This is a genomic window from Kribbella swartbergensis (assembly GCF_054784135.1).
Map to the genome: position 1 here is coordinate 1 of NZ_BAAGPM010000040.1, position 57,671 is coordinate 57,671.

The 57,671-nt window shown below is 65.7% G+C and carries 40 protein-coding genes and 1 pseudogene; 17 read left to right on the top strand and 24 right to left on the bottom strand.

Annotated features, from left to right (window positions below; genetic code table 11):
* Positions 1-782: 782 nt before the first annotated feature.
* Positions 783-1,940 (top strand): hypothetical protein, encoded by a 1,158-nt coding sequence (locus tag ACYVOK_RS32705; protein ID WP_460666460.1) that lies wholly within the window; start codon positions 783-785, stop codon positions 1,938-1,940.
* A gap of 637 nt (positions 1,941-2,577) precedes the next feature.
* Here ACYVOK_RS32705 and ACYVOK_RS32710 read toward each other — a convergent pair.
* Positions 2,578-3,540 (bottom strand): hypothetical protein, encoded by a 963-nt coding sequence (locus ACYVOK_RS32710; protein ID WP_460666461.1) that lies wholly within the window; start codon positions 3,538-3,540, stop codon positions 2,578-2,580.
* Positions 3,537-4,136, bottom strand: coding sequence for an RNA polymerase sigma factor (locus ACYVOK_RS32715; protein WP_460666462.1), 600 nt, complete (start codon positions 4,134-4,136; stop codon positions 3,537-3,539). Before ACYVOK_RS32715 ends, ACYVOK_RS32710 begins: the two co-directional genes overlap by 4 nt.
* Positions 4,137-5,802: 1,666 nt before the next feature.
* Here ACYVOK_RS32715 and ACYVOK_RS32720 point away from each other — a divergent pair.
* Positions 5,803-5,943 carry a hypothetical protein gene (locus ACYVOK_RS32720; protein WP_460666463.1) on the top strand — a complete coding sequence of 47 codons (141 nt, stop codon included), beginning with the start codon at positions 5,803-5,805 and terminating at the stop codon, positions 5,941-5,943.
* 650 nt (positions 5,944-6,593) lie between these two features.
* Here the strand turns inward: ACYVOK_RS32720 and ACYVOK_RS32725 are convergent.
* The 4 genes from ACYVOK_RS32725 to ACYVOK_RS32740 form a co-directional block, all read right to left on the bottom strand.
* Complete coding sequence (locus tag ACYVOK_RS32725) at positions 6,594-7,016, bottom strand: hypothetical protein (RefSeq protein WP_460666464.1); 423 nt, start codon at positions 7,014-7,016, stop codon at positions 6,594-6,596.
* A gap of 554 nt (positions 7,017-7,570) precedes the next feature.
* Entirely contained in the window at positions 7,571-8,701 is a 1,131-nt protein-coding gene (locus ACYVOK_RS32730; RefSeq protein WP_460666465.1) for a hypothetical protein, read from the bottom strand.
* Between the two features lie 453 nt (positions 8,702-9,154).
* Entirely contained in the window at positions 9,155-10,036 is an 882-nt protein-coding gene (locus ACYVOK_RS32735) for an amidohydrolase family protein (RefSeq protein WP_460666466.1), read from the bottom strand.
* Positions 10,033-10,191, bottom strand: coding sequence for a hypothetical protein (locus tag ACYVOK_RS32740; RefSeq protein WP_460666467.1), 159 nt, complete (start codon positions 10,189-10,191; stop codon positions 10,033-10,035). The genes ACYVOK_RS32735 and ACYVOK_RS32740 overlap by 4 nt, the downstream gene beginning before the upstream one ends.
* 423 nt (positions 10,192-10,614) lie before the next feature.
* Between ACYVOK_RS32740 and ACYVOK_RS32745 the strand changes: the two genes are divergently transcribed.
* Complete coding sequence (locus ACYVOK_RS32745) at positions 10,615-10,800, top strand: hypothetical protein (RefSeq protein WP_460666468.1); 186 nt, start codon at positions 10,615-10,617, stop codon at positions 10,798-10,800.
* Between the two features lie 381 nt (positions 10,801-11,181).
* On the opposite strand, the gene ACYVOK_RS32750 is transcribed toward ACYVOK_RS32745, so the two are convergent.
* The 8 genes from ACYVOK_RS32750 to ACYVOK_RS32785 all read right to left on the bottom strand — a co-directional run bounded on the left by ACYVOK_RS32750 (position 11,182) and on the right by ACYVOK_RS32785 (position 20,937).
* The gene (locus tag ACYVOK_RS32750) at positions 11,182-11,964 is read right to left on the bottom strand and encodes an enoyl-CoA hydratase/isomerase family protein (protein ID WP_460666469.1); all 783 of its coding nucleotides are present in this window, start codon (positions 11,962-11,964) and stop codon (positions 11,182-11,184) included.
* Positions 11,951-13,129 (bottom strand): CaiB/BaiF CoA transferase family protein, encoded by a 1,179-nt coding sequence (locus ACYVOK_RS32755; RefSeq protein WP_460666470.1) that lies wholly within the window; start codon positions 13,127-13,129, stop codon positions 11,951-11,953. Before ACYVOK_RS32755 ends, ACYVOK_RS32750 begins: the two co-directional genes overlap by 14 nt.
* A gap of 503 nt (positions 13,130-13,632) precedes the next feature.
* Positions 13,633-14,397 (bottom strand): IclR family transcriptional regulator, encoded by a 765-nt coding sequence (locus tag ACYVOK_RS32760; protein ID WP_460666471.1) that lies wholly within the window; start codon positions 14,395-14,397, stop codon positions 13,633-13,635.
* A 68-nt stretch (positions 14,398-14,465) separates the two neighbouring features.
* Positions 14,466-15,530, bottom strand: coding sequence for an ABC transporter ATP-binding protein (locus tag ACYVOK_RS32765; RefSeq protein WP_460666472.1), 1,065 nt, complete (start codon positions 15,528-15,530; stop codon positions 14,466-14,468).
* Positions 15,530-16,639, bottom strand: a complete 1,110-nt coding sequence (locus tag ACYVOK_RS32770; RefSeq protein WP_460666473.1) for an ABC transporter ATP-binding protein — start codon at positions 16,637-16,639, stop codon at positions 15,530-15,532. The genes ACYVOK_RS32765 and ACYVOK_RS32770 overlap by 1 nt, the downstream gene beginning before the upstream one ends.
* 8 nt (positions 16,640-16,647) lie before the next feature.
* Entirely contained in the window at positions 16,648-17,841 is a 1,194-nt protein-coding gene (locus ACYVOK_RS32775) for an ABC transporter permease (RefSeq protein WP_460666474.1), read from the bottom strand.
* Complete coding sequence (locus tag ACYVOK_RS32780; RefSeq protein WP_460666475.1) at positions 17,838-18,830, bottom strand: ABC transporter permease; 993 nt, start codon at positions 18,828-18,830, stop codon at positions 17,838-17,840. Before ACYVOK_RS32780 ends, ACYVOK_RS32775 begins: the two co-directional genes overlap by 4 nt.
* A gap of 184 nt (positions 18,831-19,014) precedes the next feature.
* Positions 19,015-20,937, bottom strand: coding sequence for an ABC transporter substrate-binding protein (locus tag ACYVOK_RS32785; RefSeq protein ID WP_460666476.1), 1,923 nt, complete (start codon positions 20,935-20,937; stop codon positions 19,015-19,017).
* 301 nt (positions 20,938-21,238) lie between these two features.
* On the opposite strand from ACYVOK_RS32785, the gene ACYVOK_RS32790 reads away from it, so the two are divergent.
* The 3 genes from ACYVOK_RS32790 to ACYVOK_RS32800 all read left to right on the top strand — a co-directional run bounded on the left by ACYVOK_RS32790 (position 21,239) and on the right by ACYVOK_RS32800 (position 26,341).
* Entirely contained in the window at positions 21,239-22,381 is a 1,143-nt protein-coding gene (locus ACYVOK_RS32790; protein ID WP_460666477.1) for a Gfo/Idh/MocA family protein, read from the top strand.
* Positions 22,378-24,114: a polysaccharide deacetylase family protein gene (locus tag ACYVOK_RS32795; RefSeq protein WP_460666478.1), complete on the top strand. Its 1,737-nt coding sequence runs from the start codon at positions 22,378-22,380 to the stop codon at positions 24,112-24,114. The genes ACYVOK_RS32790 and ACYVOK_RS32795 overlap by 4 nt, the downstream gene beginning before the upstream one ends.
* A gap of 1,150 nt (positions 24,115-25,264) precedes the next feature.
* Positions 25,265-26,341 carry a LacI family DNA-binding transcriptional regulator gene (locus ACYVOK_RS32800; protein ID WP_460666479.1) on the top strand — a complete coding sequence of 359 codons (1,077 nt, stop codon included), beginning with the start codon at positions 25,265-25,267 and terminating at the stop codon, positions 26,339-26,341.
* 415 nt (positions 26,342-26,756) lie between these two features.
* On the opposite strand, the gene ACYVOK_RS32805 is transcribed toward ACYVOK_RS32800, so the two are convergent.
* Positions 26,757-27,866: a LacI family DNA-binding transcriptional regulator gene (locus ACYVOK_RS32805; protein ID WP_460666480.1), complete on the bottom strand. Its 1,110-nt coding sequence runs from the start codon at positions 27,864-27,866 to the stop codon at positions 26,757-26,759.
* A 776-nt stretch (positions 27,867-28,642) separates the two neighbouring features.
* Between ACYVOK_RS32805 and ACYVOK_RS32810 the strand changes: the two are divergent.
* The 4 genes and pseudogenes from ACYVOK_RS32810 to ACYVOK_RS32825 form a co-directional block, all read left to right on the top strand.
* Positions 28,643-28,954 (top strand): annotated as a pseudogene (locus tag ACYVOK_RS32810) (carboxypeptidase-like regulatory domain-containing protein); the annotation flags it as partial.
* A gap of 105 nt (positions 28,955-29,059) precedes the next feature.
* The gene (locus tag ACYVOK_RS32815) at positions 29,060-32,944 is read left to right on the top strand and encodes a sugar-binding domain-containing protein (protein ID WP_460666506.1); all 3,885 of its coding nucleotides are present in this window, start codon (positions 29,060-29,062) and stop codon (positions 32,942-32,944) included.
* 582 nt (positions 32,945-33,526) lie between these two features.
* On the top strand, positions 33,527-33,670 hold the full coding sequence (locus ACYVOK_RS32820; RefSeq protein WP_460666481.1) for a hypothetical protein: 144 nt from the start codon (positions 33,527-33,529) through the stop codon (positions 33,668-33,670).
* A 270-nt stretch (positions 33,671-33,940) separates the two neighbouring features.
* The gene (locus ACYVOK_RS32825; RefSeq protein WP_460666482.1) at positions 33,941-34,174 is read left to right on the top strand and encodes a hypothetical protein; all 234 of its coding nucleotides are present in this window, start codon (positions 33,941-33,943) and stop codon (positions 34,172-34,174) included.
* Between the two features lie 875 nt (positions 34,175-35,049).
* Here ACYVOK_RS32825 and ACYVOK_RS32830 read toward each other — a convergent pair.
* Both ACYVOK_RS32830 and ACYVOK_RS32835 read right to left on the bottom strand, forming a co-directional pair.
* Entirely contained in the window at positions 35,050-36,807 is a 1,758-nt protein-coding gene (locus ACYVOK_RS32830; RefSeq protein WP_460666483.1) for a family 16 glycoside hydrolase, read from the bottom strand.
* Between the two features lie 879 nt (positions 36,808-37,686).
* A complete protein-coding gene (locus tag ACYVOK_RS32835) occupies positions 37,687-38,139 on the bottom strand; it encodes a hypothetical protein (RefSeq protein WP_460666484.1) in 453 nt (150 codons plus the stop codon).
* Positions 38,140-38,336: 197 nt separating this feature from the next.
* Here ACYVOK_RS32835 and ACYVOK_RS32840 point away from each other — a divergent pair, with 197 nt between their 5' ends.
* Complete coding sequence (locus ACYVOK_RS32840; protein WP_460666485.1) at positions 38,337-38,981, top strand: DUF998 domain-containing protein; 645 nt, start codon at positions 38,337-38,339, stop codon at positions 38,979-38,981.
* A 31-nt stretch (positions 38,982-39,012) separates the two neighbouring features.
* On the top strand, positions 39,013-39,381 hold the full coding sequence (locus ACYVOK_RS32845; protein ID WP_460666486.1) for a YciI family protein: 369 nt from the start codon (positions 39,013-39,015) through the stop codon (positions 39,379-39,381).
* Positions 39,382-39,820: 439 nt separating this feature from the next.
* On the opposite strand, the gene ACYVOK_RS32850 is transcribed toward ACYVOK_RS32845, so the two are convergent.
* Positions 39,821-40,009 carry a hypothetical protein gene (locus tag ACYVOK_RS32850; protein WP_460666487.1) on the bottom strand — a complete coding sequence of 63 codons (189 nt, stop codon included), beginning with the start codon at positions 40,007-40,009 and terminating at the stop codon, positions 39,821-39,823.
* Positions 40,010-41,763: 1,754 nt separating this feature from the next.
* Between ACYVOK_RS32850 and ACYVOK_RS32855 the strand changes: the two genes are divergently transcribed.
* The 3 genes from ACYVOK_RS32855 to ACYVOK_RS32865 all read left to right on the top strand — a co-directional run bounded on the left by ACYVOK_RS32855 (position 41,764) and on the right by ACYVOK_RS32865 (position 43,671).
* On the top strand, positions 41,764-42,087 hold the full coding sequence (locus tag ACYVOK_RS32855; RefSeq protein WP_460666488.1) for a hypothetical protein: 324 nt from the start codon (positions 41,764-41,766) through the stop codon (positions 42,085-42,087).
* A gap of 131 nt (positions 42,088-42,218) precedes the next feature.
* Entirely contained in the window at positions 42,219-42,923 is a 705-nt protein-coding gene (locus ACYVOK_RS32860) for a polymorphic toxin-type HINT domain-containing protein (RefSeq protein ID WP_460666489.1), read from the top strand.
* A 517-nt stretch (positions 42,924-43,440) separates the two neighbouring features.
* Complete coding sequence (locus tag ACYVOK_RS32865; RefSeq protein ID WP_460666490.1) at positions 43,441-43,671, top strand: hypothetical protein; 231 nt, start codon at positions 43,441-43,443, stop codon at positions 43,669-43,671.
* 569 nt (positions 43,672-44,240) lie between these two features.
* Here ACYVOK_RS32865 and ACYVOK_RS32870 read toward each other — a convergent pair.
* Positions 44,241-48,212, bottom strand: a complete 3,972-nt coding sequence (locus tag ACYVOK_RS32870; RefSeq protein WP_460666491.1) for a sugar-binding domain-containing protein — start codon at positions 48,210-48,212, stop codon at positions 44,241-44,243.
* Between the two features lie 726 nt (positions 48,213-48,938).
* Here ACYVOK_RS32870 and ACYVOK_RS32875 point away from each other — a divergent pair.
* Complete coding sequence (locus tag ACYVOK_RS32875; RefSeq protein ID WP_460666492.1) at positions 48,939-49,703, top strand: metallophosphoesterase family protein; 765 nt, start codon at positions 48,939-48,941, stop codon at positions 49,701-49,703.
* Positions 49,704-50,128: 425 nt separating this feature from the next.
* Here the strand turns inward: ACYVOK_RS32875 and eno are convergent, their stop codons facing one another.
* The 5 genes from eno to ACYVOK_RS32900 all read right to left on the bottom strand — a co-directional run bounded on the left by eno (position 50,129) and on the right by ACYVOK_RS32900 (position 55,896).
* Positions 50,129-51,442 carry a phosphopyruvate hydratase gene (gene eno / locus ACYVOK_RS32880; RefSeq protein ID WP_460666493.1) on the bottom strand — a complete coding sequence of 438 codons (1,314 nt, stop codon included), beginning with the start codon at positions 51,440-51,442 and terminating at the stop codon, positions 50,129-50,131.
* Positions 51,439-53,313, bottom strand: a complete 1,875-nt coding sequence (locus ACYVOK_RS32885) for a fumarylacetoacetate hydrolase family protein (protein ID WP_460666494.1) — start codon at positions 53,311-53,313, stop codon at positions 51,439-51,441. Before ACYVOK_RS32885 ends, eno begins: the two co-directional genes overlap by 4 nt.
* A 17-nt stretch (positions 53,314-53,330) precedes the next feature.
* Positions 53,331-54,095: an SDR family NAD(P)-dependent oxidoreductase gene (locus tag ACYVOK_RS32890; RefSeq protein ID WP_460666495.1), complete on the bottom strand. Its 765-nt coding sequence runs from the start codon at positions 54,093-54,095 to the stop codon at positions 53,331-53,333.
* Positions 54,096-54,749: 654 nt separating this feature from the next.
* Complete coding sequence (locus ACYVOK_RS32895; protein WP_460666496.1) at positions 54,750-55,556, bottom strand: SDR family NAD(P)-dependent oxidoreductase; 807 nt, start codon at positions 55,554-55,556, stop codon at positions 54,750-54,752.
* Position 55,557: 1 nt separating this feature from the next.
* Positions 55,558-55,896: a hypothetical protein gene (locus tag ACYVOK_RS32900; protein ID WP_460666497.1), complete on the bottom strand. Its 339-nt coding sequence runs from the start codon at positions 55,894-55,896 to the stop codon at positions 55,558-55,560.
* Positions 55,897-56,104: 208 nt separating this feature from the next.
* Here ACYVOK_RS32900 and ACYVOK_RS32905 point away from each other — a divergent pair, with 208 nt between their 5' ends.
* Positions 56,105-56,824 (top strand): FadR/GntR family transcriptional regulator, encoded by a 720-nt coding sequence (locus ACYVOK_RS32905; RefSeq protein WP_460666498.1) that lies wholly within the window; start codon positions 56,105-56,107, stop codon positions 56,822-56,824.
* Positions 56,825-57,671 lie beyond the last annotated feature (847 nt).

The following is a 57,671-nucleotide window of genomic DNA, read 5'->3' on the forward strand; positions in this document are numbered from 1 at the left end:
CGTCATCTCCGCGATGGTCACTACCTCTCACCCCGTAACTCTCAGGCCTTGCAACCAGCAGATCCCAACGCCAATCGGTGGTTGCCCGCAGCGTCCGCTGTCACTCCGCCTCCAGATCGAGCCGACGCAGCTAATGCGTTGGTCGAGGCCGCGCAGTACGACGAGCGTGCGGAATCCGACGGCTGGCTGTGCACGTTGGCATGCTCGATGGAGACCGCCGACGTGAATGGGTAGCCGGACGTCCGGGTGCTGCCGCAATCGACCGTCTGGCCTCACCCAATCGGCTACGGATAGTCACCCGCCTGAGCCCTCAGCGTCCTGAACGCGAAATCAAACCTCACTCGCCCGATATGGGCCCCCAGTAGTCCAGGGGTTTCTGAAGGTCGACCTCGCTGAACGGCGGCTGTTGCGCAGCGACAGTCGTGTCTCGACCACGGGTTCACCAGGCTCGGGCTCTGGGCCGATGATGTCGGCAAACGCGGTCGGCTATTCGCCCGGTGCGCGGCAACCGACATCGCGAGTGGAGAAGTACATTCATCGCGCCTGGAGAGTACATCGACCCAAGGCCGAGGAAGGCTCGGTTCCGGCCCTGCCAACGAGGGCTTGGACGGGCGACGCGGAGAAGTGGATTCGACCACGGCGATCAACTACGAGACTGCCCTGCGGTTGCACGTCGATCCTGTGTCGGACGCCGACAGCGCTGCGGCAGCGTACACGTAACCACGCCGCACGGCGACGCGGGTTGAGATGCTTGTCGGTCGGTTCGGTGGAATGCTAGGGAAATGGCCGACGATCTTCTTCTGCGGGATGATCGGGCTTGGCCGCGTCGTTCCGTGCCTCTGTCGGCTGTGGTGATCGTAGCGGCCGTGGGGGCTGGCGTGGGCTTGGTTGCCAGCGCCGGGCGCGGTGTGGGGATGGTCGTTGTCGGCGGTGGCTTCGTCGTCGCGTTCAGCTTCGGCCTTTTCGTCGTTGTGAAAGAAGTGCGGCAGTGGATCGCTGGACACCCGGTTCCTTTAAGGATGAAGCTGCTCGAGTTGGGCGCGGTTGTGGTCGGGCTCGTGATCCTCGGTCTGGTCGACGCTCGGCTGGGATGGACCATCCTCGCCGGCCTGATGGGTGGTTTGCTAAGTGCCAACGTCTGGGGAACCCGCATCGCCCGAGCGAACCGCGAAGCTCTCGACAAGGCATTGTCCGTTCGCGAGACGTCGGCGGTTAAGAGCAGGCCCACGACCAGTGCGATGCGCACCGAACCGTTAACCACTATCCTCCGCACCAATCTGCTTCTCGAACGACGACGCGCGATCGCCTGGATGATTGCCTCAATGGTCGCCATTGCCGGTGTCGCCGTCGAGCTTCCCCCGGCGCCCGCGATCACCGCCTTCATGCTCGGCGTCGCCGCGTTCGTATGGGTCCTGCGCAGGCTCGTGGCCACCTGGCTGGCGTTTCGCAACTTAACCAACCCGCCAAACCCGCCACACCGCGCGTACGTCGTACTGCTGAGCGATCGGGGAGCGCTTCGCCCGCTGCTGGCGATGTGGTCCAGCCCTCCGGTACTGCGGGACGGTCGCTTACCGAACGCCGAGCAGGTGTACCGCTGTGACGAGGAACAGGACGACTTGGTGTCCTTCGCCGGTAGCAGAGTCGTGCACGAGGCCTGGGTGAGCACCGGCCGTCGGCCACGGTCCAAGCCGCGATGGGTCGTCGCCGACGCGGGTGTCGCTCTACCTCACCGGCGCGCCGTCTTCGGCAGGTGGCACGTCGGCAACCTGCTGGCAGGCGAGCGTCCCGGCGAAGCACGCCCCTTGACGCTCCCACCACCACACCGCGGCGAGGAGCCTAGAGTTCATCACAGCGACCTACCGGGAAAGTTCCTGACCGCCTTGGCCGGCCGCGTCGCCTGCCTGGCCGCCTACGGACTCATCGTCCACTGGCTCATCTGACATATCAGGCTGTCTGCTGGACGCCGAAGGCGATCCATGGAGGCAGGGCGCCGGATGTCGCAGCTCGAGATCGCGCCAAGCCATGGACAGTAGACCAGACGCCTCGTGTAGAGGCAGGTTTTCGGTTTCGTCCTGCCGCCAGTTCAGCACTCAACCGCCATGCCTATTACGGTTGCGGTTCGGCGTTCCCGAGGAGGCGCTGACCGATCAAGGTAAGCCGGATAGTAGCGTTCCGCATGTCTGGCCTGACGATGGTAACGAATCGCGCAGACGACGCCTCCATTGTGCAGTCCTGTCCGGCCCGGCAACCTGCTAAGCGAGAGCCGGTCAACGACATGACTTGGAGCGCGTTCCATCCTGAGTGAGGTCGAGCAGGTCGCCGGCACTTCACATGTCAGGTTGCCTCAGGCAACTTCCGCGGAAAGAGGTGCGCACCCCGCGCCACTCGGCGACGGTCCGCATGGCATTCGCATCAGACAGCCGGTTCAGGCGCGTCCGGCAATGTCAGGTCATCTCCAAGGGCCGCCATCAATCGCATCAGCGCCTCCTATGCGGAATCCATCGTCGAGGATCCAGCAAGTCGCAGTGCTACTAGAGGTACGCATTGGGAGGTCACTTCGACACGAACAACCCCGATCTACCGACTCGGATCGGCGCGCATCCAGGGCGTACCCGGACACCTGGACTGAATTCCCGACGGGAAGCAATCTGCGAATGTATCAGCGTCACGCTCGGAGTCGTAGAGGAGTTGACCGGTAGCCGAGTAGCCGCGCAGTCGGACTCCTGGATAGATGCCTTCCAAGGTGTCGGCGGAACGCGTGTTCTCTAGGTCGTTCCATCCGGCGAATGGACGGGGATTGCCTTTGATCGGCGCGAACCAGAAGCCGTTGCGAACAACGGCCTCGATCTCTGTACTGTCGTTCGTCTGCACCGTGACGCGAGCAACCGGCAGGCTGAACCTCCCATGGCTCCGCCCTGTCGCCGCGACCAGGCCGGTCAGCTGCGACGGTACCCATGTACCGCTTGCAGGCGCTTTTGTGGGGATTGGGTGCGGTGTGCGGCCTGCTGGTGGCGGCGTCGCCATCGAGCCGCTGCCCGCGCTCGCGTCAACCATCCTCCCCTTGGCGTCGAGGCCGCAGATCTCGTATTCCACAATGTCCGGACGGCGGAGGCTGCGGCCGACCAGCCAGGTTTTGGTGTACGAACTGCCCGGTGGTTCGGTAAAGGTAAAGGCATCCACTACCTGCGTGTTAGTGAACCGGTTCTTCGTACCAGTTGCGATCGCGTTCGTCTGTATCGTGCACGTCGTTAGCGTCGCTGAGATCTCTGCCGCGGTCAGGTTTCGAATCGCGGGCGCACGTGTCGCGTCCGCAGTCGCGGTGGGTTCCGCCGGGCGGTCGCTCTCCATGTAGGCCGGGAACCCGATTAGACCAACCGTGATCACGGCGCCGACGGCGGCCGAGGCGATCAGTGTCGGAGCCAGCGGCAAGCGACGCACCTGGCGGGTTTCGTGCGCAATGATGGTCAGCAGTTCCTCGCGGCGCCGACTGCGGACGGACAGGGGCAGGTCCTGCTCGGGCGGAATGAGATCGGGTGTCATTGGTCCTCCTCAGGGTTCGAGGCGAGAAGTTCACGGATGTGCTGCCGAGCTCGGGACAGGCGTGATTTGACTGTGCCGACCGGAACACCAAGGGCAATCGCGACGGCCTGTTGATCCAGGCCGGCCCACACGCAAAGTTCAAGTGTTTCCTGCTCATGCCGTGGCAATCGGCGGATCTGGGCGCGGATCTGCCGGACGCGATCGTCTCGGTCTAGGCGATCCGCCACCTCGTCGGCGAGGTCGTGCCCGTCCTCTGCGAGGTTCACGATCGTCGAGAGCGCCCGGCGGTACCGGAGCTTGGACCGCCAGGCGCTCCGGGCGGTATAGGCGGCGACGCCGAGCAGCCACGGCAGAGCTGAGTCCCGATCGAGAACAACGTCCGCCCGCCGCCGCCAGGCCTGCAAGAATACCGCCGAGGTCAGGTCCTCAGCTTCGCTCCAGCAGGCGGTACGGCGGTGCAGAAACGTGAAGACCGCATGCACGTGCCGGTCGTATAACTGTCCGAATGCCTGATGGTCTCCGGACGAAAATCGCTGCCACAGTACGCGATCGGTCGCCTGCACGCCGAGCTCACTATTCTCACCGACGCGGATCACCGGGTGTCCTTGACTGAGTCCTCATCTCACTTCACAACTCCTTCTCGCCGTCAGCGTCGTCACCTAGGACTTGACCGGGACCCCCAGCCTGGTTCCCTAAGCAACTCGGCGCGTGGAATGTCGACGCTGCTGGCACCGGAGGAGGTACGCCCAAGTGCTGAGGGTCGCGATGCGACCGGCTGAGGGCCACGGCGGGCAGGCTTTCCGTATGGTCGCAGGACACTGCCCAGGGTCAGCCAAAAGAGCAGAGTAGTCTCCGACGACATTTTTGCGGAACGATTTCGTCACAGCCGAATCCACTAGAGTCGGGAAATCAATCCGGGTCTTAGAGGACTGGTCGTTGTGCACGAAGTTCGTTGCCAGTCGATCTTCGGCGTGGCAATGCCCAAGGTGAAGTCGAGTGGTGGGGGTCGATGCGCCGACCGAAAGCGGTTGGCACAGTTCTGGCGCAGTCTGGTCGAGGTCCACTTGGTGCTGCATGACGCGGCCGACTCCGGCAGCGTGGGCCTGCATCGGCAGGACCACTCGCACCTCACTGCTGGGGCCGTGACGTGAGCGCTGTCGACCCGGCCTCGGAGACCCGGTCACCGCCGGGCCGAGCCGCACGCCTGGCCGGCCTGGTACAACATTACCTGCAGGACGAGCACGTTCTCGAAGGTCCGGGGCAGGCGACCAGGTCGACCTCCCGCCTCCAGCCGCGCTCTCCACCCCTGGGACTCGACGGTCGGCGTAGATCGTGACTCGCTGCGTGTCGCCGACGAGCATGCTGAGAACTCGGTCGGCGTCACCGATGGTCTCGACGTAGTCGGTGAGCGGCATCGGGCGGGAAGCGCAGATGACCGCCACATCGGGCCAGACCTTGCGACACGTCGCGTACGACCGGCGCTGCTGGTAGGGCGTGAGATGAGCGTCACCGAGGCCGGCCAAATGCCTCGCTCGGCTAACGCCTGGCGGGCGAACATGATGTTCTCGCTGGTGTTGGTCGCGTGCGGCGGACGATGATCGCGTCGGCTGGAACGCCAAGCGTCTGCGCGTGTTCGGCGTAGTGGACGGCCTCGCCGTGCGGGAATCGCTCGACTGTGGTGGGCGCGTTGGCTCCGGTGAAAACGATCAGCAGGAACATGCCCTGCTGGTACAGCTCGACGGCGTAGGTGGCGACTCCGAGGTCATGCCGAGTCCGATGGCGACGTCGGCTGGCCGGGGCTTGTGGTGCATGTCGTGGTAGTCCCAGACCACCTGGGCGTCGGCAAGGACGCTTGGGGCACGTCGGTGGCACGTCACTCGGGATCGTAGAGGTGTCGGTCCACGCCAAGCGACTGGCCGCGTGGAAGCCTCGGGGGCGAACTCGACCACGCGGCCGTCCGCCGTCATGGGTTGACGGTGCAGGATCATGACCGGCTCCCCGGCTGGTCGCTCGAGTTCGTCCATCTCGGGGTCTGCGCCGCGGCGCGGGTGGATCCGAGTCGCTATCTGGTGTGGATCCACGAGGGTCCGGAGGTCACCGCGCCGGTCGCGGCAGGCTCGACCGTGGCAGTGACGAGCTGGGCGACCTACACGTTGCCGCCGCGTCACCTGGAGGCGGTGCTGGCTCACGAGCTGTGCCATGCTCTGGCGTTGCAGCGGGTCGTATGGCTGCTGCTGTACGGCATCGGTGCCGGCGCGGTTGATGGCCAAGCCGATCCGGGTCGGCCTCAAGCAGCGGGTGCTGTCGATCGTCATCGAACTGGTGATCACCTTCGTCGGCGAGGAAGCCCGCGGCCTGATCGAGGGCGCGTTCGCTCCAGACGACCTACTAGGTTACGCCTGACTCATGCCGAGACGGCGCCTAACCGCGCTGTGGGGAACGGTCCGGAGCTGCCCGGTGGCCTTCTCGGCGCGGTACCGGGCGAGCGCGAGCTGGTCTTCAAGGTCTTCCAGCTCCCGGGCATTGATCATCACCGCGGCCGGCTGGCCGTGATCGTCGTGCGCTCGCGGCGGGTCGACGCCATGCGTACCAGTGTCCCGAACTGTCCTCGGGCCTGGAAATCCCCAATGTGCGGCGGACTGACGCACTCGCCGCAGCGCAACCTCGACGGATACTTGTCCGGCGTGCTGACGAGCTGCCTTTGGCTGACCTGCTGGTCGGCGCGGGCCGACAGCCCGACGAGCCGACGGGGCGTCGGGGCGTGGGGCGTCGGGGCGAGATTGCCGCTGCTCTCATCACCGGGTACGAGGACATCCCGTAAGAAGAACTGATCGCGGCCGAGACTGAAGGCTGAGTCGTGGATCCGGCCGGGTGCCCCCGCTATGTCCACGGCGTGGTCGCGACACTTCACTGGGCCTGGCGCCGGTCCGGCCGCGCCCCGATCGGGGTGTCAAGCCGCCTTGCGGCTTCTCGGCCAGTCATCCCTGCGGTCCGTACCCAGCGCAGGCTGCCGGGCGTCTCAGGGGTAGCCCAGCGGCCAGCCGCAGAACTCGTCAGCCGTTCGCCCCGTCCGCTCGGCCGCCAATCGCGTCCCTTCCCAGTCGAAGAGGTGATGTGACGGGCGGCAGATTGCAGGCGGGTACCTTCCCGATAAAGCGGTCGCGTCCGTCATCCGCGGCGCTCGAGCGGCGCAGGCGAGCAGGAGTAGCGACAGGCGGGGCCGCCAGGTCGCCGGGGCTGAGCTGTGCGATCCGTCCGTCTTGGTCCAGCGAGGCAGCCCCCATGGTGAGGATGACCGCCTGGAAGAACATGGCATCTGCCTCCCGGATCTGTCGGGGCATCCGCCGGTGCACGTGCGGAGTGGCTTCCAACTCGGCGAACAGCAGCCGCCCACGCCGCGTCGCGCTCAGTTCGGCGGCTGGTTCCACGCCGCGACCGGTCCAGCCCTCGAGCTGAACTGCGGCGAACGTGTCCACGAGCGCGTGATGCCAGAAGCCTCACGGTCGGACCGTTCACCTGTATCGGTGCTGACAACTTGTTCCCCCACGGCTCCTCGGCGAGCCGCCGCAAGCGAATGGTCGACGTCGTCGCGGCGAGGCGAAGGCGACCCGGTAGAGCTGCCGAGTACTCGGCCGGGGCGGCGTCCTCAAGCTGGCTGGTTGCCGCCGCGACCAGTTTCCTCCTGCAGCTGCTCCATGCGCCGTGACTACAGGCCGGGATCACAAGTGGTCGGCTCGTGCCAGCGTGGCGGTTTGGCTGAGCGTCTATCCGTAGGCGTGGACCTGGTCGTCGGGCTCGGTGTCCATCTGCCAGAAGACCTGGTCAACGTTCAGTCAGTTGGGATCCGATTTGCGGGTGCCTTCGCTTAGTCGAGAACCTTCGCGACGTGCTCTTGGGTGTGCTCAGATATGTCACAGCCCGCGGGTTGGGTTAGCCTCGCCGGCCGAAGAATCGGCGTAGCGCGACCGAGATCTGCCAGGGCACGCCGACATGAAATCCGGTTCGAGCTCCGCCCTATTACAATAGGTCGTCACACCTCCAAAGGGTGAAGCTGCCCAGTTAGCACGCTCAGGGCCTCGAGCAGAAAGTAGTCGCCCCATATCAACTCGTTTCGTGTTGCAAGGCCGATACGTTTGTTATAGCAGGAGTCGACAAGCATGCCGGCTGGACGCAAATCACCCGGCGTCAGCGGGGTCAAATGTCGATTGACAAGTGTTCTTATTGTAGCAAGCGCGGTTCGCCTATATTTGGCAGATCGTACCGCGTCGCTCTCCAGTGCTGAGAGCTTGAGGAAGGCAGCCGCCGCGATCGCGGCTGCGGACGTGTCCTGTTCTTGGTTGCCATCGGCGGGCACATCGAAGTCCCAGTACGGAACGCCACCGGTAGGTACATGCGCAATCCACCAATCGCCAATCTGCCGTGCCCGGGCGAGCAACTCATCCCGCTGCCCATGCAGCCATAACGCGCCCTGGGTCGCTCCCAGTAGCCCCCACGCCTGCGCGCGCGCCCACGTCGAATCCGGACTGGCACCCTTGTGCGTGTATGTGCGCAGCACCGTTCCGCTCAATGGCTCGAATGTCGCCGACTGCACAACGGAACCATCGGAACGGACAAGGTTGTCCAGGCACCATTTCGTGTGCGCTGTCGCGACGGCCAGTAGATAGGTATCGCCCGTACGGTTCGCCCCCCATGAGAGCAAGCCAGCGACGGCTCCGACCGCGTCGATACTCGTCTCGGTTGCACCGACATCAGACGCTTCCTCGGCTTGCTCGCCGAGTCCAAGCAGCCGACTCGGTCGGTGGGCCGCTTCTGCCAGTTTCACAGCCGCTGTTAGGGCGATCTCTGCGGCTATCTCCGAGCGATGCAGCCGAGCTCCCAATACAGCCCCATAGTAGAAGAGGAAGCTCCGGAATATTGTGTCCGAGCGGGTGCGAACAGCAAGCCGACGACACCACTCCAGTGCTGTGGCGACGTCATTCGCGAGCCACAGTTCGCCTACCCAGAAGCCGCCGGTCCAGTCGCCGTCGGGCGACCGGATCCAGGTGCCATCTACGTCCCCGATATGCGGAAAACCCAAATCAATTGGCTGAGCCGCTGACTCTCTGACTCGGGTGAGCATCCGACGGTGCGCCTCAATCCAAGTCTTGTTCACTTGATCCACGACTATCCCCGATCAATGGTGCCCTTAACCGGTCGGTTACCAGGTAAATCGCCGCCGCCTAGCCGCGGATTGAATGAGGAGACCCACAGACGACCGGGCAGATGTCGAAGCGGCCCATCGCTCATGATCTGATTAACACAAGCTTACGATTTTGCCGGGAGCGTGATGGTTCTGCGCGTGCCACAACACCGGCCCGGTATCGATCCAGCAGCCGGTTGCGACGGCATCATGCCGGCTGGGGTTGGCGACGGCGTACGCCCGCAGCCGGTCGTCGGACATCGCAGCGAGCGCTGTCAACCTGTCGTCGCCGGCCCAGTTGTCGTACGCGATCTCCCGCTCCCCCGGCGCGAAGAGTGCGGCATCGATGCCGAGCTCGTCCGTGCTGGCAAGCAGAGCCTCGTCCGAGAGGTCGGCCTCGCAGCCGGTGTCCCAGTCGTACGTGCGCGTCGATGATCACGCCTTCAGCACTCCTTCCAGACCGAGCGCGGCGAGGGCGTCGGCGACGATGATCTGCTCGATGTGCTCGTCCGGGACGCGCGGCAGCTTCGTTCCCTCGACGATGTCGTTGACGCGACGCAGCCCGGCCATCGCCTCAGCCGAGGTCGCGATCGGGTAGTCCGAGCCGAACAGCAACTTGTGCGGGACGCCCCACTCGGACGCGAACGTCAGCGCCTCCCACGACAGCCACGGCCGCAGGTAGATCGACGAGACGTCCGCATACACGTGCGGGTGCTTGCGGATCACCGACACCGTCTCCCGGACGAACGGGTGCCCCAGGTGCGCCATCACGATCCGCAGCTCGTGGAAGCGGAGCGCGATGTCGTCCATCACCAAGGGATGCGTGTAGCGCAGCGGTGCCGAACGGATCGGCGAGGTGCCCTGGTGGAAGAGGATCGGCAGGCCCTCGCGTTCGCAGTAGGCGTAGAACGCGCACGCCTCGTCGGAGAGCGGGTCGAAGTCCTGGTAGTTCGGGCCGAGCTTCACGCCGACGAGGCCGAGCTCGCGGCATCGTTCGGTCTCGTCAAAGACGTGCGGCCAGAGCGGGTTGACGGACATGAAGCCGATCCGCTTGTGCGGTGCGTCCTTGACGAACTCCGCCGTGGCGTCGTTCGTACGCTCCGGCGGGTACGGCAGCCCGGTCGCGGCAAGCGGGTCGTCGACGGCGATGTTGAACACGATCGTGACGTCCGCGACCGCCTGCTGCTCGTCGTAGTCCGCCCAGGAGTTCGTCGTCACCACCGGACGGTCCGAACGCCAACCCTCGAAGACCAGACGCTCGTCGTCGGGTACCGCGTCCTGGTGCGTCGGGGTGTGGTTGTGAACGTCGATGATCAACGGAAGCTCCCCAGCAGGTCGTCGCGAAGCCGTACGCCCAGCCCCGGCCCGTCGGGCAGCTCCACCCGCCGGCCGTCGCTGGGCAGCGGCTCGGCGCGGATGTCCTCGGCATAGTAGTGCGCACCGATGATGTCCGAGGGAAAGTCGAGGGGCAATCCCTCGATCGCCGGGCCACCGGCCCTGCCGACCTGAGCGCCGAAGGGCCGACAATGATCTTGAAGCCACCGGGTCTTGAGGTTCGATAAGGCGGTCGAGCCGAGAGTTGCACCATCTAACCAAGAGACTGGCCATGACGTGCTTGTCGACTGGAGTTCACTCGACCCCAACGCCCTCAGTGGTCGTCGTAACGCTGTGGCGGTTTCCATGCCGATCCCTTCCTGGCGACGATGTGGCTCGGTATCTGCGCAACCGGTTGTTCACTTGCATCGTAGCCTGCCAGAGAGACCACAACTAGTCCCGAACCACCTGACCTGCACCCGGCGGGTGACCAAGGCTCGGTGCTCGCGATCCGCGTGGGGCCTGGCCCGGGGAGAGGCTCGGGCCCTTCTCCGGCTCGGCCTGCGAAGCGCGGGATTAGCGTGATCTACGGAAAGCTGAAGGAGAAGTGCATCGGCGACATCGCGTACGACGCCTCGCGAACGCATCTGCTGATGACCGGACACCGCGTCTACATCAACAACGGCCGCGAGGGTGTCTGCTACTACGAGGACGGTGAGATTACGAAGCTGCCCGGGATGGAGCGGGTCATCAGGATCGCCTGGTAGACAGGGTCGGACGCTCTGCTGAACCGCTCCGCCCTACTGCTCGCGGTGCTGTCGGTCGACGCCGGCCTGGAGGCGATCCGGGCCGGCTTCGGTGCCAACGGCGACGGCTGCGCCGCGGCGGGCGCGCACGACGTGCCCGACCCGGGGATGGCGACGGCGCTCATCCCCGGACTCGTCGACGGCATCCCGGCATACACGGTCAAGGTCAGCGCGAAGCTCCGGACGCCCGACCCGCTCTCCGCGGCCTCGTCCGCTTGCACGAGCTCACACCGGCGCGTTGCTCGACTCCGCGACCGTCACCGCCATAGCCAAGGTCATTGGCAGCCTGGCGAAGGCCGATGTAAAAGAAGGGTAATCATAATGGCTGAATAGCAGTGCTCCTCAAGGAGCGAGCTTACGAAATCGCCTGGGGCGTTTCGCTACGAACGCTGCGATCTCTTCGTGGGCGTCTGTCGTGGCGAACAACTTGCCCAACTCTGCCTGCTCCAAGGCAAACCCCAACTCGAGAGCGTCGGCCGCGCGGATCGCGCGCTTGGCAGCGGCGACAGCTGTTGCCGGTCCATCACGAAACAATCCAGCGATCGTCGCAGCCTCGTTTCGAAGCTCGGCGTCATTGCATACTCGATGCACGATGCCTAGTGCCTCCGCTTCGCGAGCATCGATCCGACGGCCGGCGAGGATAACCGACGATGTCAGGTTTCTTCCGATGAGCCTTGTGAGCCGTTGCGTACCTCCCCACCCCGGAAGCAGGCCGAGCTCGATCTCCGGGAGTCCGAATGTCGCTCCTTGCGTCGCTACGACAAGATCGCATGCGAGTGCCAGCTCGAAGCCGCCACCAAGCACTGGTCCGTGGACAGCCGCGATAATCGGAACTGGCGCTTCAGCGATAGCGCGACACATAGCGTTAGCCTGGTGAGTGTAACTAAGGAACGTTCCCAAGTCGGACTTGGCATACGTCACCAGGTCGCCGCCGGAGCAGAACGACGGTCCCACGCCGTTGAGCACCACTGCGCTGCAGCTCGCCGCTAGCTCGGAGACCGCGCGGGTGACAGCCTGTATCATCGGCAGTGTCAGGGCGTTCCTCTTCTGAGGCCGATGGAGCGTAATCCATGTCGTGGCCTCGATGTCCTCGACAATCACATGGGCGGTGTCAGTCTGCGGCATAGAAGGCGCCGTTCGAAATGAGTTTAGCGATCTCTTCAGTCGACAAGCCCAGCTGCTCGAGCACCTCGCGGGTGTGCTGACCGAGCCTTGGAGGCACCCTCGCGATGGGCGGCTTGTCTCGGTTGTACCGCAAAGGGTGTGTTGGCAACCGAACGGCCGTGCCGTCGGCAAGTACCACATCATTGAACGTCTCGTTGTGGATAACCTGCGGGTCAGATAGCACGTCAGCGTAACTGTTTACCGGTGCATGCCAGAGACCTGCGCTGTCGAAGTCGTCCACCCACTCGGCGGTCGTTCGGCGTGACAGATTAACCGCGATGCGCGCATTGATCTCGTCCCGCCGCGCAAAGACCTCGCCTTCAGGTATCTCGTCGAGCCAAGGGTCTCCGAGCAGTGCTGCGAGCTTGCTCAGTGCGGTGAGCGATAGACAAACGTGTCCATCAGCAGTCGCAAAGACGCCGTAGGGCGGCTTGTAGTACATCGACGAGATACCCGTAGCGCTTCGTGTTGACGCGAACCCATTCGCGGCGTAAGTCAGCGGCTCCAGCTGAAGATCCAGGGCCGCACCGAGCAAGTTGCTCTCCACGCGCCTGCCTTGGCCCGTCCGTTCCCTTGCCAGCAAAGCGGCCAGGATGCCCATGGCTGCCAGCGCCGCGCCATGCTGGTCAACAATGGAAGCACCTGCAGGAATCGGAGAAGATCCGGCGTCGCCCGTCGCGGCAGCCAGTCCGCTCAGTGTCTGCAAAAGCACATCCTGACCCGGACGGTCACGGTACGGCCCGTCGGAGCCGTAACCCGACAAGGAGCAGTAGATGACCTGCGGGTTTAGGTCTCGCACGTCGCCGTATCCAAGACCGAGCCGTTCCATCACGCCGGGTCGGTAGCTTTCGACGACGACATCGGCCGTCTTGACAAGGTCAAGCATGACCGATCTCGAAGAGGATGCTTTGAGATCGGCGCTCACGCTCCGCACGTTCCGGTTCCCTAGTAGGAAGAACAGGCTCCATTCACCAAGGAAAGCGTCGGCAGCCGACCAGTGACGCTCGAACGCACCCCGCAACGGCTCGATCTTGACGATGTCCGCACCCAAGTCGCCGAGCATCTGACATGCCGATGGGCCCTGCAGGAAGTGAGAAAAACTTACCACGCGAATCCCGGATAGCACCGATCACTCCTCTGCTGGCTAAGACGAAGCCTTCATCGCTAGTTCAGAATGGCACATGAGCAACCGGTTGCGCAAAGGATTCCAAGCCGTCGGCAAGCAGTGAGACGCCTGGAGAGTTGGAACGAGCCACTGAGTGTCGCGACGGACAGGCGCGACTGTACAGACCATGCTCTGCCCGGTGACCTGCACGACACGGAGCATGCAGCGGAGATCGCGCTTTGAGGAGCTCGTGGCCAGTCGGCGGATCCACGCCGCCAGGTGCTCGGTCTTGTGAAGGAGGCCGAGAAGTGTTTCGGCTGTACGTACGAAAGTGCGAGTATCGTCTACCGCTGATCACCGCCTTGGCAGGGAAGCGCTCCTGTGACCAGTCGATGCAATGCGTGGGTCTAGCAACACCAAACGGGCGGCCAAACCTGGCGGCGCGACCTGCATCTGGTCATTCGATGAGTCATGTCGAAGCGGCTCCCCACTGCCCGCCTGTCGTCACTTCGGGTCGCCTGAACTCAGGTCGGATCAGTAGTTGGCCTTGGGTTTGCCGCGCGCTCGGTTGATCCGAGGCCCGCCGAGATGATGTTGGCCGCGGAGCGCACGGCGGAGATGACGCCGGGCAGGTTGTCGCCCATCACCTTCTGGGAGAAGCCGGTCACGCCGACCGCGTATCGCACCCGTTCCGAGGCGTCGAACACCGGCGCCGCGACGCAGCTGATCTCGGCCTGCTCCTCCTCGTCCTCGACCGCGTAGCCGCGCGAGCGGGTCTCCTCCAGGTCGGCCAGGAACGTCTCCACGTCCGGCTTCTTCGCGTTCGGCCCGACCCCGCGGGCCAGCCGAACCAGCAGCGGCTTCAGCTCGTCCTCGGGCAGGTACGCCGCGATCGCCTTGCCCAGCGCGGTGAGGTTGTACGGCGCGACCTTGCCGATGAACGTGTCGAACTGGACGAATCCGGGAGTCGCCGCCTTCGCCACGTACACGACCGAGTTCGCGTTCAGCGCTCCGAGGTGCGCCGGCATCTCGACCTTGTCCGACAACGCGCGGAGCTGCGGCTGCGCGACCGAGGCCAGGTCGAGCTTGCGGATGAGGCCGGACGCGAGCGCGTACAGCCGCAGCGTCGGTTGCCAGAAGTGCGACCGGCCGACCACCTGACGTTCGGCGTAGCCGCGCTGCTCGAAGGTCTGCACGATCGACGCACACGTCGCGACGGGGACACCCGCCGTCTGGGCGAGCAGCGTGAGGGTGAGCGGAGTCTCCGAGCCGATCAACGTCTCCAGCACCGTCAGAGCCCGGTAGGTTGGCGCGGAGCGTGGTTCCTGCGTCGCTCTGTCCACGATACGGGGGCGGTTCATTGGCTTCGACATTCATGGCCTTCGAGTTCCGATATGCCGGCGAGGTCCAGTTCTTCCGCGTAGTGGCACCGCGAGGCCCGGGCCCGGCCGTTCGCGCCAAGCAGGTGCAATCCCGGCTCCTCGGTGGAGCAGCGGTCCTGCGCGTACGGGCAGCGAGGGTGGAACGTGCAACCGCGCGGCGGGTTCGACGGGTCCGGCACCTCGCCCCGCAACGCCACCCGGGCCCGCTGCCCGCGCAGCCGCGGGTCGGGGCGCGGCAATGCCCGCAGCAGCGTCTCGGTGTACGGGTGCCTCGGGCAGTCGTACAGGTCCGACGTCGTCGCCTCCTCGACCAACCGGCCGACGTACATCACCGCGACCCGGTCGCACAGGTGCTGGATCACCGACAGGTCGTGGGAGACGAACACGTACGTGAGGTCCAGCTGCTCCTGCAGGTCCTCGAGCAGGTTGAGGATCTGCGAGCGGATCGACACGTCCAACGCCGAGACCGCCTCGTCCGCGACGACCAGCCGCGGCCGGGTGACGAGGGCGCGCGCGATGCCGATGCGCTGGCGTTCGCCGCCGGAGAACGCGTGCGGGTAGCGCCGCATGTACTCCGGTCGTAGGCCGACCAGCCGGAGCGTCTCGGCGACCCGGTCGCGCAGCTCGTTGCCGCGGGCGAGGTCGTTGACGCGCAGCGGCTCGCCGACGATCTGCAACACGGTCATGCGCGGGTTGAGCGAGGAGTTCGGGTCCTGGAACACCGTGCGGATCTCCCGCCGGTACGGGCGAAGCTCGCCGCGGCTCAGCTTGGCGAGGTCGACGACCGAGCCGTCGGACCGGGTGTACTCGATCTGCCCCGAGGTCGGCTTGTACGCACGGAGGATGCACCGGCCGAGCGTGGTCTTACCGCAGCCGGACTCCCCTACCAGGCCGAGCGTCTCGCCGCGCTCGACGGTGAGGTCGACGTCCTGCACCGCGTTCACGGTGAGCTTGTGTCGGCTGAACAGTCCGCGACTCGCGGTGAACCGCATCGAAAGATTCCTGATCGACAGCAGCGTCTCGCGCTGGGTCTCGGTCATCACGCGCTCCTGCCCGTCGGCATCGGTCGCAGGTCCTCGGGCTCGTTGTACAGCAGGCAGCGGACCGCGCGTTCGTCGTTCGCGACCACCGGCGGCACCTCCACATCGCACCGGCCGGGCATCGCCGCGTCGCAGCGCGCGTGGAACGGGCAGCCCGCCGGCCGGTTGTACGGGTGCGGCACGATGCCGCGGATCGTCGCAAGCCGCCGGTGCGCGCGTGGCCCGACCGTCGGCACAGAGTGCAGCAACGCCTTCGTGTACGGGTGCCGCGGGGCATGGAACAGGTCGTCGACCGAGCACTCCTCAGCCACGATGCCCAGGTACATGACCGTGACCCGGTCCGCGATCTCGGCCACCACACCGAGGTCGTGGGTGATGAACATGACCGCCATGCCGAGCTGCTCCTGCAAGCCCTGCAGCAGTTCGAGGACCTGCGCCTGCGTGGTCACGTCCAACGCGGTGGTCGGCTCGTCGGCGATCAACAGCCTGGGCCGGCATGCCAACGCCATCGCGATCATCGCGCGCTGCCGCATGCCGCCGGACAGCTCGAACGTGTACGCATCCACCCGCTGCTCCGGCCGCGGGATGCCGACGAGCCGGAGTTCCTCGATCGCGCGGTCGCGCGCCTCCTTCTTGTCGACCTGCTCGTGGGTGCGGATGTTCTCCACGATCTGGTAGCCGATCGTGTGCACCGGCGACAGCGAGACCATCGGCTCCTGGAAGATCATCGCGACGTCCTTGCCGCGGATCTGCCGGATCGCCGACCCCTTCGGATCCAGCTTGGCCAGGTCGAGCTGGCCGGTGCCGGCAGCGTGGTAGGCCGCGATCGCGTTCCGGTCCCGCCGCGATCTGCGCTGCTCGCGCAGGATCGGGTGGTCGTCGCCGACGCGCAGCAGGATCTCGCCGTCGACGATCCGGCCGGGTTCCTCCACGAGCTGCAGGATGGACCGGGCGGTGATGCTCTTGCCGCACCCGGACTCCCCTACCACGCAGAGCGTCTCGCCCGGCCGAACGGTCAGGTCGACGCCGTCGACGGCGCGGACGAGACCTTCATCGAGGTGGAAATGCGTCCTCAGACCACGCACGTCGAGAAGCGGTTGCTCAGTCATCAGACACCTCAGCTCTCGTACGGGTCGGCGGCGTCCCGCATGCCGTCACCGACGAAGTTCAACGCCATCACCGTGATCACGACCACCAGCCCGGGCAGCAGCAGCCACGGCGCGAACGACAGCACCCGGATGTTCTGCGCGTCGTTGAGCAGGACGCCCCACGAGACGACTGGGGGCTGCAGCCCGAAGCCGAGGAACGACAGCGCGGTCTCGCCGAGGATCATGCCCGGGATGGACAACGTCAGCGACGCGATGATGTGGCTGGTGAACGCCGGCAGCATGTGCCGCCTGATGATGCGCAGCCGCGGTACGGCGTCCAGCTCCGCGGCGAGCACGTAGTCCTCCGCGCGCATTTGCAGGAACCGGCTGCGGATTACCCGCGCCAGTCCGGTCCAGCTGATCAGCGACAGAATCAACGTGATCAGGAAGTACCCAAGCACTGGATCCAGCCCTGGCGGGATAGCCGCCGCGAGGCCGAGCCACAGCGGCAGCGTCGGGATCGACATGAAGAACTCGATGCCACGCTGGATCAGCGAGTCGGTCGCCCCGCCGAAGTAGCCGGAGATGCCGCCGAGCATGAGGCCGAGAATGAGGCCGACCGCGACGCCGATCAGGCCGACCGACATCGAGATCCTCGTGCCGTAGATGATCCGGCTGAACAGGTCGCGGCCCTGCTCGTCGGCGCCGAACAGGTACAGCGGGTCGCTGGCGTGCACCGGCCCGAAGAAGTGCAGGTCGGATCGGAATAGCCCCCACAGATCGTACGGCTCGCCCTTGGCGAAGAAGCGCAGGTAGATCCGCTTGTCCTCGTTCACGGCGTAGTCGCGGGTGAGCAGCTCCGCGTTCGGGGTGCCGATGTAGTCGTTGACGTACAAGCGCGGACCCCACCCACCTGCACCGTCCCACGTGACGTGGATGACCTGCGGCGGCGCGTAGGAGTACGTGGCCTGGTTGAAGTCCTGGGTCTTCGGCGCGAGGAACTCGCAGAAGATCGCCAACAAGTAGATCGCGGCCATGATCACCAGGCCGACGACCGCGAGCTTGTTCCTGCGGAAGCGCCACCAGATCAGCTTGCGCTGGGGCGCGAAGTTGACCTCGTCGCCCTTGCCGGCGGCGCCCTCGATGGTCGGCGCCGGCTCCTCGACCGTGAGCGGTGGCTCCTCCTCGGCCGAACGGCGCAGCGCAATGTTCGGATCGCTCACACCACACCTGCTCGTACTCGGGGATCGATCAAGGCCAGCAGGATGTCGGAGATCAACGTGCCGATGACGGTCAGCACGCAGGCGATGAAGATGATGCTGCCGGCGAGATACATGTCCTGGCTCTCCAACGATCGCAGCAGCAACGGACCGGTCGTCTCCAGCCCGAGCACGGTGGCGACCAGCACCTCGCCGTCGAAGAGCGCGGGGATGAGCCAGCCGATGGTCGCGACGAACGGGTTGAGCGCGACCCGGACCGGATAGTTGGCGATCAGCCGGCGCTCCGACAGCCCGCGCGATCGCGCGGTGACCACATACGGCTTGCGCAGTTCGTCCAGCAGGTTCGCGCGCAGGATTCGGATCGTTCCGCCGATGCCGCCGATGGACAGCACCAGCACGGGTAACCACAGGTGGTCGAGGAAGTCGAGCAGCTTGCCGAGGTTCCAGTCCGCCTCGGCGTACTCCGGGGAGAACATTCCGCCGACGGCCTTGCCGCCGTACTTGAACTGCAGGAAGGCAACTGTCAACGCCAGCAGGAAGCCCGGGATCGCGATGCCGAGGAATGCCAGCGCGGTCATCACGTAGTCGGGAACGGTGTACCGCCTCACCGCCGAGTAGATGCCCGCCGGCAGCGACACGATCCAGCCGAACAGCACTGTGGAGATGCCAAGCAGCAGCGTCAGCGGCATCCGCTCCGCGATCAGGTCCCACACCGGCCGCCCGTACAGCATCGAGGAACCGAAGTCGCCACGTGTGACGATGCGCGTGATCCAGTGGATGTACTGACCCAACAGCGGCTGGTCCAGCGCGTACCGTTCCCGCAGTGCCGCGACCTCCGCCGGCTGCACGGTCTGGCCGGCCGTCTGCATGTTCGCGATCACCGTGTCGAGGAAGTCCCCCGGCGGCAGCTGGATGATGAGGAACGACACCAACGAGATCAGGAAGATCGTCGGGATCATCGCGATCAGCCGGCGCACGAGATACGCACCCATAGACAGCTCCGCTCATTCAGCCCCGTGCAAGCGATAAAAGATGACATCGACAGCGCAATGAGCCGACGGGTGTCATGTGACACCCGTAACCTTCGGCTGTCCGGACGATATTCGTACCAAAATGAAGACCCCTAGGGCTTGCGATATCTGTGACTCGGTGGATAGCCCCCACAGCACGACGATCTCACGCGTGCTGGTCCGGGTGCCTGAAGAAAATCTGGGACAGGTTCATTGAGGCCTCGTAGTGCGTGCGGAAGCTGGCCAGTCCCCTTTCCGGCACGTTGGCCAGGTCCTCGCTCACCACGACCGGCCAGAACGGCGGCTGAACGGTCCCGATGATCCAGACGTTCTTGTCGTGGAGGCGTAGGATCTGGCGGCCGAGCTCCAGCCGCTTCTCCTCGTTCGGCGCCTGCAAGAGCTGGTCGTAGAGCACCTGCAGCTGGCGGATGTCGCCCTCGGGCTTGGCGGAGAACTGGCCGTTCGGATCGCCGTACCAGTTGCCGTACCGCGGCGCCCAGTAGGTCAGGCCGTTCGTCGGGACGTACCACAGCGAGTCGATGTCCCAGAGGTAGCCGGCTGGCGGGTAGGCGAGGATGTCGTTCTTCCCTTGGGGAACCGAGCTGTACCACAACGTCGGCGAGATGTTCTTGATCGCCATGTCGATACCGACCTCGGCCCAGTGGCGCTTGACGTACTCGAGCATGTCGACGTTCTCCACGCCGACGCCGATCTGGAACGTCGTCGCGATGAGCTTCATCGGCTTGCCGTCCGGGCGCAGCCGCATGCCCTTGCCGTCGCGTGCTGTCAAGCCCGCCTTGTCGAGGTACTCGTTGGCCTTCGCGACGTCGAACTCGATGAAGCGCTGACCCATGCCCTCCTCGAAATACGGGTCCTCGGGCTGGGCGCACGGATGCTGGATGCGGCCCTGGCCGGCGAGCAGCGCCTGGTTGATCTCGTCCCGGTTGATCGCGTGCGACAGCCCGGCACGGAAGTCGATCTTGCCGAACAGGGCGCGCAGCACCGGGTCGGGGTGGCTCTGGTTCAGGTTAACCGAGGAGAACAGGCCGTCCGGTGTCCAGCGCAGCACCTTGTACGGCTTGGACTCCTCGTTCTGCATCAGCTGCGGGATCACCGCGGACGGGATGTCCCACGTAGCGAGGTCGATCTGGCCGTTCGCCGCACGCAGGCCGAGCGGCTCAGCGGGCAGGATGGTGAACACCGCCCGGTCGATGTACGGCAGCTGGCGGCCCTGCTCGTCGACCTTCCAGTAGTACGGATTGCGGACGATCGTGGCGGCGGTTCCCCCGGCGACCGGCCTCTCCATCATCCAAGGGCCGAGCACCGGATAGTCCGCATTAGTCCAGATGTTCCTCCTTTGATCATAGAGATCTTGCCAAGTGGTGACCTTCGCCTTCTTCATCTCCGCCTGCAACGCGGCCTTCTCAGCATGGTTCGGGTGCACCTTCCGCATGTAGTGAGATGGATGCAGGAGGCTATTGGCCGTTCCCATGAAGCAGAGGAACTTGAGCAGCAGGCTGTGCGGCGTCTCGAACTCGAACCGAATGGTGAGCTCGTCGACCTGGACGAACTTCACCGGCTTGCCACCCGAGGTCAGCCAGGTAGGAAAGACCGGGTTGATCTCCTTGTTCAGGTAGATGTCGTTGTAGGTGTACATCAGGTCGTCGGTGGTGAACGGGTGCCCGTCCGACCACTTCAGGCCCTCGCGCAGGTGGAAGACGTACGTCCGCCCGTCGTCGAGAACCTCCCACTTGTGCGCGAGGCCCGGCCCGACCTCGGCGGGAACGGTGGCAGTCCACTCGACCAACCCGGCCCAGGTCATGTACTGGTTGCTGGAGAAGTTGCGGTCGACCTGCGCCCGCTGCAGCGTTCCGCCGTACACGCCAGGCTCGGTCAGCGGCTTGACGACCATCGGGTTCTTCGGGATGCGCTGCTCCAGCGGCGGCAGCTTGCCTGCCTTGACCCGCTCGGCCAGCATCGGCGACTCCTTTGCGCCCTTCAGGTTGGCGCCGGCCGGCGGCGTGCCGCGACCCTTCTTCGCGGGATCGGTCTCCAGGAACGAGCAGGCGCTCAGGACCGCTCCTCCCACCAGTGCGCCCCCGCTCGCCTTGATCAGAGCCCTCCGCGTGTAGTACGACACCATGAGCAGGCGCCTTTCCGGTATGTCGGCGAGCCTTACAGGGCCCGCGCAATGCTGGCATGAAGACAGGACATGGGATCTTTCGATATCCCGTATATAGACCTAGAGTTTCAGAGTATCCTCGTATAGCCTTCTACCGTCAATGGCTTGTACGACCCGGCGTGTGTCAACTAGCCTGCCGTCATTCCGACGTTGAAACGCGCTACGAGCGCTTCCCACCACCCCCAGGAGTACCGCAATGGCGGATGCTATGAATGAGATTCGCGTGGCGGTCGTAGGGCTTGGGCCCCGGGCAGTCGGCTCCTGGATCCCCTTGCTACGAAGGATTCCCGGCTTTCGCATCACGGCTGTCTGTGATCCCCTCACCGCATTGCACGAGCCGGCGCTCGCCGGGCTGGACGAACGTGTTGTGACGTACGCACGTTACGAGGATGTGCTCGCTGCTTCCGAGATTGACGCGGTCGCGCTCACCGTGCGGTGTAAGGAGCAGGGCGGGATGGCCGCGGACGCGCTCGAGGCGGGGAAGCACGTGCACGCGGAGGTGCCGGCGGCGCACACGATCGAGGACTGCTGGCGGATCGTCGACGCGGTCGAGCGGAGCGGGATGACGTACCAGCTCGCCGAGCAGACGAGGTACTGGGGGTTTGTCGACGCGTGGACCGATCTTGTCGCGCGGGGCCGCCTCGGGTCCATCACCTACGCCGAAGGACAGTACTTCCACTATCACCTGGGCGGCATGTTCGCAGACCCGCACACCGGTGAGCAGTTCGGGCCGGACGCCCTCGACGGGCACCCGGATGGGCGGCCGACCTGGACCCAGCGGATGCCGCCGATCCACTACCTGCCGCACGAGCTCAGCCCGCTGCTCAAGGTGCTCGGCGACCGGGTTGTGGAGGTCGTCGGAATGGGCACCGACCAGCCCAGCAAAGCACATCCGCGGATCGATCAGAGCGACCTGCAGGTCGCTCTGATGAAGACCGCAAAGGGCACCGTCATGCGGCTCGCGGCGAGCTTCGCCAACCCGCATCCGGACGGCAACTGGCACTGGTACCAGGTGATCGGGACGAACGGCCGGGTCGAGTGGGGCCGCGGACTGCGGGACAGGCCGAGGCTCTGGCTCGCCGACGCGCAGATGCACGACCTCGCCGACGTCGACTGGCGGCTCCAACGCACCGACGCGCCGCGCGAGGCGCGCGAGAGTGGACACGGCGACGCCGACTACTACACGCACGTGGCGTTCCGCGACGCCGTCTTCGAGGGACGGCAACCGACTTTCGACGTGTACCAGGCGATGGACACCGCGGCGCCCGCGATCCTCGCCGCAGAGTCGATCGCCAACGGCAGCGTGCCGCTGAGCGTACCGGACTTCCGATGTCACAAGGAGAATCGATGACTGTGGCCGTGCTCGTCCGTCCCGGCCAGGAGGTCGCGGCATTCGGCCGCTATCTCGGCGAGATCCTGCGGGCCGAGGGACTGGTCAATCACACGCTCATCGACGTAGGCGCCGGACTCCCGGAAGACTTCGCGGCATACGACGCGGTGGTCGTCACGCGGATGCGCCTGGCGAAGACACAGATCGAGACGCTGGTCGAGTACGCCGCGGGCGGCGGCCGGCTGCTGTTGGTTCGTCCGACGTACCTGTTCGCTGTCAAGCTGGGCCTGCGGCCGGCGAGCTCGATGGTCTCGCCCGCGTACGTACGACCGCTCGACGGGAATCCGATCGGCACCGGCGTGCCGCACGAGCCGATCGAGACGCACGTTCCCGCGGACTGCTACGCCCTGCCGACCGAGGCGAAGGTCGTCGCCAACCTTCAGCTCGACTCGCTGACGCCCAGCTCGTTCCCGGGGATCTTCCACCTGCCGTACGGATCCGGTCAGGTCGTGGTCTTCGCCTACGACCTGGCGAAGGCCGTTTCCCTCATCCGGCAAGGCGATCCCGGACGCGTCGGCGGCCGCGGGCTCGGTGCCGGTGAGCCCTACCGATTGCAGGACCTCCTCACCGGATACGCCGACCCGACGTGCTGGCACCTGCCGCAGGCCGACATCCACGCGATGCTGCTGGTGAACGCCGTGAACCTGCTCGCGCGGACGCCGCAGCCCCGGTGGTGGTACTACCCCTCGCCGTCGACGCGCAGCGTGCTCGTCCTCGACTCCGACGACGACTGGTCGGCGCCCGAGCACTTCGACGCGCTGATCTCGGCGGTAGAGCAGCACGGTGGGCGGATCACGATCTACCTGATGATGGGGCCGACCCGACGGACGATCGCCACGCCCGAGAAGGTCGCGGCGTGGCGCGAGCGCGGGCACTCGTTCGGCATCCACCACAACGCGTACGACCCGGCGTTCGAGGGCGAGGACCCCGAGGAGCTCATCGAGGACGTGATCCGCAAGGACATCGCGGAGTTCCAGCAGCTGTACGGGTTCGTTCCGACGGCGAACCGCAACCACTGCCTCGGGTGGAAGGGGTACGTGGACGTGCCGCGGCTGTACGCGGAGCTCGGCACCGACATGGACCTGAACGCCACGAACGCCGGTCCGTCGTGGCTGCGGTACCTCACCGGGTCGGCGCGGCCGATGCGCTTCGTGGACAGCGACGGGACGCTGGTCGACTGCTTCCAGCAATCGACGCAGGGGTACGACGACCTCGCCGTCCAGGCACTGTTGACAGCCGATCCCGCCGGCCAGGCGGCGCTCACCGTTCGGCTGATGGAGGAGAAGGTCGAGCGGTACTTCGGACCGATGTCGATGCTCTCCCACCCGGTGTCGTTCTTCACGTACTCCAGGGCGTACATGAACGCCTGCTGGTCCGCGGCGCGCGAGCTCGGGATGCCGATCTGGAGCGCGTTCGACTGGGCCGCGTTCACCCGGGCCCGGGACGCCGCACGGATCTCGTCCCCGCGATGGGAGGGAACGCTCTTCAGCTGCGAGGTCACCGGCCGCTCCCCCCAGGGCGGGCTCACGTTGACCCTGCCCGTGGAGGCGGGTTCCGTGGCGTCGGCCCAGGTCGACAGCGAGTCGGTGGAGGTGACCGGCCTCGATGTCTTCGGCTGCCCCAGCACCCTGGTGCCGGTCGAGCTGCCAGTCGACGAAGATGCCAGTCGTGAGGTCGTCGTCCAGCTTGCCTAGGACCGGCCAGCCGGCAGTTCGACGAGGTGGTCCATCAGCAGGTCGACGTCGGCCTCAGTCGTGCACCAGTTGACGATCGCCGGAAACAGAACGCGAACTTGCTGGCGACGATAGTCGTGCCGACGAGTATCCGTCCGCCGCGCGGTAGGTCGTCTCCGAACGCGGCGTGGAGATGGTCGAACTGGGGTTCTGGGACGCCGCCGAGACGTGCGCGGAAGCAGACAATGGTTCAGAGGGCTCCTCGACCCACGTATTGATCTTCGCGGGAGCCGGGTAATACAGGCTTGTTCCGACGTAGAGCCGCCAGCGCCCCGCCCGAACTGGTGGAGGAATTGGACGTACTCCGGCGGCACGTTGAATCTCGGACGTTAGGCCAGCACCTCGGAGACCTCGTCCATATGACAGCCCCTGATCTGGTCCGGGTAGGCCACCCGCAGCCAAATCAGCGCCTCGACAGGGACGCTTATACCCCCGACGCGCTCAGCCATCTCGCGTTCACCCTCCATCCGAAATGATCGGGACGCCACTCCCACCACCTACGCCGCCCCGCGATTGCCAGCACGTGGGGCCCCCACGACGGCCCTCCGCGACGGCCCCAGCGACGCCAAGGTGAAGCTCGCACCATAGCCACTTGCCGTGTCCGAGCCAGCGCCGGGCTGAGGTGAACGCTTGACTCCACCGCAGCCAGTGTGCGTTTGGTTGAAGTCAACCACGCGGAAGAACTCCGCCGACGGCCGCCGCGGGAACGAGCGTCAGCGCGGACACTCCTGGCTTGCGACGCACGACGACCCACACATGTCGGCCGGGCCGAGCAGGCTGCCCCTGCCCGGCAACTCGCGAATGGTTGTGAGCGAGGCCCCGGCCGCAACCCGTCACCACGACGGCGTCACGTCACACCGTTTAGGCCGCAGCCGTGCCGGCCACCGGCGACGCCGACCTGGGGGTCGTCCGCCCTGTCGAGCCGGACCCGGGGACGCCGCGCGAGCCAGCCCAAGGCGAATGGCAGAACATGCTACGACGTCAGAAGGACAAAGCGCGACCGGTACCGGCACATAGCTCCAATTCACCGATCACGGCGGCGGCTCGTGCGATCCTGTAATCACAGTGGCCGGAACGAAGGTCGGGGTCTACGTTGGGTAGCGGAGGGCGAATGGCAGGCAAGCCGGTTCAGCGGAAGCGTCGGCCGAGTATCAAGGACGTGGCGGCGCTAGCGCAGGTATCGAGCAAAACGGTGTCCAATGTGCTGCATGGACAGATTTTTGTCGCCGACGCTACACGCAGCCGGGTTCTCCGGGCGATCGAGGAACTCGACTACCGCCCGGATCCTTTGGCGCGGAACTTGCGCAGCGGACGGAGTGGCATCCTCGCTGTTGCGGTGCCGAACGTGGAGGTGCCGTTCTTCGCCGAGTTGACAAGCCGCATCGTTATCGCTGCCCGCGCGCGCGGTTATACGGTTCTTATCGACGAGACGAGCGGTGTCCGCGAACGGGAGGTCGATCTGCTCACCGGAATCGCACCGCTGCTCGCCGACGGCGTGATCTTCAGTCCGCAGGAAATCAGCCGTAGCCAGCTCACCTCCCTGCTGCGACGAACAGCGAGGCAAACACCAGTCGTGCTGTTGGGTGAGCACGTTATTGGCCTGCCCGTCGACCATGTGTTGATCGACAACGTGGCCGCCGGCGCGGATGCCACGCGCGCTTTGATCGCACTCGGCCGCCGCCGCGTCGCCGCGATAGGCCTGCCACCTGGATACGACGACCCTCAGGAGCATGCGGATCTGAGGTTGCAGGGCTACCGTCAGGCGCTCGAGGACGCTGGCCTGCCGTACGACCCCCACCTCACAGTCGCCGCGGGTGCCCGACGCAGCGCCGATGGTGCCAGCGCGATGACCTCTCTACTTGCGCTACCCGAGCCTCCGGACGCGGTGTTCTGCATGACCGACCTACTCGCACTCGGTGCCGTCCGTGCCCTTTACGAGCAGGGCAGGTCTGTGCCTGAGGATGTCGCCGTCATCGGCTTCGACAACATCGCGCACACCCAATTCAGCGTCCCCACCATCAGCACGATCTCTCCCGACAAGACCGCGATCGCGGAGGCCGCAGTTGAATTGATCCTGCAGCGCCTCGCAGGTAGCAACAAACCACCGCAGGTCGTCGAAGTCCGTCACGATCTCATCATTCGCGAGAGCACAGCCGGCCGCAGGAGACCGGCCCGCCGACGCCGCTGACCCGAAGCACCCCTCGGCATAGGGATGAACTGGTTCGTGACAAATATTGACTAGCACTGGCCGCCGCGGACCTGGTCAGGCCAAGTGAGACGCACAGCAGCGGATTCATGAGATAAGGGCTGCATTGCCAATACACATGAACATGAACTCCGTCAGGAAGATGCGAGTGCGATCGTGACCTGTAGGACGCGGCCGAACCTCCGGAGCATCGGCCCGATTACGCGGGTCCTAGCACCGGCTCGAGCGTCGATTATGTGAACGCGAGCGCACGATCATTGCTCCAGCGTCGTGCCATTCAGGCGATTCGCGGATCTCGCCGGGCCACCGCTTGCCAGAGTTTCTCAGGCTGGGCCGACAACTCCACGGGCCATGTGTAAAGCAAATTCGGAGGACTGCAATACTAGTAAATCCTGGTCTAATGCGCCGGCGGGCAGGTCGACTCCCGCGCGACGAGCTGTGGGGCCGGCGCATCCACGATCACGTCGTATAGCGGTGCGCCTGACAAGTGGTCGAGTAACATCTTGGCCGCAGCGGCACCGGCGCTTCGCATTGGCATCTTCACAACAGTCAGTGGGGGACGGCTGATGCGCGCGAACCACGTATCCTGAAGGGCAATAACCGAGAGATCATGCGGCACAACCACCCCTTGCCCCGCCGCAGACGACACGGCGCCAAGTCCGGCGTTGACACTTGCCACTACGATAGCCGTCGGCGGCCGACGCGCGGCCAGCAACGCCGTAACGCCAGATTCCCCGGCCTCAGACTCCCATCCGCCGCCCTCGAGCATCCAGCCCCGCTCGACCCGGAGCCCGAGTTCGTGCATTGCATTTCGATATCCTTTCGCACGGCGTCTTGCGGCGTCATGCAAAGCTGTTCCCCCGAGGAAGCCGATCCGCCGGTGACCGAGGCCGTGCAGGTGGCGCACCGCCGTCCGGACCGCTGTCTCATCAGCGAGCGTGACTGAACCCTTGTGGCCGGCCAGCCGGGAGTTGAACAAGACTACTGGCGCCCGCACCGCAATCAGGCCACGCAGCTCAGGATCATCGTAATCCTCCGGCCTCTGGAGGATTACACCATCTACTCTCCCGTTGCCAATCAGGTTGGACAGGTCCCCCGACGTGCGTGGCACTTGTCCGAGAAGGACGCTAACGTCCGCATGCCCAGCGGTTGCCTGTACGCCGTCGAACAGCTCAGCAAACACGGCATTCGTCACGGCTGGGACCACCAGCGCGATGACTTTCGAGCGAGCAAACCGCAGCGCACGTGCGCGCTCGTTCGGCACATACCCGAGGGCGAGCGCGGCTCTACGGACCTTGTCCGCTGTTGTTGCGCTAATCCGAGCCTGCTCATCTCCGTTGAGGACGCGAGAGGCTACGGACTTGGAGACGTTCGCCGCCCGAGCAACGTCGAGGAGACTAGCCATTGTTCCCCGGATAGTACCATCGGGTCCCGCCTCGACACTCTGACTCCGCTGCTTAGGGACGACCGTCCGGTCGTCATCGTCCTCGCTCGTGACAAGCACCACCTCACCATGGTGAAAGCTGAGGCGGGTCCCCGCCCCGCAGCCTGATCGCTCGGGCCCGGCTCGACCATCCCGGCTCCAGGTGAAACGAGCGCGGCCGGCCACATTCGATTCGCAGACAGGCGGCCGAGTTGGAAAGCCCGGACCAGCCGCTCCCCGGCGGTCGGACGGTCCGAAGATCGTCTGGATACCGACCGCGACTGCTAAACGGGTCGAGGTGGTGGTTCCCCAGCGCGACTTTCCGGATGGCCTCGTTGAGAGCAAGTGTCCTGTGAGGTTGGGGAGCGTCTGAACAGCGGTGGATCTGAGCTTGGTCGACACGCCAACCAGAGAGCTCGGCGGAGGGATCGATCATGACGGAACACTCGAGCCCTTGCGATGCCGCATCGAGGTCGGCTCCCTGAGCTGTCACCGGACCTGGAGGGGCGAAACCTCACATCGGGAACGCTCACCAGCCCGCCGCAACCACCCGGCAAGATCCGCCCCCGTCAAATGAGAGGGACAACGGAAGAGCCCGCGGGACGAGACGTGGGTCCGATGACGTTCGGAGATCAGCTCTCAGCGACGCCTCATGATCCCGTCACCGATGATCCGCGACCAGACCGGACGGCAACAGTCCGTCAGTTCGGCGACCGCGTTGGCCAAGATTAAATCAGGCGTTAATCCTTGCCGATAAGGCCAAACGGAACGTACTGAGAGGTTGTATCGAAGGAACTCGTACGCTTCAATTACGACGTCGTAATACGAAGCCGTTCGCCGCCCGCGTTAGGGGACCCGTCATGCGCCGTAGCAGGCAACGCTTGTCCGCAATTTTTCTCGCTCTCACCCTTGGCAGTTCCCTCGCCGTGGTGGGGACTGGGGGGCCAGTGAGTGCCTTGCCCCCTCCCGCCGGAGGACCTATCGAAGTGTCGGGCACGGTGGTCGACGAGGTCGGCCGACCAGTTGCTGGTGCCAGCGTGCACGCTGCTCGCACGGACAGGTTCGGCTTGACGGCTGCGGATGGCACCTACACGCTCACTGGCGTACCCAGAGGCACCTCGGCCGTAATTGCGGCAAAGGAGGGGTATTCGTTTGCTTCGGTCGTCCGCACGGACGGGTCTCCTGCCAACCTTCAGTTGTCACCGCAGACCGTCACGCCACGTGGTGAGTACCCTCGCCCAGACGCCGACCGGCGACCGTTCACGGGCAGTGCCTGGATGTCGCTCAACGGCACCTGGTCGTTCGATTTCGACCCAATGAATATTGGTATCGCTAATGGCTGGTTCCAGCCGTCGCGGACCTACGGAAAGGCGATCCAGGTGCCGTTTCCGTACCAGTCACTGGCTGCGTTCGGAGAGCAGCAGTTTGCGACCGACGAGTTGTACCGCGGGGTATTCGACGACATCATCGGCCCAGTCTGGTACCGGCGTACATTCACAGTGCCGCAGTCCTTCGCCGGGCAACGCACCCGGTTACGGATCGGCGCGACGAACTGGGGCGCGCGGGCGTGGCTTGACGGCAACGAGGTGCTCAACGCGCCCAGCGATGGCGACACTGAGCTCACCGTGGACCTTGGCGCGCTGGCTCCGGGATCCTCCCACACCATCGTAATCCGGAGTGACACGCCAAGAGCGGATCTCACGTCGCAACATCCAATAGGCCGACGAGACGTGTTCGGCCCAACCGGTGGGATCTGGCAGTCGGTATGGATCGAACCAGTTGGCACGGCGACGCTGCAACAGCCGCGGGTGACCCCGAACCTGACATTCGACGGCGCCAGCCGCACGCCCAGCGCGGCCAGCGCCACAGTCGCGATCCGGGCAAACGGGCTCAGCACAGGCACCGTGCACGTCACGCTCCGGAATCCCTCGGGTCAGCAGGTCGGCTCGGCCGATGTCGCGCTCAGCAACGGCGCGGGCCAGGTCACGATTGCGATCCCGAACCCACAGCTGTGGGACATCCGCCAGCCCAACCTTTACACCGCCGACGTCGTTCTCGACGATGGAAGCGGCGGCCTGCGCGACGGAGTTCGCGCTACCTTCGGCATGCGCAAGATCGAGCGCAAGAAGGCACCGCGGGCGGATTCGAGCGGAGCTAATTACTACGAGTACATTTGGCTGAACAACAGGCCGGTCTACATCCGCGGCGCGCTCGACCAAGGCTTCAATCCTTGGGGGCACCAGACGCCGACCGGGGAGGTCACCGGCCCCGACTTCGCCACCGGGACTGCGGCGAACCCTGCCCGTGGTTCGATTGCCTACGACCTGATGACCGCACGTGCACATGGATTCAATCTTGTCCGCGCACATGTGAAAATATTCGAGCCGGCCTACTACCACTGGGCCGACAAGCTTGGCTTGCTCATCTGGGTAGAGATGCCCAGCTCTGGCCGTGGCGCCTCCCTCAGTCCGACCTCGCTGGCGTTCCATGAACGGCTGATGCGTGCCTCGCTTGTCCTGCACCGAAACCACCCCTCGATCGTGGTCTGGGGACTGTTCAACGAAGGTTGGGGAGTCGTCTACACCAACCCGAACGGTAAGCTGCACCCGGATGCCATTGCCTACATCAGGAGGATGGTGCCGGTAGTGCGGGCGGAGTTCTCCAATGTGCTTGTCGACGACAACTCCGCATGCTGCGAGAACGGGCACACGGAGGTCACCGATCTGAACGACCTGCACGCCGGCTGGTGGGGCTATGACGACTGGCAGCCGTATCTCAAACAGTTCAACGACGAGCTGTTCCCGGGTTCGACGCGCAACTTCGACGCTGGCAGACAGGCCGGGCAGCCGTGGCTCATGAGCGAAATCCCGTTCAGCTTCGGTCATCAGCTGGCAAACATGAGTCTGATGCGCGCTCACCGCAAACTGGCTGGTTACATCGGCGTGGAGCTCACTGCCATCGAGCTGGAGCAGGGTACGCCAATCACTTACGACAGACAGCGTCGAGGGCCAGAGCTTGTTGACCACACCCGCGCCAAGCGCGGGATTGACATGCTGCACCGTGACGACGCGGTTTCGATCAACCGCGAGAGCATGCTTTCGCTCAAGCCCGATCCGCAGACGGGCGCAAGGGTGTCGTTGCCGGTCAGCGTGAGTCACTTCAGCGATCTGGACCTGTCAACCGCGCAGCTCCGCTGGAAGGTCGCGGGGACCGGCGCTGACGGACGTTGGCTGGACCCAGGCGTCGGCGGTGGGCGGGCGATCTCACCGATCCGGTATGACGTCCTCGACGCAGGTACGGTCGACGTGACGATTCCGGCGACTTTGCGCACCGGGTACGTGTGGGTGTGGATCGAGGCGGGTGGGCAGACTGTCGCCGAAAGCTACGTGACGTTCCTCGACACCACCGCCCGCGCCGGCGCCTTCGACCCGATGTCGCCGGCCAAGACCAGCCAATGGTCTGGCGGGACCCATGGCGAGCTGCAATGCGGCCCGCAGCACAATGTCGGCTACGGTGAAGGCTACTTCGAGTTCCAGGCGAACGTCCCAGCGGAGGCTCAGAACGGCGGCGCGCTCGAGTTCGAGGCCTCCTCCGCCGAAGCGCTACGGCCTCTTCCCACCTTTCCAGAGTCATCGACCTTCACGAACGCGCGCAAGTTTCCGACTCGCCTGACGGTCAGTGTCGACGGCACCCAGGTGCACAGCGTCGTCCTGCCTGACGATCCGAACGATGCCGTCGGCATCGCGTCGCGGCACTACGGTCGGTACCGCGCCGGGCTCGGGAATCACTACGGCTACCGGGTCGCTGCGCCACTGCCGGCAGCGGTCGTGCAGGGCAAGCAGAGCGTCACCGTACGGCTCGCGTCGAACGGTGGAGGGCTCCGGGTGTTCGGCCTGCACTCCGGCGACCGTGGACTTCCACCAAGAATCGTCGCCGGTAGCGGGTTCAACGACGTCCCCGCGCCGGTGTCCACGACGACCGACCGGCCAAGCGTCTCGTATGCCTCGGCGGACCTCGCAGCCGATAACACCGGCCGGGCAATCGTGTCGATCACCAACGACACGGACGTGCCGATCACGAACGTGCAGGCCCGGCTCGCACTGCCAGCCGGATGGACGGTCTCGACCGCGCAGACAGTCAGCTCCATACCAGCTGCCGGATTCGCTCACGTGGCCTTCGACATCCGAGCGCCCTCCGGACTTCCAGCGGGACTTCCGGTAGAGGTGACTGCCACTGCTGTGTGGACAGCAGCCGGCGTTCAGCGGACGGTGCAGGCCCAGGCAGCACAACACACCTATAAGAGCAGGGACGTCATAGACCCACGGGGGGCGGGAGCCTCGCTGTCCGGCGACGCCCGCGCGGACCTGATGTGCGTCCAGCCAAGCGGCGTTGTCCACGCCTGGCGCAACGTCGACGGCGTCAACCCCTGGGCTTGGGGACACGACCGCGACTCCGTCGTCGCAGCGGGCATGTCCAGCGACCCGAGGCGAACCCGCTTCGCCGACCTCGACGGCGATGGACGATCCGAGATCATGTCGATCCTGCCGACCGGCGAGGTCTGGGCCTGGTGGAACTGCGAAGGGTTCGCCGTGGAGCCCTGGTGTAATGACCAGATCCTCCTGGACACTCTCGGCACAACACCACCAGAGAACATCTGGTTCGCAGATCTCTCAGGCGACGGCAAGGCCGAACTCCTCGCCCTGCAACCCGACGGCAACGTCCACGCCAGGCTCAACTGCAACGGCTTCCAGACCAGGCCATTCTGCCCGGGCTACAGGATTGTCGCGGGGACGCACGAGCCGGCGGAACGGATCTATTGGGCCGACCTTAATGGTGACCGCAGGGCTGAGATCATGTGGCTGCAGCCCAATGGTGAGGTGAAAGCCTGGCGCAACTGCAACGGGTTCCCCACAACTTCCGATCCCGATGAAAGGCCGTGGTGTGAGGACGCGATCATCGCGAAGCTCGGGACGACCCCGCCGGCTAACGTCAAGTTCGCTGACCTGTCCGGCGACGGCTTATCGGACATCGCCGTCGTGCAGGAGGACGGCCAGATCCGTGCCTGGAGAAATGGCGTCGGGTGGGGCGGAGAGCCCTGGCGGGGCAACTCCATGCTGCTTGGCAGCGCCTTCTCCGATCCGGCTCGGCTGATATTCGGGTAACGCTTTCGCGGACCGGTGCGGGCCGCGGCACGACGCCGCAGGCCCGCACCGGCTCCCAGCAGAGGGTGAAGTTCCCGCGAACAAATTGCCGAACGGGGACTTCAGGGCACAGTTTCACCAGGGGTAACGGGGGACAGACCCGAAGGAGCCTGAGCATGTGGAAAGTGCTCGGACTTGACCGCCAGATGCGCGAGACGTATCGCATGCTGCTGCGCGAACAGGTAAATACACACCGGACCTCTCCAAACGGTTGGGTCTCAGTCGGAGTCAGGCAGAAGACGCCCTGGATCGGCTCGCGGGCGGCAGGACTCGCGGTGTTGATGTCCGACGCGCCACACCGGATCATCCCGGTCGACCCGCAACGAATTTTCGGCCCCTTGCTCGCCCGGCGGCAGCCAGAGGAGGCCGCCCGGCAACAGGAGCTCGCGCGGACGCAGGAGGCCGTGCTCTCGCGCATGGCCGCGTTCTCCACCCGGGGGCCGCACAGCCCGCCGATGCCGACTCGGCTTTGTACGGGCGTCGCCGAGGTATGCGAGCAGATCGAGGCACTGCTGGTCGCCGCGCAAGCGGGCGTGGTTCTGTGTGCTCCCGAGCGAGGCATGGGATCTCGCGCTGCCCGTACGGTCCGACCCGGTCGAGCAGGCCATCGACCGAGGCGTGGCGATCCGCGTGCTGTATCCGGACGCGGTCCGGGCCGATCCGGCGGCGCTTGGGCAGGCGAAGTAGCTGCTCGCCGCGGGCGGCGTCGTCCGCGTGGGTGGCGCCGCTTCCCCCGGCGATGCTCGTCGGTCGCCGGCCGGGTCGTGGTCGTGCCCGTCGACGGCGAGCTGCGGACAGCGCTCGTCGTCCACAACCGTCGGCTGGCGCGGGCGTTGACGACGCTGTTCGACGTGTCGTGGCAGGACGCGTACCCCGTCCAGGGCCGCCGCGGCGCCGGACCCGTCGACCGGGCTCGCGAACTCCGAGCGATGTCTGCTGCGGTTGCTGGGGAAAGGCATGACCGACGCCTCCGCGACGCGGCAGCTCGGAGTGTCGCTGCGGACGGTCCGCCGGATGTTGGCCGAGATCATGGCGTGCCTCGGTGCCCGCAGCCGGTTCCGGGCCGGGATTCCGGCGCCGGAACGGGGCTGGATCGGCTCCGGGCCGTGCCAGCTGCCGCACCAGCCGGCACCGCACGCGGTGCCGAGCCGGCCGCGGCAGACACTGGCCCCGGTGATCATGTCGAGCTAGCAGAACGGCTGCCCGTGCCCTCACGTCCGACGACTCAGGGCAGACAGGCTGTGCATGACGCCGATGGCATGACTCAGGCGATGTGTGCCTGGTGAGCCGGTGCCCGGTCGACTCACCTGCGTCGCCAGCCACCCAACAGCGGGCACGATGGAGACACCGGACAGCGGGCGCCAAGGCAGGCGCCACCGAAGAACTAACCGAACGCCGCAAAGGACGTCGCGTCGCCGCCGCAGGATCGCTCGATCCCCCGTCGAGTCGAGGGCGCGGACCTAGTGTTGAGCCTGCAGAAGGCGCAGGCGTGAGGCGGCCGTCGCCGGCTCAGGTGGAAGGCCACCGATGGGAGTATCTGGCTCAGCTAACCACACGTCGCACCGGCCGAGGCATGCCACCCACCGTCGCCGATAGTGACCTGTCCTTCTGGCAACCCCCAGAGCAGGGGCACAGCTCTGCCGAGCTATTTCTCGAAGCCGAGACGCCCTCGATGACCTTCAGGCCGCGGCAATCCAGACGATCTCTACGGTGATCTCGCCTGTGGGAGCGGGCATCGCCCATGCTCCCCCTTGCACTGGTCGATCCGCCTTGCCTGAGCGGGCTGTTCGGTAACGAAGCGAAGAGGCCGAGGATCCGTGACGCCAGCGAGTGACTCCGTCACATAGTGACCAGGCCCCAACGGGTCCGCCAGACATGTCGTCGAGGGGCGGTGATCGCACCCGCAGGTTCCCTTTCGTCCGCGCCCACGTCACGCGACCAATGAGGCTCGCATCTCGCGCACCCAATGCCAGACCCGAGAAGGGGTCCGCAACGCCTGGGCCGTATGGCGAATCAACCCGTGGGCGGCGAGCACGACCAGCTCGCCGCCCACGAGCGACACTCGTCTATAGAGTGACCGTTATGTTGCGCCAGGACGCTCTGGTGAGGTAGTCGCGCACACCGATCATCCCGGTTTGAGGCCATGTGCCCGTGGCGGTATAGGTGAACGAGGCGAGGTCACTCGTCGAACCCGGCACTCGAATGGACGCTGAGATGTTCGCACCCCGCGCATGGACAGTGACCTCGTACCACGTGTTCGCCGACAACGCCGCTGTTGCGGACCTCACCTCGGTCCAGTTGTAGTTCTGCCGGCCGAGGAAGATGCCGCTGGCGCGGACACCGAGGTAGTAGCCGTTGAGCGCGTCCGTTCCCACACCCGGGTTGCTGGTGCGTACCAGGAAGCCGGCGTTGGCGGAACCAGCCGTCGATGCGAGCCGGATCTCCCCGCGGAGCGTGTAATCGGTCCATCCCGTCGACCCCGCGACCGCCTTGGCGCCGCCCGCGGTACCCGCGGTCTCGGAGTACTCTCCCGCCAACAGGGCCCAGGTGCCGCCATACGTCTTCCAACCGTTGTCGCGCCCGGTGGCGAACGGAGCGGTGTAGGGCAGCACACCGGCCGAGGCAGCGGCCGTTCGCACGGCGCAGCTGCCCAGAGAGTCCGACGGCGCCGTGTAGCGGACGGACCTACCGTCGACGGATGGCAGCAAGTGGGGGCTGTAGTTCACGTAGCAGTTGGTCGGCGAACCGTCTTCGACCCGCATGGGCGCTGGCATCCACGACCAGTGCCCGGGGGTGCCGTAATTCGTGTTGACGAACACCGACTCCAAGTTCTCTGGCGCGAACCCATTAGTGCTGGCGTAGAACACGTGCATGCTGGTAAGCATCAGCTGCCCGTTGGGCCCACCGGCGGGGCTCCATACCACATATGGGCTGTGGCCCGGATATCGATTGTCCGTCGAGACCACGAAGTCACCGAGGTCACCTGGTCCGGTACCCCAGCTGTGCCCGCCGTCGGTGGACCGCTTGATGTAGACCTCGCAATGACCGCGAGGACCCGCGCAGAGCTCGTACGCGAGCACCTCCCTGCCGTCACCCATGCGGGTGACCGTGGGCATACCGGGTCGCTGACTCGAGATCGTCGAGGCGACGTCCCTGACGAGCCCCGGAGCGTAGTTGAAGCCGCCGTTCGGATTCGCGCTCCAGGTGTCACCACCGTCGTTGGACACGATGTGGACGATCATCTGGCTGTGCGTGGGTCCCTGGCGTTCGTCGGCGAAGTAAGAAACGAGCTTGCCAGCGTCGTTGACAAACAGGAAAGGCTCCCAGATCCCCGGGTCGTCGCCGCCCACGTCGGCGTTGCGGGCGTACTGGTACATGGACGCGAAGGTCCAGGTGACGCCGTGGTCCGTGCTCCTCCAAAGCTGGAAGTTCGTGGAGTTGTCGCTGCCGATGACGTTCGCAGTCAACAGCAGCGTGCCGGCCGGGTAGTTTCCGACCTGCTGCGGAAGTTCGAACAGGAACGGTTGGTACATGTTGACGTTCGGGTGTCCAGGTCCAGTCATCCCGTCCGCGACTTCAGCGATGGTCGACCAGTCGGCGCCATCGTTCATGCTGCGCCGGATCAGCAACCTGCTCCCGGCACCGTGGCCTCGCTCGAACGTCGCGAGCAACGTCCCGTTCGCCGATCCGCTGTGCTGCAAACGGATTGCCCGAGCGTAGCCGATGCCCTCGCCGGTGCCGGCCTGATACAGCACCCCGCCAGTGGTGTTCGCAGACACCGGCTGGGCGGTTGCCAACACCAGCCCAATCAGAAGAGCGATCAACCACGGTCTGTTACGTCGCCTCATGACACACCGTCCGTCCGTGGAGTTGTGATTACAACGTCGTAATGACGGTAGCAAGGTTATCCGACGCGGTAAACGTCTGACGTTCACTGACGTTTAGGAGGAGAGGTCCTCTGGTTTTCCGTGGCGTCACCGGGCCGGAGCTCGTTAACTTATCGACGGGCCGGTACGTCGTCACCCGAGAACTCTTCACTGAGCGAAACGAGACTTCCCATCCCAGATTAAGCCCCGGGCAAATCATTTGGTATTTCCAACGACTTTGCTGACTTTCCCTACACCATTTTGCGTCGAAGGACAGGCTATGGGAGTGGCGGCCATCGTTGCGCCCCTACTCTGATGATGCTGACAGCCGGCCCTACCCTTGCTGGCGGAGGTGAGGGCGAACCTATGGCCTCGAGGAGCAACGCCCCGCTCATCTATGTAAACGGGGCCGGACGCTAGTCGACGCGTTCGGGTCGCACAAGCCCTTGGCTGACAGGCGGTTGCCACCCGGGATCGACGAGCATCCGGCGCGACGATCTCGGGTGCAATACCGCGCCGCGCTCTTCGCTGCCGGAGGTGCTGAATAAGATCAGCTATTGCACTTTGCTTGGGTCTGACGTCGGCCAGGCGCCGCCGCTGATGTCGTGCCGATGGATTGGCGCCGCCAGAACGGCGCGATCTGGTGGTTGCCGCCGAGTGCCCACTTCACGGCCTCTGCCCACATTCACGTTCCAGGCCGGTGCCGTGGTCGCGAAACCGGGGAAGACCGGCAGCCGCGGAGTGGATCCACTTCTGCGCGGGTCTGCACAACCTGGGCTGGCTCCGCCAGATCTCCGGGCGCGATGGCGGGTCGCAGCCGCCGGTCTTCCCAGCCTTTCAGAGCCGCGTCATTGTGGACTCATACCCGCCACCTCCGGGGTAGATCCAGGAGCCGGACATGACGGTGCCGTCTTCGTTGAACGTGCCCTCGAAGTACGCGGGGCTGCCCTTGGCTCCGGCCCAGATCGTCAGCGTGTCGCCGTTGAGCTCGTAGACGTAGTCGAAGGTGTTGCCCGCTGAGTCGTAGAACCTCGACACCACATCGGCGCCCACAGGCTCACCGAACGGGTGGAGGTTGCCGATGATCTCCAGCCCGGTCGTGCGGTGGCCGTACTGCTCAAGGTCGACGTGCTGCAGCAGGAAGAACCCGCCGGGCATCCATTCATACCGCACGGTCCCCTCCGCGCCGCCGGTCACCGCCCAGGTGCCGACCAGCCGGTCCAGTGCCCGGACCGCCGCGCTTGGCTCGGGCCGCTCTTCGCTGCCGTAGGTGTCGATCATGTCGTTCATACTTCGGTCCTCTCGGATCGTTGCGCCGCCCTTGCGGCCGCGCTCTCACGGCCACCTCGGCCCGACCAGCCCGATTTCGATATCCGCCGGATGTGATCTATGTCACATACGCATTGGTGTCGAGATCGCTCGGCTCAATCCGAGGTGGCGGGTGAAGCGGCGGGAAACGCCCGCCACCGAGCACAAGGAGTACGACTATGACGACCACCCTGACCCCGGTCGTGGCGACCCGGCATTGGACGAGCACCCGCGCGCTGCTCACCGCGGCGGCGGCCGCCGGACCGGTCTTCTTCACCTCCGTTGCCGGGCAGATGCTGCTCCGTGACGGTTTCGACCTCCGCGTTCACCCGATCAGCCAGCTCGCCATCGGCGACCTCGGCTGGATCCAGATCACGACATTTGTCCTCGCCGGCCTCGGTGTCATCGGCCTCGCGATCGCCCACCGTCGTGTTGTCACTGACGGGATCGGCCGGCGGCTGGTGCCGCTGTTCGTCAGCGTCTTCGGCCTCGGGCTGATCGTTGCGGGGCTGTTCGTGATGGATCCGCAGCACGGCTTCCCAGCCGGTACACCCGACGGCCCGGCACCGCAGATGTCGTGGCACAGCATCGTGCACTCAGCGGCGGCAGCGGTCGCGTACACGGGGCTCGCAGCGGCATGCGTCGTGTTGGTCGTCCGGTCGATCAAGCGCCGGGCCGTCCTCCCCGCGATCGCCAACGGCCTGGTCGGACTCATCCTGCTCCTCCCGGTGTCACCCACCGACTACAGCCTGCAGACGGCGTTCAACGCCTTAGTCGGCTTCGCCTGGGTCACCGTTTACGCCCTCCATCTTCGTAGGGTGTGATCCACACTCCATGAACCGAACGAGGACCATCATGAAGTACCTGTTGCTCAGTTACACGCCCGCCTCGAGCTGGGACGCCGCGACCGCGGACACCCCCTCGGAGGACGCGCTGGCCGCCTTCGCCTGGTACCAACAGTTCGAGGCCGAGCTCCGCGCCAGCGGCGAGTTCGTCACCAGCGAGGGACTCGGCCACCCGGCCGTGAGCACGACCGTCCGCAGAACCGACGCCGGCGTCGTCGCAACGGACGGGCCGTTCGCCGAGCTCAAGGAGGTCCTGGCGAGCTTCGCCGTGATTGACTGCGCGACCCACGACCGCGCGGTCGAGATCGCCGGCCGCGTGGTAGACGCGCTCGGGGAAACCGTCGAGATCCGACCGATCATGGGCGACGACTTCGCGTGAACGACGCTGTCCCTGCCCGCGACCACGCGATCGAGCACCTGCTGCGCACTGAAGCGCCGCAGGTGCTCGGCGCGTCTGTGCGTCGTTTCAGCCGCTTCAACGTCGCCGAGGACGCCGTCGAGGAGGCGCTGCTCGCGGCCAGTACGCAGTGGCCGCGGTCGGGCGTCCCAGCCGAGCCGGGGAGCTGGTTGATCCGCGTCGCCCTACCGGCGCATCGTCGACCTGCTGCGGTCGGAGCAGGGTTTGGCACCGCCGCCAGTCGGAGCACCAGACCTCGCTCCCCGTGCACGCGTCCGCGCCGTCGGCGACGACAGAGACCGACTGGGCGCAGATCGCGGCCCTCTATTTGGGTCGAAAGACTGTCCGCCAACGGGACCGGTGCGGGCTCAGCCGTGTCGTCGCCGTGGCGAAGGCGTACGGCGCGGCTCGCGGGCTCTCCTTACTGGACGACCTGGAGCCAGTGCTCGCCGGCGACACCCTCGTCGACAAACGCCAGGCGGCGGTCCCGGGCCCACTTGCTCGAGGAGGCCGCCAGGCTCAGTTGTTCGTGCCGTACTGCCTCCGGGCGGCCGAGCTCACAGCGAACCTCCCTGAACGGCGCTATCTCGTCGCGCGCGGAACGCTGCACGTACAACTGAGCCTGGCGGCCTCACCAAACCGGGCGGTGCGGCGAGGGACGTAGTGCAGCGGGTCGTGATTGGTTCTCGGGCTCCAGCGGACGGAGCCCAAACGGCCTATCAAGCTTCAGCACACGCCGGGAGGCGACGTTGCGACGAGCACGGGAAAGCCGACAGCGGACGTTGGATCCCGCTACAGATTGTGGGATGCGAACACGTAGGTGATGTCGGGCTGTTATTAACAGGTCTTCGAGCATGTAAGGGTCTGGAAGCGGAAACCGTCCTTGCTGGCTTGAGGGCCATCGCCGGCTGGGTGAGCCAGAACTTGGTGGCCGTTTCGGCTGGATTGTGGCATTGCCTTGTCGGGTTGGCGGTGCATACGGCCAGCACAGCCAATCACCTCGCGTAGAAGGCGAACGAGCATGCCGGGCCAAGCAATGCGATCCACCGGCAAAGCCAACCAACAGATCAACTCGTCTTCACGACGCTCCTACAGCCAGCGCCATGAAGAGCGAGGCTAGGAGTCCTCGATACCTCGGACGCCAACCCGGGGCACCATTCAGGGCCACCAGGCCCTGGGCGCGCGACCTGAGGGGCGTAGCCGAATCACGGACGTGGGCTGTCCCGCAAGTAGCTGAGGAGGACCGACGCTCCGGATGACAGCCAACAGCCAACACCGGGTCGAACTCGACGGATCGCGGCAGCATCCTGATGCTGAAACCGATCATCGCGAGACCAATCAGCATACCGAGCACGCTGACAAGTGCGCTGTTACCGGTTCGGCATTGGCTCCGGCACTTGGAGGTTGACGGTCCGCTCCTCGATTGCCTGTCGGACAAGGTCGTCTAACCCGAGGTTCAAGACCAGCGGGGAGAACCTACCCTGCGTGCTCGATCCGAATTGACCGATTGCCGACAACCACCGACCGGAACTGCCACCCCAGGATTGCAACCTCCCCCGTGAGGAACGGCCACACGGCCGTACAGCTGCCTGCGCCGTGTCGGCGGACGACGTCGACTGTGTCGCTGGGTTGCCCGAGTGGGGTGCATGACCACCGGAGGCCGCGGGTTGTGCGCCAGGAGGGCGCGCTCTACCGAGCGACGCGGATTACGTCTACGACGCGCTGGAGCGCATGCCGGAGGAGACCGAGGACCACCAGGCACGGCGCACGACCGCACGACGGCGTTCAGCCACCTCGGTCTGACCGGGGCACAACCGAGGAGAAGCAGACCGGCGGCACCGGCCCGCGCACTAAGACCTAGGCCTACGCGGCTGGCCAGCGGATCGCGATGACCGACCAGGCCACCGGGCCCGACGACTCCACGCAGCTCCTTCAGCTACGGCAACGACGTGCACGGGTCGGTGTCGCAGCTGCTGGACGAGTCCGGCGGGGTGAAGGCGTCCTACGGCTATAGCTCCTACGGCAAGCAGGAGTCCAAGGACGAGGACCCGCAGGGCCTGAGCAGCGGCGACCTCAACGACCTCAAGCCGACCAACCCGTACCGGTACGCCAGGCGGCGGCTGGACTCCGGCACGGCCGGCACCACCTGGACGGCACCACCAGGGACGCCTCGATGTGGACATGGGCGCCCGCCGATACGGCCTGGACACCGGCCGCTTTCTACAACAGGACATGTTCCAGTCGGCGCTCGGCGACCTGGGGTTGTCGATGGATCCGCTGTCGCAGAACGGTACGCCTCGGCTGGCGGCAAGCCGGTGTCCAACGTCGAGTTCGACGCCCACATGCTGGTGACCGACGGTGGCGGTGGCAGCCTCTTCGGCGTCCTCCGGAGGCGACGCCGACGACGGCGGTGGCAGCCTCCTCGGCGCCGCCAAGGACTGGGTCAGCGACCCGTGGAACGACGTCAAGGAGAGCGCCGGCGACGCTGTCGACTGGGCCAAGGACCACGCCTCCGGGATCGGCATCGGCGTCGGCATCTCGCCGGCGCGGCCTTCTGCGGCGCGACCGCGGCCTCGGCTGCGCCGTGCTCGCCGCCGCCGGCGGCGCGATCGGCTCGGCGGCCGGCTACGGCGCGAGGGTCGGTCTGAGCGACAAGGAATCCTTCGACGCCAGCCAGCTCGCCAATGAGACCGCCACCGGGGCCGCCTTCGGTGCCGCGGGTGGTGCCGTAGGCAGGGGCATCGCCGCAGCCGCCGGCAAACTCGGCGGCGGTGGCTCGGGCGCGTCCGCCGGCGGCGGCGCGGTCGCCAGGTCTGCCGATGACGCCGCCGGAACGGCGTGCTCGTTCACCTGGCGGCACCGCCGTGGTCACGGCCAACGGCACCCGCAAGGCCATCTCGCACGTCGAGGTCGGCGGCACGGTGCTCGCCGAGGATCCCGAGACGGGCGAACGCGGGCCGCGCAAGGTCACCCATGTCTGGGAGCACGCGGACGCGGTCTTCGACCTGGAGATCGACGGCGATGTCGTGACGGCCACCGAGGACCACCCGTTCTGGAGCTCCACCGACCGGGCGTGGCAGGAGGCCCCGGACCTCGACGCCGGTGACCTCGTCCGTACGCCCCGCGGTGAGCTGGTGGCCGTCGGCACCCGCGCGCTGCGGCCTACCGGCACGGTGCGGGCGTTCAACCTCACCGTCGCCGGCATCCACACCTACTTCGTGGCCGTCGGCGAGGACGAGGTGCTCGTCCACAACACATGCGGTCCGGCTGAGGTTCCTCAGCGGCATGGTGGTACGGCGGTCGAGGGTGGCTTCCAGTTCGGAAGTCGCCGGGCGCGCGCCAGGCGGCATCGGAAATGGTTGGCGCCATGGGTTCCGCGACCAGAGCGATCCGCGCGAGTTCGAGGGCGGCCCGTGGCGGATTCGCGGATCCGACCGGAAGATCGGGCGGCAGAGCATCGACGGAACGCGCGGCTATCGGGACGACTCCTCGGCCATCAGTTTCCCGGCGGGAGGACCATGTGACCGCACCTCAACGTGTGGGCTCCCCATCTGCCTTCCAAACCCAAAATGCATCTCTACTACCCTGGGGCGTCATGAAAGTGTGGTGGGAGTTCCGGTGCGATGCGAACCATCAGTGGACGTTGTATGCGGACGAGTCACCCGACCCTCCAGACGAGGCGATGAAATGTCCGGTGGACGGCTCGCCGGCCGTGACAGCGACGTCGCAGACACCCGCTGACCGGGTGGTGATAGCAATTGTTCCGGCGGCCAGGATCGTCGACGCGGAGACTGGCACGGTCGGTTTCGACTCCGAGTACCACCTCGAAATATCGTCGACGGACAATGTCCGAACCAGGCGAAGTAGCCGGAGTTACGATTGGGATGAGGCCGTCGGTAGAGCCGCGCTGTTTCGGCGAGTCTCGTGGGAGCAGGCGCTCGTTCGCTGGGAAAAAATCGGTGCGGAGCGCCCAGCGAGCCCGTGAATCACCGCCGGGGTTGAAGGGGAGGGCTGACGAGGCGTCCGTTAGCGTCGCCAGTCGTGTCGGTAGCACAGTTCAGGCTTTCGTGTGCCGGGGTGGCGCGGTTGGCCGGCCAGGGTGGCGAACAGGTTTCCGGACGGGTCACCTCACCTGCGGAGGCCCGGCGGCTGCTGGACGACAGGCGGTGTACGGCGTGCTGGAGCTGGCGCCCCGGTGACGTGGTGCTCTCCGGCGCGGCGAACCCGGTCGGCCCCCAGGTCGCCCAGCAGGTGCTGACCACCGCGGCATAGGCCGTGGGCCGCCACCCAGCAGCCCGTGACCGGGGAGACCGTGCATCCGGCCTCGGCGGCGGCTCGCCCGTGCCGCTCGCGGCCAGCGCCCCGCTGTGGCTCGGCACCCTGGTCGGCAGCGCGCTGCTTGTGGCGGTCACCGCAGGGCGGCGCGGCGGTCCACTCGGCCGTTTCGCGAACGGCGAGTGTGATGAACAATGCTCATGGCCGGGCCCCTCGGTGGCATTCGATACTGCACGGTACTGCCGACCAGTCAATCCATCGGCACCCACGGCGAAGATCATCCGGACGGCACTGAGCATTGTCCCTATCAGAATCAACCGTCGTTGATGCAATGCGCAGGACGCGCTGCAGCTTCGCCAAGCCGTACCACGTGGTGACCTCGACCCGTGAGCGGAGTCCTGAGCGCCCGCCGCACGGCGACGATCACCCTCGCCGTCAACGCGAACTGCACGACCACCCAGTCGACCATCCGGCCGGAGCAGGTCGCCGCCGGCTGGAGCAGCGGGCCGCTGGCTGACCGTGCGAGGGGGCCGGCCGAGAGGCAACCCTCGGCCGGCCCCCTCTCCCTACTCGGCGGGGAAGCTGCGGCCGGTGAGGTGTTGGATGGCCTGCTCACCGTTCTGGCCGCGGAAGCCGACGGCGTAGCGGTATTGCTGGATCATGCCCGGAGCTGTGAGGTCGACCGCGCCGAGGGTCGACGTTGTCAGCACCCGCGTCCAACCCGTTCCCGGGTTAGACCACGTGGTGATCGAGTTCCCGTCGAAGGCAATTGCCCACTTGGAGCCCTTCGTGATCGCCGGGCCGCCGGCGCAGCAGTACCCGTGCAGCTTGCCGTCGACGACTACGTCGATGCCGCCGACGCCGTTCTGGCCGGTCCATGCGGTGATGTAGTTCTTCGAGTCCTTCACCAGGCCCAGGAAGAACCCGTCCATCACCGGACTCTGCCCGACGAAGTGATCGGGCTGGATCATCACCAGGGCACGGGGTGACGACGGTCCCGCGGTCTTGTGTGTCACCATCGTGAAGTACGCCGGCAAAGCGTTCGCCCGCAGCAGCCCGTCGCCGAACGTCAGCTCGGGCAGTATCTCGTGACTGGTCGGCAGGTACGTGTCGTACGACTCCGACGAGTCCGTGTCGAACGCGTCGTCCACGCCCACCACCGGGAACAGCGACGGGTCGAACTTCACCTCCTGCACGGTTGGGATCTGCACCGCGCGCCGCCCGAAGTGGTCGGTCCAGACCGCGGTCGCCGTGAAGTTCGCGACCGTCCCGGGGACGACGTTGCTCGGCGCCTGGATCCGGAACGCCACGTGGGCGAACTCCGTCGGCCTCAGCCTTCCGGCGTCGGCCGACCCGATCGGCGTCGCGGTCCAGCCAGCCGGGCCGACCAGCCGCGTGGAGACGTTCTCGACCGTGCGACGCGTGTCGTTCGTGACCGACACCACGGCAATGCCGCCGTTGGTGTCGTCCAGCACCGCTGGTGCCAGCGCGACACCCGGGCGGTCGTCCGCGTTCGCCGTCGGTCGCGGAACGGTGGATGCCACGCGGCCCGGAACGATTCGCGGCGGCGCGCCCTCCATTCCCGATCCTCCGGTGAACAGCCGCAGCCCGCCGCCGGACGACGTGAGCCGTACGGTCACCTTCTCCTTGCCCGCCACGAGACTCTTCGGCAAGGGCACGGCCACGCGGTGCCCGTACTCACCGCCCCCGCCCGCACCGGTGTGCGAGCGCATCGCGATACCCAGCGGATACCAGGGATCGTCCGGCAGCACGACCTGCTCGAGCCGCTTGCCGTCAACCGTGACCGTCAATGTGGTCGGGTGTTTGCGCGTCCCGGTCGCGTGGATCGGGTCGATCAGCGTCGGCGCCTCGGCCGAGGATGCCTCGAACACGAGCGTCCCGCCGTTCCGCGCTCCAGCCGGAACCTGCGCGGCGTACTCGAAAGCGCCCTTCCCGAACCCGGTCTGCGTCGTGCCCTTGACCTTCGTCCCGCCCGACCACTCCGACCTCGTCGGCTGCCGCGGGTCGAACGCTCCGGTCTCGGCAGGTGTGTCGAACGTCAGGAACGTCTCGGCGACGGTCCGCGAGCCCACCTGGACCCACGTCCACACGTACCCGACGCGCAGGTTCCGCGGGACGGGCACCTCGACCTCGCCGGCGTCGGTCACCGCGTACCGCGTCGAGCTCAGCGCCCGCGACCCGCCGATGCCCGGGTCCACCCAGCGTCCGGACTCACGGTCGATCCCGGCGACCTTCCACCGCAGCGTCGCGTCCCGAAGGTCGAGGTCGCTGAAGTGGCTGAACGTCAACGGAAGGTGGAGTTTCTCCCCTGGCTGGACGGTCGCGGCGCTGGCGCGCCCCAGCGACAGGTGGTCGTCGCCGTGCACGAGGTCGATGTCTCGTTCACGCCCGTTGTGGTCGAGGAACTGCGGGCCGCGCGCCTGCCGATCGTAGGTGAACGGGCTGACCGTCTCGTCCTCCTGGTCGGCGAGCTGCACGCCGATGTAGCCGGCGATCTTGGGGTTCGACCGCATCAGCGCAATGTTGTCGATCTGCTGGCCGCTGTTGAACGCCATCTCGCTCATCAACCAGGGCTGTCCGGCCTGCTCGCCCTCGTCGAAGTTGCGCTTCGAACCCGGCTTCAGCAGCGCGCTGAACTCGTCGAGGAACGGCTTGAGGCCGGTGAACCCCACGAGCCCGGCGTGGATGTCGTTGATGTCTGTCGCCGACGTGTGGCCGTTCTCGCAGCAGGCCGAGTTGTCGACGACGAGGACGTTGGAGAACTCGTTCCGGACGACGCCGGCCATGTCCTTGATGAACGGGATCGTCTGTGGCTGCAGAGGGTTCGGTCCGAGCGCAACGCCCCAGCCTTCATTGTAGAGGGCCCAGAGGACGATCGACGGGTGGTTCCGATGGTGGTCGAGCGAGGAACGCAGCAGGCTCTCGAAGAGCGTCTTCGCGCGGTCGTTGAACGAGGCACGGCCCGGGCTCGGCATCTCGAACCAGATCAGCAGGCCGAGCTTGTCGGCCCAGTGGTAGTACGCGGGCTCGAACACCTTGACGTGCGCGCGGACGAGGTTGAGGCCCTGCCGCTGCGCCGCCTTCAGGTCGTACAGGATCGAGCCGCGGCCGGGATCGCTCTCCGTACCGGTGGTGAAGTCGGCGCCAGTCACCTGACCGGTCGGCGTCGCGATGCCCCAGGGGTTGAAGCCCTGGTCCAGGACGCCACGAAGGTAGATCGGGCGGTTGTTGAGCCAGAGGTACTGGTAGCTGCCATCCGATCCCGGCGCTGCCTTGCGTTCGATCTTGCGGAGTCCGAACGTGACTCGTACGCCGTCCAGGCGCTCGGTGCCTCGCAGGAGCACGACGTCGGCGGTGTAGAGGTTCGGCCGCTCGATGTCCCACAACTCGGGACGCGCGATCGGAAGCGTCACCTGACCTATGCCGCCGACGAGCTGGGTGGTCTTGGTGCCGACGGTCCTGCCCTTCGGGTCGCGCAGGGTGACGACCGCGGCCGTGCCGCCCGTTGCTTCGACCTCCACCACCGCTTCGGCCTTATCGGGGGTGCGCTTCGTTTCGGTGAACGTGATCTGGGGCGAGACGCGTGGGATGGCGAGCGTCTCCGCCTTGACGGGTTCGATCCAGACGGACTGCCAGATGCCGCCGGAGTTGGTGAAACGGTCGCGGCGGCCCATCGGGATCGGCGAGCTCTGGTCGTCGACGTTCGTCGAGACGACCTTCACCGCGAGCGTGTGGGTGCTGCGAGGGGCGAGGGTGCCGAGGTCGACGACGAGCTCGGTGTCGCCGGTCTCGTCCAACGGCTTGACCAGCTTGCCGTTGAGCCAGACCGCTGCGCCCCAGTTTGTCGCGCCGATGCGCAGCCGGGTGTCGCTGCCCGCGAAGCTCGTCGGGATCGTGAACGTGCGCTTGTACCAGACCGCGCCCACGTAGTCTGCGAAAGCGCCGCGGTAGAGGTCGTCGGTCGCGTAATCCTCCTCGCCGAAAGCGGCGAGCGACTGGTACGGAAACGGCAACCGGATCGCCTTGCCCAGTTGATGATCCGCGTCGAACCAGCGCTCGTTCTCACCCTTGCCTTCGGGGTCGAAGTCGAACGACCACGTGCCGTTGAGGTTCTGCCACGCGTTCTCGGTAAACGGACGCCGGTCGGCGTCCGGGCGCGGATACTCGGCTCGGGATTGCTTGGCCTGCCGCGACAGCCGCAAAGTGACGTTCGCCTGGTCGTCGCGGACCACTGAAGCGAACGCGAACCCCTCCTTGGCGGCGACGATCGACGCGCTCCAGTCGGGGACGTCGGTAAGCTCGAACCGCCCGGCGCCATCGGTGAGCGTGTATCGGTCGGACCGCGCCGCGTGCACGCTGGCGGCGGGAACGGGTTTACCGTGCGCGTCGACGACCCTTCCTTGGACGTCACTGACCCCGTCCTCAGCGGCTGCCGCGTCACCACTGAGAGACAACGGAGCGGCGAGCAGGGCAGCCGTTCCGATGCCCAGAGTGATCCTGCGGACGCGAGGATGCATGGCCCCACCTCTCCACGAGAAGCTCGCGATCATCTGATATATCGAAGACATGTCTCCCCCGCTAGAGAAACGTTACGACGTCGAAGTCATTCGAGCAAGGCTGTTCGCGACCCGCTCTCTCCCGGCACGTCCGCACCTGCCGCGTCGATGCCTCGGCGAGCAACTCGAGAAGCCTCGCCACACTCCAACCAGGCGGCCGTCCACCGCTCTGAGGAGCCACGTCCGGGTGATGCGCGAGATCATTCCTGGCCAGCAGTTCGCTCCGCGTCCATGGCACCGACGATCACGCCGGTGCGCTCACCGCTAAACCGGGATTAGCAGTTCCTGGACCATCGGCGGCCTGCCTACCCAGGGCCGCCTGACAGCTCGGATCTGCTTCCACTTTTCATCGAGATGCGGTTCGTTTCTCAGGAGCAGCGATGCCGGATCCCGCCAAGCTGTTCATCGCCGCCGGTGGCGCGGCCGTGCGCTACTAGCGGAGGAGCCAACGCGCCGTGGCGTCGCTGGAACTGTTCGAGTCGGATGCGGCGTGCTGCGATGGCGGAGGCCGACAACCGACTCGTACATCCGCACACCGGCGACCGGCGCAAATGACCGAAGACCCACCAACCGTCGAACAGTCCTTGGACAGTAACCCGCCCCGGTCAAGGCTCGATAGTCCAGAGCATCACGATTGCGTTGTGTTGGAATGGTTGGTGCATCGGGAGGCCCTACTACAATTCGACTGTGGAACAGCTGACTAACAACCCGATCGTTGTGGGGCGAGTGGCGGTCATCTCCGATGTTCACGGCAACACTCCGGCGCTTGACGCAGTTCTGACCGAGGTTATGAAGGTCGATCCGGAGGTGGTGGTCAACCTGGGCTGCCTGACCTACGGACCCGATCCCAATGGGGTCGTTCAATTGCTGCGCGACGTTTCGGTTCCCGTTTTGTCGGTACGGGGCAACGGAGACCGAGCAGTTCTCGAACTTGTTAACGGTGAGCTCACTGCCGAGACACCGCGGGACCGATTCGCGGTCGCTAAGCACGATGAGGCCGCGCTCGCCTTTCTCCGTGAGACCAAGCCGATGCATCAGTTGACCGTGGACGGCTTGGGCGCCGTCGTGTTTTGCCACGGAAGCCCCCGGTCGGACATCGAGCTGATCACGCCTCGCACACCGGAGGCACGATTCAAGGAAGCACTCGACAATTTGAGGTGTGATGTGCTGGTTACCGGTCACACACATCTGCAGTTCGACCGCAGCCTTGGCACAGTCCGCAGCGTCGGTCCTGGCAGTGTCGGTATGCCGTATCACGACGGCCCGCTTGGTGCTCGGTGGGCACTGTTCGGACCTGAGGTCGAGCTTAGGGTCACTCCATATGATCACGAGGCTGCCGCCGCGGTTGCACGCCAGTACCCGGATTCGGATCGGTGGATCCAGATGCTGTTGGAGCCGCCGTCCGAGGAGGAAGTGATCCTCGACGCAGAGTCACGCGAGTTCTCGGACTGACCATCGATGCGCCGGCGAGCAGTACTTCCCCTCGTCGGGCTCGCGTCGCATCGATACGTGGACACGTCTGGGAGCGGTGGAGGTCCGCGATGCCGACAAACCTCCGCTCGAGGACGCGGGCACACGGGTCGCCATCACACCGCTCGAAGAAGTCATGTTCGGCCTGCCCGCTGGGTGTCGGCCCTGCAGCGTGCTGGGTCCGTTCGGCTCGGGATCTGCATGCCGTCTCGGGCTCGCGTCCATCACTTCCCTCATGGGCGAGATCGGCGGCCGCCGGTAACCGAGCTTCCACAGCGGGTCCACGAGGGACCCGCGATGGGTGATCGACCACAGGTCGCAGTCCTTGCCGATCAGTAGAAACGCAGTTCGTCTCTTCGGAGCAACGCGGCCCCGACGATGACGGATCGCGTGAGGGTCTTGGCGGACTACCGCTTCACTTCGGCGGATGCCGGGAATCGAGCGAGTTCGCATACTCTGCCGAGTTCGTGCTCGATCTGCAACAGTCGATTCCATTTCGCTGTGCGCTCACTGCGAGTTGTGGACCCCACCTTGATCTGGCCGGCACGCCAACCCACCGCGAGGTCACTGAGCCAGCAGTCCTCGGTCTCCCCGGACCGGGCCGAGATGACCGTGGTGTATCCGCTTGCCTGGGCGAGCTCGAGCACCCTGCGTGCAGCAGTGAGGGTGCCAATCTGGTTTGGCTTGATCAGGACACTGGTCGCGACCCTTGCCTTGAGCGCGCGGCGCAGGCGGCTCTCGTTGGTAACTAGCAGATCGTCACCGACCAGTTGTGGTATATCGAGTCGTCGGGTCGCGTAGGACCAAGCGTCCCAGTCGTCTTCGGCCACCGGGTCCTCAATACTGGCGATCGGGTACGCGCCGACCCAGTCCACCAGCTCGTCGACCAGTTCGGTTCCGGTGAGCACCCGATCTTCGCTTCGCCAGTGATAGAGGCCGTTCTCGAAGAAGTTGGTCGCGGCGACGTCGAGTGCGACGCAGGCATCGGTTCCAGGCTCAAGGCCCGCCGCGGCGATGCCTTCGCACACCAGCGCGACGGCGTCCTTGTTGCGGGGCAGGTTCGTGGCGATGCCGCCTTCGTCGGCGACGAGCCCAACTTGGGGGCCGAGGCGTCCAGCGAGGCGAGCGGTGGCCTCGCGGATCTCGAAGCACCACCGAATGGCACTGTTGAAGGTGCGGGCGCCGATCGGGATGACCAGGATGTCTTGGATGTCGATGAGTCCCCGTGCGTGCGCGCCGCCCGAGACGACGTTCACCATGGGCATTGGCAGCAGGATCGGTTCTTGACGCGTGTGACTCTGGTGCTGCCAAAGTTCAGTTTGGTCAGCTGCGGCGGCTGCCTTCGCGGCGGCGATGGACGTTGCTAGCACAGCGTTCGCGCCATATTGGGAGAGGTTCGGTGTGCCGTCGGACTCGGTAATGGCCTCATCGACTGCTGCCTGGTCGTCGGCCTCGAGCCCGATGATCACTTCGGAGATCGGCCCGCGGATGTGTTCGAGTGCCTGTTGCACCGACAGGCCGAGCCATTCTGGGCCGTGGTCCCTCAGCTCGACGGCTTCATGACTGCCTGTCGAGGCGCCGGATGGGACGGATGCGATCCCGTGCGCACCAGAGGTCAGGCAGACCTTGGCGGCGATCGTCGGCCGGCCGCGGGAGTCCATCACCTGCCATGCGTCGACGGCCGTGATGCGGTGGCGTGAACCGGTGACGACTGTTCTCACAGCATTGCTCCTGTCCAGTCGAGTAGATGTGGTGACTCGAGGAGCAGCCGTTGCCCAGTCAGCACGACATCGATGCGGTCCTCGGCGCTGAGGTACTCCACGGGGGAGCTGCCTGCGACTCGTGCGATCAGCAGACAGCCAACGAGGCGGCTCAATCGATGCATGTCCACGCTGTGCCGGTGAGTAGCGTAGGCGTCGAGAAAGGCCTGCAGAGCGGCTATTAGCTCAGGCCGGTGTGCTGGCAGGTGCTGCCACTTCAGGAGCAGGTGTGAACTCATGAAGGCGACATCGAACAGCGGATCGCCGAGATGGGCGACCTCGTAGTCGAGAACCCAGTAGTCGTTGGGTTCGCGACCTCCGACGATGTTCTTGGGGGAGAAGTCGCCGTGGGAAAGGACCTCATGACGGGCGGTGGAGTCGCGGATGACGGTCAGGATCGGGTCACCGAGGTGCGGAAGTCGCTGGGCGCTCACTTCGAAGTAGGGGCGTTTGCGCAGTTCGTCGAACTGCCGGGTGTCGTGGAGTTCAGCGGGGACTGCAGACGGGTGTGCCGCGTTTTGCCACTGGCCGAGCAGCTCACCGAGAGAGGCGAATCGCTCAGGGTCGACGAGGCCCGTCAACAGATCGCTCTTAAGGTTGGTCCACTCCACCGGGGCGGCTTCCATCACCAACACCCGGTGCTCCTCGTCCTCAAGCACGAGTTTGGGGACGCGGTCGGGACTAACAGATCTTAGGTATTCGAGGGCCGTAGCCTCGGTGTGAGATCTCGCGCGGTCAGCGAACCAGTCATCGGCGACGTCGAGCTTCTCGCGCGCCTGTTTGACGATCATGGCCCCGGTCGGGACGCCGACTCTGATCACGACACTTGACACCCCGCCACTTAGTTGCGCCACGTCGTCGGCGTTGGTTCCGACTAGTCCGCGTTGGCGAAGGTAACTGACGACGGTGTCCACGTCGAGAAGGTCGCCGTGTCCGATGCGTTTCTGATGCAGCACGCGGTCGGTCGAGGCGTAGCTGTAGTTACAGGGGCGCGAGCTTGCGACTGTGAGGTGTTCCATGCGGCCTAGCACGTTCATGCCGATGCTGATGGTGTCGCCCGGCCTGAGGAAGCGGAGCGGTTTCATCCCGTACCCATCGCCGCCTGGCGAGCTGGTCAGAATGAGATCGCCGGGCCGGAGCTCGACGATGTTGCTGAGGTATTCGATGACTTCTGGAACGCTGAAAATCAGATCGCTGGTCCTCCCATCCTGGATTCGTTCGCCGTTGAGCTCGCACCACACCGCGATATCATCGGGGTCGTCGAACTCATCGGGTGTTGCGAGCACGCGGGCGAGGGACAGGCAGCCCTTGACCGAATTGCCGATGCTCAACTGAGGACTCCTGGGATGTTGCATCTGAATATCGCGGGCTGAAACCTGTGCCACGGTCAGGCCAGCCACACGGGTCCACGCCTGATGACGGCTGACGTGACGTCCGCCGATGCCGATCACGACTGCGAGCTCCACCTCCCAGTCGACGGCCTCTGAGTAGATCTCGATCTCACCGCCGGCACCGATGGCCGAGGATGCGACCTTGGTGGAGACCACCGGACCCCCTTGGATGGGCAGATCGGCCTCGATCCCGTGCAGGCGGGAGTCCGGTCCGACGGCGAAGATCTGGCCCGGGTCGGGCAGGCAGGCTGAGCTGGCGCGCGGGTCAGCTTGAGGGAAGGCGGCCAGTTCCATGCCGCCGGCCCAAACTCGAAAGTCCTCCCAGGCATCGAGGCAACTGCGGACGTCGGGCCCGAAGCGGCCATCGCTGTGGTCGGCGACGTCGACGAAGCCGGTAGAGCCGTGCAGGACGACCCGATCGGCATGGACAGACAGGAACATTGGGGTGAATCCTTCTCTCAATAGACGGCGCGCCCGCCGGACAGGTCGAAGACGGCACCTGTGGAGAACGACAGCTGGGGGCTGGCGAGAAACGCAGCGAGTTCGGCGGCCTCGGAGGGCTGTCCGGGGCGCCCCATCGGGATCTTCTGCAGCATGAACTGCAGCTGCTCGTCGGTGACCTGCGAGAGCATTTCCGTCGCGATCACGGCAGGCGCGATCGCGTTCACCAACACTCCGGTAGTCGCCAGTTCCTTCCCTAATGCCTTGGTGAAGGCGATTACGGCGCCCTTCGAGGCCGAGTAGTGCGACGCACGCGGGTTGCCTTCCAGGCCGGCGATGGAGGCGACGTTGACGATCCGTCCGTATCTCTGCAGTGTCATAGGCCCTGCCGCAGCACGGTTGATCAGGAAGGTGCCGGTGGCGTTGACATCCAACGTCCGGCGCCAAGCCTGTTCATCCATCTCGAGGACCGTGGCGTTGCCGCCGCCGATACCGGCACAGTGGACCAGGATGTCGAGTCGACCATGCGCCTCGACGCAGTGCCGGACCACCCGATCACAGTCGTCAGCCTGCGACACGTCGCCCACCTGGGCAGTGGCAGCCGCTCCCGCGTCTCGCAGTTGCTCTGCGATCGCGTTGGCGCCCGCCTCGGTCAAGTCCACGGCCACGACGCCTGCGCCTCGTTGTGCCAACAAGCCTGCAGTCGCCCGTCCGATGCCACTTGCCGCACCGGTCACGAGCGCCACTGAGCCCGTCAGGGGTTTGGCGGCGGTCACATTCACGATGGGCTCCTTATTCGATCGAGGGAGATGGTTTGGGCGCTGATTATGAGGGCGAGTCACAGTTCAACTAGCAGCACCAGGCCTCCGGCGGCGCTGGTGGGCATCCGTTCCGCCTGGCGACGAGGCCATACGTGGCTGTAGTGACGACCAGCGCTCGGCCGTCGCCGACGGGGCAGGTGTTGAACGCTGCGCCGGGACCGGGTATCGATGCACGGCGTCGCCGGACGCCGCATCCGGACGCAGCATTTGCCCACCCGACACCCTCGGCACGAAACTCGCCGTGTGAACCTCACCCGCTCCGGCGGTGTCCCCGACGGCATCGCGGACAGCGAGGGCCCCATCCTGTCGCAATGTGCGACAGTGTCGGCTTCGTACTCGGTGACATGCAGGTCACGCAGGCCCGCTGTCGACCCGTAGACCTGTCGTCGGTGCTGTTCCAGGTGGTTCGTTGAGATGGTCAGTACCGTCCATGAGAAGCTCGCAGGTTCATCTGCTCCCGAGGCAGGGTGGCTATCAGGTACCCGGCGGCGGTCGGCAGGCACAGAGGGGTGATCTTGGGGAACGGGCATCGCAATGCTGGTCCGTGAGGTCCGACCATCCCACGTCGTCGAGTACACCGTGCCGGCTGCCAGGCGTGGGGATGCGTTCGGGTCATTATGCGAAGCGAGCACTGATACCTCCGTCCACAACCCAGTTGGCGCCAGTGACAAATGACGCCTGATCGGAGGCGAGGAAGCAGACGACGCTCGCGATCTCGGCCGGCCGGCCGATGCGGCGCAACGCGTGGACACGCTCGATGCGCGCACGCTCGTCCAGGCCATGGCGGTCGAGGTACTCGGTGAGAAGCTGGGTCTCGGTGTATCCCGGAGAAACCGCGTTCACCCGCACTCCCCGCCGGCCGTAATCCAGAGCGAGGGATCTCGTCATGCCGAGGAGACCGGACTTTGCCACCGCGTAGGGAAAGGTGCCCTCGGCTGTCATCTCAGCGTGGACCGATGCGATGTTCACAATGCTTCCTCCGGGTGATCGCAGCAGGGCGGGCAACGCGTGCTTGGCGCACAACCAGGCTGCCTTCAAGTCGACCGCCATGAATGCCTCCCAGTCGGACTGGGAGAGTTCAACGGCAGTCGAGTAGTTGTTACGGCCGGCGTTGTTAACCAAGATGTCGATGCCGCCCAGGTCGTGCTCGACCCGGCGCATCGCACCTGCGACCTGCGTCTCGTCGGCCACGTCGACCTCGAGGCCGATCACGCGCGCTCCCCCCAGTGTCAACTCCTTCGCGCATGCCCTGGCTGGCTCGCCATCGATGTCGAGAACGGCAACCGCTGCACCCTGTGCTGCGGCGGCCACCACGACAGCCAGTCCGATGCCTCGGGCCCCGCCGGTGACTACAACGACACGGCCGCCGAGGATCCGGTCGGTGCTGTCGCCGCCTGCTGCGCCAGGTTCGCGTTCCTCCATGTCACGACTCCGCGAGAGGGCCGTCGCGGTGCGTCCACGCAGGCGCCCCCCAGTCCAGCTCGGGAGCGGACGCCTCCCGTACCGCCGCCTCGTCCACTCTCAGCCCGAGTCCGGGACTTGTCGGCAATGCGACGTATCCGTCGGCGATTTGGAGCAGATCGGCGTCGACCAGGTAGTCGGTGAGGTCGGCCGAGAGGCTGTAGTGGATACCGAGTCTGTTTTGCTGGATGAGGAAGTTCGGTGGGTCAGCGACGGCCGCGCGCAGGGCGACACCAGCTCCGCGACCGAGGATTGCGGCTGCCATCGCCTGGGATCGACGCGACACTCCTGCTGTACGCATCACTGCTCCTGTATGGCTAGCGGTCACCACTGCAAACTCCTGTGTTGATCACATTCACAACCTGTAAGACAACTTGTCAATAGGTGGCTGATAAGTGGAAGTCAGTTTCGACTGCGATCCTCGATCCTTCTGATTTCATTGTGGTTGACGTGTCGTCATGTGTATGGCAACTTTTGGTGCCTGTCTGTCACCTTGATAGAGTGCCGCCATGACAGAGCCCGTTGCGTCCGCTGGCGACGCGCTTGATCGCTGTGTCACAGCACTCGAGATGCTCGTGATCGAAGAACTCGAACCGGGACAGCGACTGCCGTCGGAGAACGAGCTCGCCGTGCGCACAGGGCTGTCTCGGGTTACCGTTCGCGAGGCGCTGAAGGTTCTCAGCGGACGGGGGTTGGTCGAACTCCGCCGTGGGACACGAGCCGTGGTGCGCGACCCCGACCCGAGCATTTTGTCGGACTACCTGGCGGTCGCTGTCCGCCGCGATCCTCGCGCGCTCCTGGATCTGGTTGAGGTACGGCAGGCGCTAGAGGTCCAGGCAGCGGGCGCCGCGGCTCAGAAGGCAACCGACGCGTCAGTCCGCGTCATCGAAAACGCGTTCCGGGAGATGGAGCTCGCCGTCGACGCCTCCGATCAGGAGATGATCAACCGATTCCACCGGGCCGACGTTGCATTCCACCAGGCACTGGCGCTTGCGAGCGGCAATCGGATGCTTGCTTTCATCCTCGAGGGTCTCGCCCAAGTGCTCGAATACAGCTTCGCACGCAGCGTCTCTGGAGCGCTCGCGCGCGGCAGCTCGTTCGCCGACTCACTCGAGTCTCACCGTCGCGTGCTTATGTGCATCCAGCGCGGCGACAGACGCGGCGCATCGCAAGCCATGCGCGACCACCTCAAGGTCGCGGCTGCGAACCTGCGCTGGTCACTTCAGTGACCTACGCCGGCGTAATAGCGGAGGGACGCGGCTTCTCGCGTGAACGTGGCTGCGAGCTCTCTGCGCGGCAGCGCTGAAGTCATCTGGGAGCACGCTTTCGTCGGCTAATGGCGGCAACCTCCAGGTAGCGGCGGCGCGATGGCCCAGTCCCGGCGGCATCATGACCACCGTGGGACCAGCAACTGGGTCGGGTGCCTGATCGGCGGTGGCCCTGGCCGAAGGCCGACAAGCGTCATATGAGCAACTGTGGTCCCGCATGTGGGCGATGTCGTCGAGTTCTATCTCGCCTCGGTGGACCGACGAGGTGCAGTCGGCAGCCCCGGTGCGCCAATGCTGCGCCGAAGATGTCGGCGGCGACGATGGCTGCAGCAAACATTCCGCCGTACGGCGGAACCGTCATCGCAATCCCTCTGCGAAATCGACCCCCACGCCACCTGCACCGTCGAGCTACCCCCGCTGCGCCGTCGACGCCCACTGCCAACGGTTCGTAGGCGACCGAGACCGTGCACGCGGATGGCGTGATCGAGCGGTCTGCGCCGGGATGCTGGCCGGTGCTGATCGTGACGGTGCGTTCAGGTGTTGCCTGTGCAGTGGGGCGGAGTGCAGGGACGCTCGTGAGCAAGTCGGTCACGGAGCCGGCATCCCAAGGGTTGCGCGGCAGGCTGACATCGTCGAGGACTTCGACGTGGGCGGGCGTACGAGCCACGAGCACTAGCAGTGCGGCGGCACTCAACGCGGCCGCCGGATACAACCACGACCAGGACACGTTCGAGGGCTTGTACGGCGGCCAGCGCGTGTTGGGGCAACCATTCACCACTGAGCCCGACCGCAGATCACGCCCGCTCAT

Excerpts from the sequence above, each read along its gene's own strand:
- ACYVOK_RS32705 (WP_460666460.1), top strand. The coding sequence starts at position 783 with ATGGCCGACGATCTTCTTCTGCGGGATGATCGGGCTTGGCCGCGTCGT.
- ACYVOK_RS32710 (WP_460666461.1), bottom strand. The coding sequence starts at position 3,540 with ATGACACCCGATCTCATTCCGCCCGAGCAGGACCTGCCCCTGTCCGTC.
- ACYVOK_RS32720 (WP_460666463.1), top strand. The coding sequence starts at position 5,803 with ATGGCCAAGCCGATCCGGGTCGGCCTCAAGCAGCGGGTGCTGTCGATC.
- ACYVOK_RS32750 (WP_460666469.1), bottom strand. The coding sequence starts at position 11,964 with ATGCCGCAGACTGACACCGCCCATGTGATTGTCGAGGACATCGAGGCC.
- ACYVOK_RS32765 (WP_460666472.1), bottom strand. The coding sequence starts at position 15,530 with ATGACCGAGACCCAGCGCGAGACGCTGCTGTCGATCAGGAATCTTTCG.
- ACYVOK_RS32770 (WP_460666473.1), bottom strand. The coding sequence starts at position 16,639 with ATGACTGAGCAACCGCTTCTCGACGTGCGTGGTCTGAGGACGCATTTC.
- ACYVOK_RS32780 (WP_460666475.1), bottom strand. The coding sequence starts at position 18,830 with ATGGGTGCGTATCTCGTGCGCCGGCTGATCGCGATGATCCCGACGATC.
- ACYVOK_RS32790 (WP_460666477.1), top strand. The coding sequence starts at position 21,239 with ATGAATGAGATTCGCGTGGCGGTCGTAGGGCTTGGGCCCCGGGCAGTC.
- ACYVOK_RS32795 (WP_460666478.1), top strand. The coding sequence starts at position 22,378 with ATGACTGTGGCCGTGCTCGTCCGTCCCGGCCAGGAGGTCGCGGCATTC.
- ACYVOK_RS32800 (WP_460666479.1), top strand. The coding sequence starts at position 25,265 with ATGGCAGGCAAGCCGGTTCAGCGGAAGCGTCGGCCGAGTATCAAGGAC.
- ACYVOK_RS32815 (WP_460666506.1), top strand. The coding sequence starts at position 29,060 with ATGTCGCTCAACGGCACCTGGTCGTTCGATTTCGACCCAATGAATATT.
- ACYVOK_RS32825 (WP_460666482.1), top strand. The coding sequence starts at position 33,941 with ATGACCGACGCCTCCGCGACGCGGCAGCTCGGAGTGTCGCTGCGGACG.
- ACYVOK_RS32835 (WP_460666484.1), bottom strand. The coding sequence starts at position 38,139 with ATGAACGACATGATCGACACCTACGGCAGCGAAGAGCGGCCCGAGCCA.
- ACYVOK_RS32840 (WP_460666485.1), top strand. The coding sequence starts at position 38,337 with ATGACGACCACCCTGACCCCGGTCGTGGCGACCCGGCATTGGACGAGC.
- ACYVOK_RS32845 (WP_460666486.1), top strand. The coding sequence starts at position 39,013 with ATGAAGTACCTGTTGCTCAGTTACACGCCCGCCTCGAGCTGGGACGCC.
- ACYVOK_RS32860 (WP_460666489.1), top strand. The coding sequence starts at position 42,219 with ATGACGCCGCCGGAACGGCGTGCTCGTTCACCTGGCGGCACCGCCGTG.
- ACYVOK_RS32870 (WP_460666491.1), bottom strand. The coding sequence starts at position 48,212 with ATGCATCCTCGCGTCCGCAGGATCACTCTGGGCATCGGAACGGCTGCC.
- ACYVOK_RS32885 (WP_460666494.1), bottom strand. The coding sequence starts at position 53,313 with ATGTTCCTGTCTGTCCATGCCGATCGGGTCGTCCTGCACGGCTCTACC.
- ACYVOK_RS32895 (WP_460666496.1), bottom strand. The coding sequence starts at position 55,556 with ATGGAGGAACGCGAACCTGGCGCAGCAGGCGGCGACAGCACCGACCGG.
- ACYVOK_RS32900 (WP_460666497.1), bottom strand. The coding sequence starts at position 55,896 with ATGCGTACAGCAGGAGTGTCGCGTCGATCCCAGGCGATGGCAGCCGCA.
- ACYVOK_RS32905 (WP_460666498.1), top strand. The coding sequence starts at position 56,105 with ATGACAGAGCCCGTTGCGTCCGCTGGCGACGCGCTTGATCGCTGTGTC.